56 protein-coding genes and 2 tRNA genes (2 of these 58 cut by a window edge) are annotated in these 55689 nt (G+C 70.6%); 10 read left to right on the top strand and 48 right to left on the bottom strand.

Translation table 11 applies throughout. The features are described from left to right. On the top strand, positions 1-676 hold the 3' end of the coding sequence (locus tag A4X16_RS18340; RefSeq protein ID WP_231880368.1) for a transglutaminaseTgpA domain-containing protein. Its footprint begins 2834 nt before the window's first position; the window shows 676 of its 3510 coding nt (coding positions 2835-3510); its start codon lies beyond the left edge, outside the window; it ends in the stop codon at positions 674-676. A gap of 57 nt (positions 677-733) precedes the next feature. Here the strand turns inward: A4X16_RS18340 and trhO are convergent, their stop codons facing one another. From trhO to mpaB, 12 genes are all read right to left on the bottom strand, one after another. Next, complete coding sequence (gene trhO, locus A4X16_RS13250) at positions 734-1624, bottom strand: oxygen-dependent tRNA uridine(34) hydroxylase TrhO (protein ID WP_067121277.1); 891 nt, start codon at positions 1622-1624, stop codon at positions 734-736. Between the two features lie 48 nt (positions 1625-1672). After that, positions 1673-2407 carry a hypothetical protein gene (locus A4X16_RS13245; RefSeq protein ID WP_067121275.1) on the bottom strand — a complete coding sequence of 245 codons (735 nt, stop codon included), beginning with the start codon at positions 2405-2407 and terminating at the stop codon, positions 1673-1675. Continuing rightward, complete coding sequence (locus tag A4X16_RS13240) at positions 2404-3132, bottom strand: hypothetical protein (protein WP_067121273.1); 729 nt, start codon at positions 3130-3132, stop codon at positions 2404-2406. Before A4X16_RS13240 ends, A4X16_RS13245 begins: the two co-directional genes overlap by 4 nt. Next, positions 3129-3845: an ATP-binding cassette domain-containing protein gene (locus A4X16_RS13235; RefSeq protein WP_067121271.1), complete on the bottom strand. Its 717-nt coding sequence runs from the start codon at positions 3843-3845 to the stop codon at positions 3129-3131. Before A4X16_RS13235 ends, A4X16_RS13240 begins: the two co-directional genes overlap by 4 nt. 12 nt (positions 3846-3857) lie before the next feature. Next, positions 3858-5534, bottom strand: a complete 1677-nt coding sequence (gene mpaP / locus A4X16_RS13230) for a daptide biosynthesis intramembrane metalloprotease (RefSeq protein WP_067121270.1) — start codon at positions 5532-5534, stop codon at positions 3858-3860. Further along, positions 5521-6348 carry a daptide-type RiPP biosynthesis methyltransferase gene (gene mpaM / locus A4X16_RS13225; RefSeq protein ID WP_067121268.1) on the bottom strand — a complete coding sequence of 276 codons (828 nt, stop codon included), beginning with the start codon at positions 6346-6348 and terminating at the stop codon, positions 5521-5523. Before mpaM ends, mpaP begins: the two co-directional genes overlap by 14 nt. 65 nt (positions 6349-6413) lie before the next feature. Continuing rightward, entirely contained in the window at positions 6414-6533 is a 120-nt protein-coding gene (gene mpaA3 / locus A4X16_RS18455) for an MpaA3 family daptide-type RiPP (protein WP_331709752.1), read from the bottom strand. A gap of 34 nt (positions 6534-6567) precedes the next feature. Beyond that, on the bottom strand, positions 6568-6693 hold the full coding sequence (gene mpaA2, locus A4X16_RS18435; RefSeq protein ID WP_269454910.1) for an MpaA2 family daptide-type RiPP: 126 nt from the start codon (positions 6691-6693) through the stop codon (positions 6568-6570). Positions 6694-6730: 37 nt separating this feature from the next. Then, a complete protein-coding gene (gene mpaA1 / locus A4X16_RS18430) occupies positions 6731-6862 on the bottom strand; it encodes an MpaA1 family daptide-type RiPP (protein WP_269454909.1) in 132 nt (43 codons plus the stop codon). Continuing rightward, positions 6859-8052, bottom strand: a complete 1194-nt coding sequence (gene mpaC, locus A4X16_RS13220; RefSeq protein WP_067121266.1) for a daptide-type RiPP biosynthesis dehydogenase — start codon at positions 8050-8052, stop codon at positions 6859-6861. The genes mpaA1 and mpaC overlap by 4 nt, the downstream gene beginning before the upstream one ends. Then, complete coding sequence (mpaD, locus tag A4X16_RS13215; RefSeq protein WP_067121264.1) at positions 8049-9308, bottom strand: daptide-type RiPP biosynthesis aminotransferase; 1260 nt, start codon at positions 9306-9308, stop codon at positions 8049-8051. Before mpaD ends, mpaC begins: the two co-directional genes overlap by 4 nt. Beyond that, positions 9305-10387, bottom strand: coding sequence for a daptide biosynthesis RiPP recognition protein (mpaB, locus tag A4X16_RS13210; RefSeq protein ID WP_067121262.1), 1083 nt, complete (start codon positions 10385-10387; stop codon positions 9305-9307). The genes mpaD and mpaB overlap by 4 nt, the downstream gene beginning before the upstream one ends. A gap of 176 nt (positions 10388-10563) precedes the next feature. On the opposite strand from mpaB, the gene A4X16_RS13205 reads away from it, so the two are divergent. Further along, positions 10564-10651 (top strand) — tRNA-Ser (locus tag A4X16_RS13205). A gap of 91 nt (positions 10652-10742) precedes the next feature. On the opposite strand, the gene A4X16_RS13200 is transcribed toward A4X16_RS13205, so the two are convergent. From A4X16_RS13200 to A4X16_RS13165, 8 genes are all read right to left on the bottom strand, one after another. Then, positions 10743-11342 (bottom strand): GNAT family N-acetyltransferase, encoded by a 600-nt coding sequence (locus A4X16_RS13200; RefSeq protein ID WP_067121260.1) that lies wholly within the window; start codon positions 11340-11342, stop codon positions 10743-10745. A gap of 28 nt (positions 11343-11370) precedes the next feature. Next, positions 11371-12000 (bottom strand): phosphatase PAP2 family protein, encoded by a 630-nt coding sequence (locus A4X16_RS13195; protein WP_067121258.1) that lies wholly within the window; start codon positions 11998-12000, stop codon positions 11371-11373. A 30-nt stretch (positions 12001-12030) separates the two neighbouring features. Next, positions 12031-13392, bottom strand: a complete 1362-nt coding sequence (locus tag A4X16_RS13190) for a multidrug effflux MFS transporter (RefSeq protein ID WP_442922914.1) — start codon at positions 13390-13392, stop codon at positions 12031-12033. Positions 13393-13644: 252 nt separating this feature from the next. Beyond that, entirely contained in the window at positions 13645-14799 is a 1155-nt protein-coding gene (locus tag A4X16_RS13185; RefSeq protein ID WP_067121256.1) for a cystathionine gamma-synthase, read from the bottom strand. A gap of 55 nt (positions 14800-14854) precedes the next feature. Beyond that, positions 14855-16231 carry a cystathionine beta-synthase gene (locus A4X16_RS13180; RefSeq protein WP_067121254.1) on the bottom strand — a complete coding sequence of 459 codons (1377 nt, stop codon included), beginning with the start codon at positions 16229-16231 and terminating at the stop codon, positions 14855-14857. Positions 16232-16309: 78 nt separating this feature from the next. After that, a complete protein-coding gene (locus A4X16_RS13175) occupies positions 16310-17266 on the bottom strand; it encodes a carbohydrate ABC transporter permease (protein ID WP_067121252.1) in 957 nt (318 codons plus the stop codon). Then, complete coding sequence (locus tag A4X16_RS13170; RefSeq protein WP_231880367.1) at positions 17263-18402, bottom strand: carbohydrate ABC transporter permease; 1140 nt, start codon at positions 18400-18402, stop codon at positions 17263-17265. Before A4X16_RS13170 ends, A4X16_RS13175 begins: the two co-directional genes overlap by 4 nt. Positions 18403-18502: 100 nt before the next feature. Beyond that, a complete protein-coding gene (locus A4X16_RS13165) occupies positions 18503-19819 on the bottom strand; it encodes an ABC transporter substrate-binding protein (protein WP_067121248.1) in 1317 nt (438 codons plus the stop codon). A gap of 278 nt (positions 19820-20097) precedes the next feature. Here A4X16_RS13165 and A4X16_RS13160 point away from each other — a divergent pair, with 278 nt between their 5' ends. After that, positions 20098-21102, top strand: coding sequence for a LacI family DNA-binding transcriptional regulator (locus tag A4X16_RS13160; RefSeq protein WP_067121246.1), 1005 nt, complete (start codon positions 20098-20100; stop codon positions 21100-21102). A 99-nt stretch (positions 21103-21201) separates the two neighbouring features. Here A4X16_RS13160 and rplL read toward each other — a convergent pair whose 3' ends face one another. The 3 genes from rplL to A4X16_RS13145 all read right to left on the bottom strand — a co-directional run bounded on the left by rplL (position 21202) and on the right by A4X16_RS13145 (position 24141). Beyond that, positions 21202-21582, bottom strand: coding sequence for a 50S ribosomal protein L7/L12 (rplL, locus tag A4X16_RS13155; protein ID WP_067121244.1), 381 nt, complete (start codon positions 21580-21582; stop codon positions 21202-21204). A gap of 48 nt (positions 21583-21630) precedes the next feature. Further along, positions 21631-22119 (bottom strand): 50S ribosomal protein L10, encoded by a 489-nt coding sequence (gene rplJ, locus A4X16_RS13150; RefSeq protein ID WP_067121242.1) that lies wholly within the window; start codon positions 22117-22119, stop codon positions 21631-21633. Between the two features lie 228 nt (positions 22120-22347). After that, entirely contained in the window at positions 22348-24141 is a 1794-nt protein-coding gene (locus A4X16_RS13145; protein WP_067121240.1) for a glycoside hydrolase family 15 protein, read from the bottom strand. 47 nt (positions 24142-24188) lie between these two features. Between A4X16_RS13145 and A4X16_RS13140 the strand changes: the two genes are divergently transcribed. Both A4X16_RS13140 and A4X16_RS13135 read left to right on the top strand, forming a co-directional pair. After that, positions 24189-25553 carry a glucose-6-phosphate dehydrogenase gene (locus A4X16_RS13140; RefSeq protein ID WP_067121238.1) on the top strand — a complete coding sequence of 455 codons (1365 nt, stop codon included), beginning with the start codon at positions 24189-24191 and terminating at the stop codon, positions 25551-25553. Between the two features lie 104 nt (positions 25554-25657). Beyond that, positions 25658-26350, top strand: a complete 693-nt coding sequence (locus tag A4X16_RS13135; protein ID WP_067121236.1) for a YqaJ viral recombinase family protein — start codon at positions 25658-25660, stop codon at positions 26348-26350. Between the two features lie 25 nt (positions 26351-26375). Here the strand turns inward: A4X16_RS13135 and A4X16_RS13130 are convergent, their stop codons facing one another. The 6 genes from A4X16_RS13130 to A4X16_RS13105 all read right to left on the bottom strand — a co-directional run bounded on the left by A4X16_RS13130 (position 26376) and on the right by A4X16_RS13105 (position 30518). After that, the gene (locus A4X16_RS13130) at positions 26376-26876 is read right to left on the bottom strand and encodes a hypothetical protein (RefSeq protein ID WP_157560191.1); all 501 of its coding nucleotides are present in this window, start codon (positions 26874-26876) and stop codon (positions 26376-26378) included. Continuing rightward, entirely contained in the window at positions 26873-27529 is a 657-nt protein-coding gene (locus A4X16_RS13125; RefSeq protein WP_067121233.1) for a hypothetical protein, read from the bottom strand. The genes A4X16_RS13130 and A4X16_RS13125 overlap by 4 nt, the downstream gene beginning before the upstream one ends. Then, positions 27526-28134, bottom strand: a complete 609-nt coding sequence (locus tag A4X16_RS13120) for a signal peptidase I (RefSeq protein WP_067121231.1) — start codon at positions 28132-28134, stop codon at positions 27526-27528. The genes A4X16_RS13125 and A4X16_RS13120 overlap by 4 nt, the downstream gene beginning before the upstream one ends. An 11-nt stretch (positions 28135-28145) precedes the next feature. Next, positions 28146-28763 (bottom strand): SipW-dependent-type signal peptide-containing protein, encoded by a 618-nt coding sequence (locus A4X16_RS13115; RefSeq protein ID WP_067121229.1) that lies wholly within the window; start codon positions 28761-28763, stop codon positions 28146-28148. A gap of 2 nt (positions 28764-28765) precedes the next feature. After that, entirely contained in the window at positions 28766-29389 is a 624-nt protein-coding gene (locus tag A4X16_RS13110) for a SipW-dependent-type signal peptide-containing protein (RefSeq protein ID WP_067121442.1), read from the bottom strand. Between the two features lie 256 nt (positions 29390-29645). Then, the gene (locus A4X16_RS13105) at positions 29646-30518 is read right to left on the bottom strand and encodes a LysR family transcriptional regulator ArgP (RefSeq protein ID WP_157560189.1); all 873 of its coding nucleotides are present in this window, start codon (positions 30516-30518) and stop codon (positions 29646-29648) included. A gap of 70 nt (positions 30519-30588) precedes the next feature. Between A4X16_RS13105 and A4X16_RS13100 the strand changes: the two genes are divergently transcribed. Beyond that, the gene (locus A4X16_RS13100; protein WP_067121225.1) at positions 30589-31311 is read left to right on the top strand and encodes a LysE/ArgO family amino acid transporter; all 723 of its coding nucleotides are present in this window, start codon (positions 30589-30591) and stop codon (positions 31309-31311) included. A 47-nt stretch (positions 31312-31358) separates the two neighbouring features. Here A4X16_RS13100 and A4X16_RS13095 read toward each other — a convergent pair whose 3' ends face one another. From A4X16_RS13095 to poxB, 9 genes are all read right to left on the bottom strand, one after another. Then, positions 31359-32186 carry an amino acid ABC transporter ATP-binding protein gene (locus tag A4X16_RS13095; protein ID WP_067121223.1) on the bottom strand — a complete coding sequence of 276 codons (828 nt, stop codon included), beginning with the start codon at positions 32184-32186 and terminating at the stop codon, positions 31359-31361. Next, a complete protein-coding gene (locus A4X16_RS13090; protein ID WP_067121221.1) occupies positions 32173-32838 on the bottom strand; it encodes an amino acid ABC transporter permease in 666 nt (221 codons plus the stop codon). Before A4X16_RS13090 ends, A4X16_RS13095 begins: the two co-directional genes overlap by 14 nt. A gap of 3 nt (positions 32839-32841) precedes the next feature. Then, positions 32842-33663 carry an amino acid ABC transporter substrate-binding protein gene (locus tag A4X16_RS13085; protein WP_067121219.1) on the bottom strand — a complete coding sequence of 274 codons (822 nt, stop codon included), beginning with the start codon at positions 33661-33663 and terminating at the stop codon, positions 32842-32844. A gap of 163 nt (positions 33664-33826) precedes the next feature. Continuing rightward, positions 33827-34516, bottom strand: coding sequence for a 50S ribosomal protein L1 (gene rplA / locus A4X16_RS13080; RefSeq protein WP_067121217.1), 690 nt, complete (start codon positions 34514-34516; stop codon positions 33827-33829). Between the two features lie 11 nt (positions 34517-34527). Then, complete coding sequence (rplK, locus tag A4X16_RS13075; protein ID WP_067121215.1) at positions 34528-34959, bottom strand: 50S ribosomal protein L11; 432 nt, start codon at positions 34957-34959, stop codon at positions 34528-34530. Between the two features lie 217 nt (positions 34960-35176). Continuing rightward, positions 35177-36268 carry a transcription termination/antitermination protein NusG gene (gene nusG, locus A4X16_RS13070; RefSeq protein WP_067121213.1) on the bottom strand — a complete coding sequence of 364 codons (1092 nt, stop codon included), beginning with the start codon at positions 36266-36268 and terminating at the stop codon, positions 35177-35179. Positions 36269-36310: 42 nt separating this feature from the next. Further along, positions 36311-36583, bottom strand: a complete 273-nt coding sequence (secE, locus tag A4X16_RS13065) for a preprotein translocase subunit SecE (RefSeq protein ID WP_067121211.1) — start codon at positions 36581-36583, stop codon at positions 36311-36313. A gap of 39 nt (positions 36584-36622) precedes the next feature. After that, positions 36623-36695: transfer RNA gene (locus A4X16_RS13060), tRNA-Trp, on the bottom strand. 153 nt (positions 36696-36848) lie between these two features. Next, complete coding sequence (poxB, locus tag A4X16_RS13055; RefSeq protein WP_067121209.1) at positions 36849-38573, bottom strand: ubiquinone-dependent pyruvate dehydrogenase; 1725 nt, start codon at positions 38571-38573, stop codon at positions 36849-36851. A gap of 223 nt (positions 38574-38796) precedes the next feature. Here poxB and A4X16_RS13050 point away from each other — a divergent pair, with 223 nt between their 5' ends. From A4X16_RS13050 to A4X16_RS13040, 3 genes are read left to right on the top strand one after another with little or no spacing between them, the layout of a single operon-like run. Further along, positions 38797-39465, top strand: a complete 669-nt coding sequence (locus tag A4X16_RS13050; RefSeq protein WP_082914462.1) for a DedA family protein — start codon at positions 38797-38799, stop codon at positions 39463-39465. After that, entirely contained in the window at positions 39462-40595 is a 1134-nt protein-coding gene (locus tag A4X16_RS13045) for a sensor histidine kinase (protein ID WP_067121205.1), read from the top strand. Before A4X16_RS13050 ends, A4X16_RS13045 begins: the two co-directional genes overlap by 4 nt. Beyond that, positions 40586-41236 (top strand): response regulator, encoded by a 651-nt coding sequence (locus A4X16_RS13040; RefSeq protein WP_067121204.1) that lies wholly within the window; start codon positions 40586-40588, stop codon positions 41234-41236. Before A4X16_RS13045 ends, A4X16_RS13040 begins: the two co-directional genes overlap by 10 nt. Positions 41237-42378: 1142 nt before the next feature. On the opposite strand, the gene A4X16_RS13030 is transcribed toward A4X16_RS13040, so the two are convergent. From A4X16_RS13030 to gabT, 6 genes are all read right to left on the bottom strand, one after another. Next, complete coding sequence (locus tag A4X16_RS13030; protein WP_067121200.1) at positions 42379-43743, bottom strand: NAD-dependent succinate-semialdehyde dehydrogenase; 1365 nt, start codon at positions 43741-43743, stop codon at positions 42379-42381. Positions 43744-43769: 26 nt separating this feature from the next. Continuing rightward, positions 43770-45236, bottom strand: a complete 1467-nt coding sequence (locus A4X16_RS13025) for an NAD-dependent succinate-semialdehyde dehydrogenase (protein WP_067121197.1) — start codon at positions 45234-45236, stop codon at positions 43770-43772. Between the two features lie 58 nt (positions 45237-45294). Beyond that, entirely contained in the window at positions 45295-46839 is a 1545-nt protein-coding gene (locus tag A4X16_RS13020; protein WP_067121195.1) for an APC family permease, read from the bottom strand. Continuing rightward, entirely contained in the window at positions 46839-47723 is an 885-nt protein-coding gene (locus A4X16_RS13015) for a universal stress protein (protein WP_067121193.1), read from the bottom strand. Before A4X16_RS13015 ends, A4X16_RS13020 begins: the two co-directional genes overlap by 1 nt. After that, positions 47723-49105 carry a flavin monoamine oxidase family protein gene (locus tag A4X16_RS13010; RefSeq protein ID WP_067121191.1) on the bottom strand — a complete coding sequence of 461 codons (1383 nt, stop codon included), beginning with the start codon at positions 49103-49105 and terminating at the stop codon, positions 47723-47725. The genes A4X16_RS13015 and A4X16_RS13010 overlap by 1 nt, the downstream gene beginning before the upstream one ends. Positions 49106-49223: 118 nt before the next feature. Then, on the bottom strand, positions 49224-50588 hold the full coding sequence (gene gabT, locus A4X16_RS13005) for a 4-aminobutyrate--2-oxoglutarate transaminase (RefSeq protein ID WP_067121189.1): 1365 nt from the start codon (positions 50586-50588) through the stop codon (positions 49224-49226). A gap of 106 nt (positions 50589-50694) precedes the next feature. Between gabT and A4X16_RS13000 the strand changes: the two genes are divergently transcribed. Next, positions 50695-52203 (top strand): PucR family transcriptional regulator, encoded by a 1509-nt coding sequence (locus A4X16_RS13000; protein WP_082914456.1) that lies wholly within the window; start codon positions 50695-50697, stop codon positions 52201-52203. Here A4X16_RS13000 and A4X16_RS12995 read toward each other — a convergent pair. From A4X16_RS12995 to phnE, 4 genes are all read right to left on the bottom strand, one after another. After that, positions 52200-52823, bottom strand: coding sequence for a TetR/AcrR family transcriptional regulator (locus A4X16_RS12995; protein ID WP_067121185.1), 624 nt, complete (start codon positions 52821-52823; stop codon positions 52200-52202). The two genes, A4X16_RS13000 and A4X16_RS12995, sit on opposite strands and share 4 nt — an antisense overlap. After that, entirely contained in the window at positions 52817-54346 is a 1530-nt protein-coding gene (locus A4X16_RS12990; RefSeq protein WP_067121183.1) for a glucoamylase family protein, read from the bottom strand. Before A4X16_RS12990 ends, A4X16_RS12995 begins: the two co-directional genes overlap by 7 nt. An 86-nt stretch (positions 54347-54432) precedes the next feature. Beyond that, on the bottom strand, positions 54433-55317 hold the full coding sequence (locus A4X16_RS12985; RefSeq protein ID WP_231880365.1) for a MurR/RpiR family transcriptional regulator: 885 nt from the start codon (positions 55315-55317) through the stop codon (positions 54433-54435). Beyond that, positions 55304-55689, bottom strand: partial view of a phosphonate ABC transporter, permease protein PhnE gene (gene phnE / locus A4X16_RS12980; protein WP_067121181.1) — the 3' end only. The gene runs 451 nt beyond the window's last position; 386 of the gene's 837 nt are visible here — the last part of the coding sequence; its start codon lies beyond the right edge, outside the window; the stop codon is at positions 55304-55306. Before phnE ends, A4X16_RS12985 begins: the two co-directional genes overlap by 14 nt.

Genomic DNA, 55689 nt, shown 5'->3' with positions numbered 1-55689 from the left:
GCACTCCTGGCCCGAGGTGCTGTTCCCGGGAGTCGGCTGGGTGCCGTTCGAGCCGACCGCATCTCTCGGCGTGCCGACGGCGTTCGCGGCAGGGGCGACATCGGGCGGAGGCTCGGGAGGGGCGGCCACGCCCGCGCCGACCACCGCGCCGAGCGCCGAGCAGAGCTCCGGTCCCGAGATCGAGCGCGGCGATGCGGGCGACAACACCGGGGCGACCGGTCAGCTGCGCACCCTCGACCCGACGCCCGTGATGCTCGTCACCCTCGGTGCGCTCGTCGTGCTGCTCCTCCCCGCGCTGATCCGCGCGGCCGTCCGGTTCGATCGGCGCCGCCGCGCGGGGCGCGGAGACGCGGCATCCGCATGGATCGAGCTGCGCGCGACCATGCTCGACCTGCGCATCCCGCTGTCGGACGCCGAGTCGCCGAGACAGCGCGGCGCGGATCTCGTGCGCGACAACGGGGTGGATGCCGCCGCGATGCGCCTGCTCACGGATGCCGTCGAGCACGCGAGCTACGCACGGCCGTCCGGTGCGGCATCGGCCGCTCTCGACGAGGCGCTGAGCACCGCACTGCAGCAGCTGCGCCGCAGCGTCGACCGCCCTGCGCGCGTGCGGGCGTTCCTGCTCCCGCGATCGCTGTTCGTCAGCGGGCGCACCGACGGGCCCGTGCTCGCCTGACGCCGGGGCGCCGCGCGCGGATCAGGCTGCGTGCGCCGATCAGGCGCCGCGCGCCGATCAGGCCGCGTGCGCCGCGCAGCGGACGGCGTCGCAGTCCTCGCAGACGACGAACTGGGAGCGGCACGACGGGTCGGGGCAGTTCGCCGTGCGCTTGGTCGCCGCGCCGCATCCGACGCATTCGCCGATGACGGCGGCGTGGTCGGAGAAGTCGACGGATCCGCGCTTGTCGAACACGTAGAGCGAGCCGTCCCACAGGCCGTCGTCGCCGTACTTCTCCCCGTATCGGACGATGCCGCCCTCGAGCTGGTACACCTCGCCGAAGCCGCGCGAGGTCATCAGACTCGACAGCACCTCGCATCGGATGCCACCCGTGCAGTACGTCACGACGGGTCTGCCCTTGAGATCGTCGTACTCGCCGGAATCGAGCAGACGGACGAAGTCCCTGGTGGTCTCGGTGTCGGGCACGACGGCGCCCCGGAACCGGCCGATCTGCGCTTCCAGGGCATTGCGTCCGTCGAAGAACACGACCTCGTCGCCGCGCTCGTCGATGAGCTCGTGCAGTGCCTCCGGGGAGAGTCTCGCCCCGCCTCCGACGACGCCGTTCTCGTCGACGCGGAGCTCGCCCGGGGCCCCGAAGGACACGATCTCCTCGCGCACCTTGACGCTCAGCTTCGGGAAGTCGAGACTGCGCCCGTCGGCGTCGACTCCGGTGCCCTCGCTCCACTTGATGTCGGCGTCGCGGAACGGAGCGTAGGACCGGAACGACCGCACCCACCGCTTGAGGGCGGGCAGGTCGCCTCCGAGGGTGCCGTTGACCCCGTCCCGCGAGATCAGCAGTCGTCCCCGCAGTCCCAGCGCCTCTCCGAGGTCGCGCTGCCACACCCTGATCGCCTCCGGGTCGGCGAGCGGGGTGAAGACGTAGAAGAGGACGATCTTGGGGGTTGCCACCCAGAGATCCTACGTCGGCCGCGCCGGTGGCGCCGGTTCGCCCGACCGCTATCTCACGTCGCGCCGGAGGAACGAGAGGGCGCCGGCCAGAAGGGCCGCCAGCACCCAGGCGACGGTCACCAGCGCGGCCACCGGGGCGTCGAGCGTCTGCTGCGGCGTCAGTCCGATCGGGGTCAGGTCGAACCGGAACGCATCGAGCATCGCGAGGAGCGGGAGGTACACCGCTCCTGCCTTCCAGACGATGGCGAGGAGGATCGCGGCGCCCATGGACATCGACACCAGGAAGAGCGCGACCAGGTGCGCCCGCACGACGATCCCGATGCCCATCCCCCACAGCCCGGCGACCGCCCCGAGGGCGACGGTGGCTCCGATCGACCCGCCGTCCAAGGGAATGCCGCCCACCGCGACCGCGAGCGCCCCCTGGCCGCCGACGACGCCGGCGAGCGCGACGAGGGCACCGCCGACGGCGGACGCGGGAGCCCTCGCGAGGAGGGTCGCTCCGCGGGTCTGCAGCATCAGCCTCTGGGCGATCACTCCGTCGCGCCGATCGACCGTGTATCGGAACGAGCCGTAGACCGCCGCGAGCACGGCTGCGTACGTCGCGAGGATCGCGGTGAACGGCCCTGCGAGCTCTGCTCGCGCGCTGGGCGGCGCATCGCGGAACTCCGTCGGGATGCTCATCGCCATCGAGATCGACATCAGCACCGCCGCCACCGCCACCCACAGGAGGACGACGTCGCCGAAGAGGCTGCGCGCCTGCGAACGGAGCGCCCGGCCGATCATGAGAGGCGCCTCCGGCCCCGCATCCACGCGACGGCGACCAGCGCGACCGCCCACACCAGGGCGAGGCCGAACGCCGGCGCGAACTCGAGCAGGCGACCCTGGTATCCCGGAACGCCGAGGGCGACCAGGGTGAGACCCGGCGAGAACCTCGCCACGTCCGGCGCCGTCCGCAGCAGAGCGAACTCCACCGCCATCGGCAGGAGGAGGATCACGGCGGCGGTCACGTAGTAGTTCCGGGCGATCCAGCCGACCGCTCCGCCGATCACCGAGCCGAGGAGCGCGCCGAGCATCGCACCCGCGAAGAGGCGCCAGGCATCCGGGCCGAGGACGAGCGACATCCCGTTCCGACTGAGGAGGATCGACGCGCCCAGCGTCCAGACGACGAGCATCGCGAGGGAGAGCGCGACGGCCACGAGGGCGCCGGCGACCAGCTTGCCGACGAAGGCACGGGGGAAGCCGATGCCGGTGAGCGTCCGGTCCATCGAGACGTAGTAGCTCTCGCGCGTGACGCCGTAGGCGCTGACGAACGCGGCGGAGATCGCCGTCCAGGCGAGCGGCTCCAGAAGGCGCATGGACGCCGTCTCGGGATCCAGGCCGGAGACGGCGAAGCGCGAGCCGTCGGAGAACAGCACGAAGAGGGGCATGAGGAGGGCGACGAGGTGGACCGCGAGGAGGGAGTACCCGCTCACGGCGCGCAGCACCTCGCTCATCACGGCGCGTCTCATGCCGTCGCCCCCTCGACCAGAGCGAAGTATCGGCTCTCCAGCGAGTCGGCGTCGCTCGTGATGAGGTCGTCGAGCCGCCCGGCGAACAGAGTGCGCCGTTTGATGACGACCACCTCGTCGACGACCTGCTCGAGCTCGGCGAGCTGGTGACTCGCGATCAGCACCGTCCCGCCGCGGTCCGCGAATCCGCGGAGGAATCCGCGGAGCCACCGGATGCCGTCCGGGTCCAGACCGTTCGCCGGCTCATCCAGGATCAGCGTCCGCGGCGATCCGATCAGCGCCGCGGCCAGGCCGAGCCGCTGGGTCATGCCTGTCGAGAAGGTCTTCACGCGCCGACGCGCATCCGCGGAGAGCCCGACCTCGTCGAGCACGTCCTCCACGCGGCCGCGCGGAGCCCCGGCTGCCAGCCGACAGATCTCGAGGTGTCGCCGGGCGGTGATCCCACCCTCGAACCCGAAGCCGTCCATATGGACCCCGACGTGCGTCGCGGGGCTCCCGAGTGCCGAGAACGGGCTGCCGTCGATGAGACTGATGCCGCTCGTCGGCGCCAGCAGGCCGACGATCGTCCGCAGCGTCGTCGACTTCCCGGCGCCGTTCGGCCCGAGGAGCCCGACGATCGATCCGCGCGGCACGGCGAACGACAGATCCTCGACGGCGACTCGCTGCCCGTATCTCTTCGTGAGTCCTCGGACCTCGATCGCGTAGTCGTCCATGTTCTTCCCTTCCTACTTCTCGCCCCGAAGGCTCGACGATGGCATCGCTACCGCCGCCTCCCAGAGCGCCGTCCACAGATTCCGCGTACCGAGCTCGACACGGGCCTGACCCGTCGGCGGAAGACTCCCTCGTCCTCGCGACACCTCGACCTCGGCGATGATCACCGCCGGCACCGTCACCGCATCCGCCGTCACCGGAAGGAGCGCCTCGAGCGCGACGGCCGCCGGTTCCGCGCGAGCCGGCCCGGTCGTCCCGACGCCGACGCGCTCGTTCGCGAGGATGCCGCTGCTCAGCAGCGTGACCGCGGCCCCCTCGGGGACGGGGCTCCGGTCCGTCCCCGCCCTCACCAGGACGACCCGGTCGTCGAGGGAGAGGAAGCCGAGCGTCGCGGTCAGCGGTATCGGGACGACCGCCCCCACGGTGCCCGCGCCCGCGAGCAGGGCGACGACGATCGCGACGAACCGCAGGCGTGAGACGCCCGAGCGCAGGATGCGTCGCGCGGACCGGACGAGCATCACCAGAGCGACGAGGACGACCGTCGCCTCGAGAGCCATGACCAGGAGACCGGCGATCGGGCCACCGCCGGCGAGCGCATGCGCGATCCGGCCGACCGCGAGGACCACCAGCACCGCCGGTGCGAGGAGGCTCGCCAGACCGAACGGGACGCTCCACCACCGATCGAGCCGCCGGGCCCTTCGCCGTCCTCCGAACAGGACGCGGATCGCGAGGTCGGTCCCGTCGTGGATCGCCCGACCTCGCAGATTCGGCTCGTCCAGAGCGCTCATGAGCGCGATGTATCCGTCGAACCGCACGAACGGGATCAGGTTCACCACGACGATCGCCGTGGAGGAGAGCCCGAGGAGCAGGAGCGTCCGGTGGAGCGGCGGATGCGGCACGGCGAGCGCGGCGATCAGAGCGATCGCGGCGACCACCGCATGGACCGCGGGACCCGCGAGCGCCACCGCGACGCGCTGCCGCCGCTCGGCGAGGCGCCAGCCGTCGGTCACGTCCACGAAGAAGGCGGGCGTGAGATAGAAGAGCATGACGCCCGCGCGGCGAGGTCGACCGCCGTAGTTCGCGAGCGTGATGCCGTGCGCGCTCTCGTGCAGCAGGGTCAGGACCGACAGCACGGCGACGAGGGCCAGGAGGGCGGACAGCGGCACCGGTGCGGACAGGACGCTCCACAGCTGCGCCGCCTGCAGCATGGCGGCGACGAGGCCGAGGCCGAGCACGACGGCGAGCGACGCCAGGACCACGCGGGGCGGGAGGGGCGGGACCAGTCGTCGCAGTCGGTCGAAGAGGGCGGGCGCGCGGAGCGTCGCGACCTGGAGGGTGAGCGGGGGCCGGAAGGCCAGCCGCCCGGACGGGCGTGCGGAGTGACCGTCGAGGAGGCCGGAAGCGCGCACCCGCACGACCAGCTGCAGGAAGCTCTCCCAGGACTCGGCCGCGGCGAAGCGTCGGTGCAGATCGCGCAGCGCGGTGTCGCCGTCCATCGCGGTGAGCAGGTCGACGACGTGTGGCGAGACCCGCGACGAGGGCACTCCATGGAGCATGGCGATCCAGACGGCTCCGTCGGAGGACTGCTCGAAGGCCACGCCGGAGGCGAGAGCGGGACGAGCGTCCTCGGTGAGGGCGGCCGACCGGCCGCCGCCCCGAGACCGGTCGCTCCTCGAGTCACTGCCGCGCATCAGCATCCGTCACCCCCGGTGATCCGGCCCCGGTCGTTCGCAGGAGGAGGATGTCGTCCGGTCGGTCCGTCCGCACCGGGGTGATGGTCGGCTCGGCGAAGCCGGCGTCGACGAGCTCTCTCGCGAGGACATGTCGGTCGAGCAGCCGCAGTCGGCTCGTGAGCACCGTCACCGCGGCGCCCCGCACGAGGTCGCACGCGCGCACCCAGTTGACGATCCGCGCTGCGCCGTCGTCCTGCACCTGCTGCGAGAAGAGATACGTCTCATCCCCGTCGGGCCCGGGGACGGCGATCTCCTGGTCTCGAGGCACCGCGAGGCTCGCCGCCGCGGCACCGCCGGCGACGGTGAAGGCGAAGACGCCGCCGGGGGCGAGATGGCGTCTGACCGCGGCGTAGAGGAGCGGCCGCTCGGCGTCATCCAGCAGTGTGATGGATGTGGCGCCGATGATCACGAGCGCGAATCGCTCCCGCAGCGAGAAGTCCCGCATGTCCGCGACGACGCACTCCAGCATCCCGTGGCCGGGCAGGCGGCGGCGGAGGTGGGAGAGCATGTCGTCGGAGAGGTCGATCGCGGTCACGCGCCTGCCGGATCTCACCAGAGGCACGGTGAGTCTGCCGCTCCCCGCGGCGATGTCGAGGATCGCCCCGTCCGTCGCGCGTGCGAGGGCGAGCATTTCTCGGATCTCCGCCCGGTCGGGGCCGACGAGCCGCTCGTAGAAGTCGGCACCGGTCCCCGAGTACAGGTCCTGCGGCACAGCGTCGGCTCCCACGGCGGCGAGTCTCGCCGTCACGGCATCGGTGATCGGCCCGGACATTCTCGTTCTCCTCTCCACGGCTGAGTCAGGGTGCGGGCGCATCCCTCGCGCCCGCACCCCTCCGGTCAGGTCGCGATCGCTGCCGCACCGCCGATGATGGCGATGATGTAGCTCGCGTGCTCCCACCATTCGAGTGGGGCGTCGATGTGTTCGAGTTCCTGGAACTCGAGCGACTCTGTCTGCAATTCACACCTCCTCGGTGTCCCGGCGGCCGCCGGTCTAGGTGAGCGCGAGGATCCCGATGATCACGCCCACGGCGAATCCTCGGGTCCAGTCGAGAGCGTCGTCCTGCGCTTCCATGGCCTCGAGCTCGGTGAACTCGAGGGTCGGAATCGTGGTCTGCATGCCTCTCCCTTCAGTGTCGATGTCCGTCACGGTGCGGTCACGTCGCTGCGGCCGCGCCGATCCCTATGAGCACCAGGGCGCCGATCACACCCTGGTAGAAGCTCTCCCAGCTGGGAGCATCCATCTCGTCCAGCTCCTGGAACTGGATCCGCGTCTCGCTCTTCTTCATCGATTCACCTCCTCTGCATCGATCGAGGAAAGTCGGCTCGTCCGGCCGACGGGCTGAGTGCTCCAGCGCGATCCGCGGAGGAGGTCGACGAAGTCCGCGGCGAGGAGCCCGGGGAGCATCGGGTAGCGACCGCCCCACCACCGCTCCGTGTCGGCACCGATGCGGAGCATCTCGTCGGAGGTGGGCCGGGGCGGGCGCGGGATCCGGCCGAGGTCGAGGAGCATGTCGATACCGGCCGGCGGATGGAGGGGCAGCCCCGATCCGTCCACGACCGAGGTCCAGAAGTCCTCGAGGCTCCGTCGGTCTCCCCAGCGCGCGTCGCCCGCGCAGATCCGGCGCCAGACCGCCGTGATCACCGCCGCGGTGGCGACCATCTTGCGCACTCCCAGCACGACGGCGACCTCGTTCGCGACGTACCAGTGACGCGCGCTGTAGGGATCCTGTCCCCGCAGCGCCCCGCTGCGCTGCGTCGCCGCGCTCAGACGCGCGAGACGCAGGCGCGACGCGGTGGAGGCGCCGTCCCGGGTGGCGGTGTCGAGCAGCGCCTGCCCGAGGGCGACCGCGTCGCGTCTCGCTCTGACGCTTCGTCGCGCGCTCGTCGAGGCGCCCGCCAGTCGGAGGAACGCCTCCAACGCGCCTTCTCTGATCGCCGCCGGGGTCAGGGTGAGCAGGTTGTGACCGTCGATTACCGCATGTCGCGGTCGCAGAGAGCGCCCGACGACGAGTCGCGAGCCGCTGCCGTTGCGGAGGATCGCGACGCTGTTGGTCTCCGACGAGGTGCCGATGGTCGTCGGCACGGCGACGAGGTCGACCGGGGGCCGGGCATCGGGGAGAAAGGTCAGCGCCGCCCTCGACGCGCGCTCGACGGCGAACTCGAACAGGCGACCGGGAGCGAGCACGAGCGCGGCGAGCTTGCTCGCATCCAGAATGCTCCCCCCGCCCACGGCCACGATGACCTCCGGTCGGCGGCGGGCGATCTGCCGCGCGAGTGCGACGACGTGTGCGACGCCCACCGATCGGGCGTCGATCTCGATCGTGTCGGCCGGACGACGGACCCGCACGGGGACCACGAGGGCGGGATCCGCGATCACGAGAGCGTCGCGCCCGTCGACGAGATGCGCGATCACCTCCCGTGCGATTCCGCGACCGTGCCAGAGCGTGGGCACCCGGCCCTCGAACGAGGCGGTCATGGCGTCGCCTCCCGCATCGTGCGCAGTCCCGCACGCACCGCTCGATCGACCTCGCGGAGCTCCGACGCCTCGAATCCGTATGCCGGGATGAGTCCGATCGCGCTCGGGCCGGGCTGCACCAGGACTCCCTCCCCGGCGATGGCGGACACCGTCCGCAGGACCTCGGGGCCGGAGAGGCGGCTGCCGTCCTCGTGCCGGAGGCCGAGCCCGACGAAGCACCCGCGCCCCGTCACCTCGGCGACGAGGCCGTCGGCGCGCCATCCGTCCGTGAGACGCGCCACCTCGACCGCCAGCGCGCGGACGGTCGGGACGGCGTCGATGCGGCGCAGCTCGTCGATGACCGCGAGGATGGCCGCAGCGCACACCGGTGTCCCCGCCTGGGTCTCGCCGTGCACGAACGTCCAGCCGCCGCGCACGAACGCGGAGGCGATGCGGGACCCCACGAGGAGCACGGACGCCGCGGCCGCACCGTTCGTCAGGGCCTTCGAGAGGACGAGCACGTCGGGCGCGGGATCCCAGCGGTCGGTCGCGAACATCTCGCCGGTGCGCCCGAAGCCTGTCGCCACCTCGTCGGCCACGATCAGGAATCCGTGCTGCTCACGCAGCGCGAGAAGGCGCGCGACGAAGGCGTCGGACAGCGCGTGCGCACCGCTCCCGAGAACCGGCTCCACGACGACCGCCGCGATGCGCGCCCCCTCCCGCTTCATCAGAGTCTCGAGCTCCTCCCCTCCGTCGCGGTGGGTCACGTGGCGCACCGACCTGCGGTCGACGGAGTACACGGAGTGGAGGAGGTCGTCGCCGCTCAGCGCGTGACTGCCGTACATCGTGCCGTGATAGCTGCCGTGCAGACCGACGACGATCGAGCGGGACCGCGCGCCCCTGTGCGCCCAGTACTGGCGGGCGAGTTTCATCGCGGCGTCGTTCGCCGCCCCTCCCGAGGTCGTGAAGACGACCCGGCTGTAGCGCTCGGGGCCCGCCAGTGCGATGAGCGCGTCGGCCGCCTGTTCGGCATGACGATGCGGAGCACGGAACAGCGACAGATACGAGGCGTCACGCGCAGCCCGCTCGACCGCGTCGCCGATCGCAGGATTGCCGAAGCCGAGCGGGACGTTCCACAGCCCGCTCGTCGCACACAGTCGCGAGGACCCGTCGGCGAACTCGACGCGGTTGCCGGCCGCGGAGACGGCCACCTGACCGTCGTCGAAGGTGGCGTCGGCGGGGACCATCGCGGTCCACACCGCGAGGGGGCCGCTCATCGGGCAGCATCCGTCGTCGGTGTGCCGACCTCGGCCCGACCGTGATGGACGTCGAGAGCTGCGACCGCCTCTCGGCACAGGGTGCGTGCGGTGGATGCCGGCACGCCGAGCTCGCGGGACACGCGCTCGTCAGCGATCTCGGGCGCGCGGGACGTCTGCACGGCGGCGACCACGCACGCCGTGGCCGGCGACAGCAGCCGACGGCGCAGGGTCACGGGGTCGGCGAGCACGAAGCCTTCGGGGGTGTCGAGGAGGAACGGATCGGCCGTGACCGGTTCGGCGTCCGCGCGGTCGTCGTCGAGAGCGGTCCACCCGAACCCGCAGATCCGCACTCCGTCGGTGCGTCCGCGGAGCATCTTCAGGAGGTCGGTGGCGGCGAGGTAGCGTCCGAGGTCCTCGCGATGGTCTCGACCGTCGCCGTCGTCGCCCCGGTCTCCGCCGTCGCCGCCGCCCGGCGACGTGCCGGACGGCGCTCCCTCCCCCAGCGCGACGGCGCGCGGGCGCGGCACCGCGATCAGTTCCCGGAGGCGGTCGACCGTGCCGAGGACCTCGCCGCGCAGGCCGACGCTCACCCGTCCGTCGGCATCCACGCGGAGAGCGCTCGGGATCTCCTGCATCCGGGGGTCGACGAGGGCGCTGCGGTTCGCGAGCAGGATCCGCGGGTCGAGCAGTGCCGACGGGAAGACGCCGGTCCGGCGAGCGAGCGCCGCGTCGTCGAGGAACGCTCTCCTGCTGTCCGCATCGACGACGCTCACCGCGGTGGGCCCGACGATCTGCACGAACTCGGCCGCGATGTAGTCCTGCAGCTCGACGCCGCGGTCGCCGAGGAAGAGCTCGTCGCCCACTTCCCGCAGGGCGCCGCTGTAGGGCACCTCGGTCGCGGGACCGTCGCTCGGCTCGCCGCCCTCGGGAACCAGGATCACGTCGTCCGCGGTGGCCGTCTCTGCGACGACCGCGGTCGCCTCGAGTCCCTCGACGAGGAACACGCGCGCGTACTGCTCCCGCTGCCCGGTGATCCATTCCCGGAGTGCGCGGGCTCCGACGAGCTCGGGCTCTGCGATGGTGAATGTGGCCTGCATGTCTCCCCAGAGATGTCGATGCCGCGCGACGACGTTGCGTCCTCACATGAGGCTAGGGAGACGCCCGACGAGTGGCAATATTCTTCATCCAGGGTTCGTCGCGGGAGCGGAACGGCGGCGATGCACCCGGTCAATCGCGACCCGACGGATCGGCTAGACTGTTCAGGTTGTTCCTTGGTGACGTGTCCGAGCGGCCGAAGGAGCACGCTTGGAAAGCGTGTGTTGTGCAAGCAACCGCGGGTTCGAATCCCGCCGTCACCGCCACACGATCACGGGCCTCCGCATCAGCGGGGGCCCGTGCTCTGTCTCCGGCCGGCATCCGTCGCCGACGCAGCGGGACCGGCGCGGATGGCGATCAGCCCAGTCGCATGCCGAAGCTCTGTCCGCCGGGCTCGGCCGGGAGCGGCGTCATGCCCAGTCGCTCGTAGAAGGCGGCGGCGCCGGTGTTGTCCGGGTCCATCCCCAGGTGCAGCCCCCGCACCCTCCGGCGCGTGAGCTCGGCGACCAGGGTCTCGATGAGCGCGCGGCCGAGCCCCTGCCCCTGCGTCTCGGGCAGGAGGTCGATGTGCAGATGCGCGGGGTACTCCTCCGCATGGGCGTCGCGACCGGGTGCCTGCGCATACCCGTGCTCGATCATCCGCTCCTCGCGGGTCGCCGGCTCGGCGGGTCGAGGGTGGCGCTCCGCCAGCGCCGGCCACCATTCGTCGCGGAACCACGTCGCGAAGGCATCCGTGTCGTCCGTCGCGACGATGTACCCGACGGCTCTGCCGTCCTCCGCCTCGACCACCCACGCGAGGTCGGGATGCCGCTCGACGTAGGGCACCGCGAAGAGGTCGCCCCAGAGGGAGTCGTCGGAGAGGATGCCGGTCGCGTCGCCTCCGGCATCCGCGGTCCTCACGCAGATCTCGTACAGCGCGGCGCGATCGGACGGACGGTACGGGCGGATGCGGGACACGCGGGGCTCCTCGGTGAGATCGGGCGGTTCAGCCTATCGGGACGCGCACCCGCTTCGACGTGCGCTGCGCCCACGGCAGCAGCCATGCCCCGAGCAGCAGCACAACCGAGGCGCCGACGAGCGCTCCGCCGAGGGTGTCCGTCGCCCAGTGCACCGAGAGCAGGGTGCGTGAGAGCGCCATCGCGACGATGTAGGCGGCGCCCAGCAGCGCCGTCCACAGCCGGGGGAACACGAGGTAGAGCACGAGGGCGATGGTGGCGGCGTTCGCCACGTGCCCGGACGGGAACGAGCCGTAGTCGCTCGCCACGATCATGTCCTCGGGGCGCGCGCGACCGAAGAGGTTCTTCAGGATCTGCACCGCGAGCGCGGAGGCGACGAACGCCGCCGCGGCGAACACGGCCGCGCGCCATCGCCGGGCGAGCAGCAGCGCGAGGATCAGCAGCAGCGGGACCACGGCGATCGCGATCCATCCGCCGCCGATGCTGTTCAGTGCGAAGGCGACCGAGAGCATCCAGTCCGCTCTGTTCGCGGCGATCGCCTCGTTCCACCAGCGGTCGAAGCCCGGAGGCTCCGTGTAGCCGAACACGATCGCCGCTCCGAGCAGCACCGCCGCCACCAGCAGTCCGACGCCCCACCACAGCAGCACACGTGTTCTCATCGGTCTATTCTGCCGGGTGGAGCCGCAAGATCAGGGAGCCAGCATCCCGACGGTCCGCGGGCGCACGATCAGCCACAGCGAGAGGATGCCGATCACCGCGCATCCGACCATGACCGAGGCCATGGTCGTGGCGGTGATGCCGGCGTCCTGTGAGACCCAGCCGACGACCGGCGAGACGAGTCCCGCGACGCCGAAGTTCGCCGCGCCGATGACGGATGCCGCAGTGCCTGCCGCCTTCCCGTGCCGGTCGAGCGCGAGCACCTGGACGTTCGGCATCGTGAAGCCGCACGCGGTCATGAAGACGAAGAGCGGGATGACCGTGCCCCACAGCCCGAGTCCGAGCTGATCGGTGACGATGATCGCCAGGCCCGAGAGCAGCAGCACGCCGGTCGACCACGCCATGACCCACTGCGGCCCGAAGCGCGCCGCGAGCCGGGAGGCCGCCTGCACGCCCGTCACGACCCCGAGCGAATTGACGGCGAAGAGCAGGCCGTACTGCTGCGCGTCGAGTCCGTGCGTCTGCTGGAAGAGGAACGGCGACGCCGACAGATAGGAGAAGAGGCCGGAGAAGGTCATGCCTCCGATGATCAGCACGCCGATGAAGACCCGGTCAGAGAAGACGGAGCGGTAGCGCTGCAGGACGGTCGCGCCGCCCTTCTCCTGGCGACGCGCGGCGGGGAGCGTCTCGGGCACGAACACCACAGTGGAGACGAGCATGATCACGCCGTACAGGGCGAGCACGACGAAGATGCCCCGCCACGGCATGAGCGTGAGCAGCCAGGATCCGATCAGCGGCGCGACCACGGGGGCCACACCCGAGACGAGGGCGAGACGGGAGAGCATCACGACGAGTCGGCGACCGCCGAAGAGATCGCGCACGATCGCCATGGCGACCACGCCGCCCGCGGCCGCGCCGACGCCCATCAGCACGCGCGCCCCGCTCAGCAGCGGGAGGGTGGGTGCGTAGGCGGCCGCCGCGCTCGCGAGCACGTGCAGCGCCGTGACGACGATGAGGGGGATGCGGCGGCCGACCTTGTCGCTGAGGGGTCCGACGACGAGCTGGCCCAGGGCGAAGCCGATCATGGTGCCGGTCAGCGTCAGCTGGATCGCGGCCGCCGTCGTGTCGAAGTCGCGCTCGAGCACGGGGAACGCCGGCAGGTACAGGTCGATCGTGAAGGGACCGAGGGCGGTCAGCGCGCCGAGCAGGACGATGTACAGCGCGCGTCGGCCGTCGGTGATCGAGTCGCCGGGGTGGAGCATGATCGGCGCGGTGGCCGGGTTCGACCCGAGGGTGCGGATCGCGCCCGTCGACGAGGGCACGCGTGAGCTGCCGGTCGCCGTGCGCTCGCCGGCGATGGTGGGGAGGGGATCGGTTCGGGGCGCGTCAGACACAGGCTCTCTCAGGGTGGGGATCGCTTCGAATCGATTCGATCGAGCGGGGAGACTCCATGCTACAGCGCGGTTCGCCCGCGATCCGCGCCGTGCCGACTGCATCCGCATGCCGAGAACGCGGATGCAGGCCCGATCGGCCCATCCCGGCATGCATACCGATTCTCGGCATGCAGAACGACGCGAACGGATGCCGGGCGCCGGATGCCGGGCGCCGGATGCCAGATGCCTGGGCGATGCCGGGCGGCGGGGCGATCAGCGCGAGAGGCGGGCGAGCCCCCGCTCGAGATCGGCGATGAGGTCGGAGACGTCCTCGATGCCGACGGACAGGCGGACCACGTTCTCGGGCACGGCCAGCGCGGTGCCGCGCACCGAGGCGTGCGTCATGTCCGGCGGATAGCCGATCAGGGACTCGACCCCGCCGAGCGACTCCGCGAGCTGGAAGAGCTCGGTCGACTCCGCGAAGGCCTTGGCCGCCGCGCCGCCGGCCGCGAGACCGAGCGACAGCATCCCGCCGAAGCCGCTCATCTGCCGCGCGGCGATGTCGTGCCCCGCGTGGCCGGCGAGGCCCGGGTAGTACACCTGGGCGAACTCGGGGCGGGCGCTCGCCCACTCCGCGATCGCCCGCGCGTTCTCGGAGTGCTGCCGCACGCGCAGGGCCAAGGTCTTGATGCCACGGGTGGTGAGCCACGCGTCGAGCGGCGCCGACACCGCGCCGACCGCGAACTGCTGGAACTTCACGCGGTCGAAGAACCGGTCGTCGCCGAACACGACGGCACCGCCGAGCACGTCGGAGTGCCCGCCGAGGTACTTCGTGGTGGAGTGCACGACGAGGTCGGCGCCCAGAGATAGGGGCTGCTGCAGCGCGGGCGACGCGAACGTGTTGTCGACGACGACGACGGCGCCCGCGGCATGGGCGATCTCGGCCGTCAGGGCGATGTCGACGATCTTCAGCAGCGGGTTGCTCGGGGTCTCGATCCAGACGATCTTCGTCTCCGGGCGGATGGCGGCGCGCACGGCATCCGGGTCGGACAGCTCGACCGTGGTGGTCTCGATGCCCCACGCCGCATGGACCTTCGACAGCAGCCGGTACGTGCCGCCGTAGACGTCGTTGCCGAGCACGACGTGATCGCCGGGCTTCAGGATGCCGCGGAGCAGCGCGTCCTCGGCCGCGAGGCCCGACGCGAACGACAGGGCGCTCGCGCCTCCCTCGAGTGCCGCGAGCTGGGTCTCGAGCGAGGTGCGGGTCGGGTTGCCCGCCCGGTTGTACTCATACCCGTCGCGGAATCCGCCGATGCCGTCCTGCACATGCGTGGAGGCCTGGTAGATCGGGGGGATGATCGCGCCGGTGGTCGGGTCGGGCGCCTGCCCTGCGTGGATGGCTCGGGTGGCGAAGGCATGCTCGGACATGTGTCTCAGCCTACGTCCGGGCCGGACCCGGCATCCGTCCCTGTTACGCCCGGCGTCACCGGGAGATGTAGGAGAGCAGATCCTGACGCGTGAGCACCGTGTGCGGCTTGCCGTCCTCGGTCACCAGCAGCGCATCGACGTCGGCGAGCGCGGCTCGCGCCTGCGCGATCGGGGCATGGATGCCGACGAGCGGCAGTCTCTCCCCCACGTGGTCGCCGACGGCGTCCGTCGGCTTCGCGTCGCCGCGGAAGAGGAGGTCGAGCAGGCCCTTCTCGTCGACCGCGCCGACGACCTCGCCCATCATGACGGGCGGCTCGGCGCTGAGCACGACGAGCTGCGACACGTCGTACTCGGTCATCATCCCGATCGCCTCGAGCACGGTGTCGGTCGGGTGGGCATGCACGAGGTCCGGGATGCCGTCGCCCTGTCGCGCGGATCGCGCGGTCAGCACGTCGGCGACCGTCTCCCCCTCCTCGACCTCGCTGAACCCGTACGACCGCATCCATCCGTCGTTGAAGATCTTGCCGAGGTATCCGCGTCCGCCGTCCGGCAGGAGCACGACCATGACGGCATCCGCGGGCAGGTCGCGCGCGACCCGGAGCGCGCCCACGACCGCCATGCCACTGGACCCGCCGACGAGGATGCCCTCCTCGCGGGCGAGGCGTCGCGTCATCGCGAAGGCCTCGGCGTCGTCGACCGCGACGATCTCGTGCGGGACCGCGGGGTCGTATGCGCCGGGCCAGATGTCCTCACCCACGCCCTCGACGAGGTACGGCCGCCCGGTGCCGCCACTGTACACGCTGCCGACGGGGTCGACCCCGACGATCCGCACGCCGTCCTGCGAGACCTCGCGCAGGAAGCGGCCGGTGCCCGTGATCGTCCCGCCCGTGCCGACGCCGGCCACGAAATGCGTCACCGTGCCGTCGGTGTCGCGCCAGATCTCCGGACCGGTGGTCTCGTAGTGGCTGCGCGGGCCGTTCGGGTTCTCGTACTGGTTCGGCTTGAACGCTCCGGGGATCTCCCGTGCCAGCCGGTCGCTCACGCTGTAATACGACTCCGGGCTGTCGGCCGCCACCGAGGTCGGCGTCACGACGACCTCGGCGCCGTAGGCGCGCAGCACGTCGATCTTGTCCTCGCCGACCTTGTCGGGCAGCACGAACACGCAGTTGTAGCCGCGCTGCTGAGCGACGAGCGCGAGTCCGACCCCGGTGTTGCCGCTGGTCGGCTCGACGATCGTGCCGCCGGGCTTCAGGTCGCCGGCGGCCTCGGCGGCGTCGATGATGCGGGAGGCGATGCGATCCTTCGACGACCCGCCGGGGTTGAGGTACTCGAGCTTCACGAGAACGGTGCAGGCGACGCCCTCGGTGACGTGCTGGAGCTTCACGAGGGGCGTGTCGCCGACCAGGTCGACGATGGAGTCCGCAAACTTCATGTTCACAGAGTACGTGCGACGATGCCGCGGCGCGGATGATGTTTCATCCGGCCGCGGCATCATGTCATCGACGCGGGGTCAGCCCTTCGTCGACCCGGCCAGCAGACCTCGGACGAAGTACCGCTGCAGGGCGAAGAAGACGATGAGCGGAACAATGATCGACACGAACGCGCCCGCCGTCAGGAGGTACCAGCCCTCGCCGCGACCGGTGATCTCGGCGAGCACCTTCGTGATCGGCGACGCCGCTCCGTCCGCGAAGACGAGGGCGACGAGCAGGTCGTTCCAGACCCAGAGGAACTGGAAGATCGCCACCGACGCGATCGCCGGCATCGTCAGCGGCAGCACGACCCGGAAGAAGATCTGCCCGCGCGATGCGCCGTCGACGCGCGCGGCCTCGATGATCTCGCCGGGGATCTCGGACATGAAGTTGTGCAGCAGGTAGATCGCCAGCGGCAGCGCGAACATGGTGTGCGCGAACCACACCTGCGCGTACCCGCCCGCCACGTCCAGACCGAGGGTGACCTCGAGGCCGAACAGGTTGATCCCTCGCGAGAACGACGTCAGCAGCGGCACCAGGGCCATCTGGATCGGCACGATCTGCAGCGCGAACACGAAGATGAACAGCGCGTTGCGCCCCTTGAAGTCGATCCACGCGAATCCGTAGGCCGCCATCGCCGCGATCATCAGCGGGATGAGGGTTCCGGGGATCGTGATCGCGATCGAGTTCACGAACGACTGCATGATCGTCAGCTGCGTCGTCCCCGACTGCAGGACGGCCGCGTAGTTGTCGAGCGTGAACTGCGGGTTGGTGAAGAAGGTCCACCATCCCGTCGTCTCGATCGCGTCCCGGTCGCGGAACGACGAGATGAACAGGCCGAAGGTCGGCAGCGTCCACAGCACAGCGATCACGATCGACGCCACCGTCGCCCACGGCCGGCTCAGCCGCTTGCGGGCGCGACCGGCAGAGGCCTCGAAGCGTCCGCCGGTGGTGATGGCCCTCGTGCTGGAGGTCTCGGACTTCACGGTGTCGGTCATCGGATCTCCCGCTGCTTCTTGATCTGGCGCGCGTTGTAGATCACGATCGGCAGCACCAGGATGAACAGGATGACGGAGAGCGCGGCGCTGCGTCCGGCCTCGAACTTCGAGAACTGCGTGTACATCTCGTTCGCGAGCACCGACGTGCCGTAGTTTCCACCGGTCATGGTGCGGACGATGTCGAAGACCTTCAGCGAGGCGATCGAGATCGTGGTGAGCACCACGATGAGCGCGGGACGGATCGACGGGATCGTGACCGACCAGAACCGCTCCCACGCGTTCGCGCCGTCGAGCTCGGCCGCTTCGAGCAGCTCGGCCGGGACACCCTTGATGGATGCGGAGAGGACGACCATGGCGAATCCGGTCTGCACCCAGATGAGCACGACGATGAGCGCGAGGTTGTTCCACGGTCCGTTGAGCAGGAACTGCTGAGGCTCGCCGCCGAGCCACACCAGGACCTGATTGAGGAATCCGATCTGCTCGAATTCCGGGCCGCGGTACGCGTACATGAACCGCCAGATGATGCTGGCGCCCACGAAGGAGATCGCCATCGGCATGAACACGAGGACCTTGTAGATCTTCTCTCCGCGGGTGCGGTCGATGAACACCGCGTACGCGAGACCGATGAGCGTCGACAGCGTGGGCACGAGCAGCACCCAGACGATCGTGTTGACCACCGAGGTGACGCCGTCGGACTGCGTGAAGATCCACACGTAGTTGGCGAAGCCCACGAAGTCGCTGCCCGTGGAGTTCCAGAACGACGAGTACACCGTCTGCAGCGACGGCAGGATGAGTCCGACCAGCAGCAGGAGCATGGCGGGAGCCATGAAGGCCACGAGCTGGATCAGGTAGCCGACGCCGTCGCGCGAGCGGTAGTCGAGGAAGAAGAACAGCGCACCGACGGCGACCGCCACTCCCATCGCCCAGTAATAGGAGTTGAAGAACCACATCACGGCGAGCGGGATGAGGAGGCACATGGCCAGGCGGATGACGGTGTAGACCGTCCCCTTGCGCGGAGCGATGTCCACGAGGAGCAGGATGATCGCGACGACCGCGGCGAAGGCGATGACGACGGCGAGAGCCTGGAGGACCGGCGGGAGCATGCCGATCCATTGGAAGAATTGAGTCGCGTTCACGGATTCCCCTTCATGACGCGTGGTGGAGCTGCGACCCGAGCGTCGTTGCTCGGAGCGTGGTGAGAGAGGAGGGCCGCCCGGGGGCGACCCTCCTCGACGATCAGCTGGAGGGCCAGCCGGTCTCGATCTGCGTCAGCACCTCATCGGTCGAGGTTCCGTTGACCCAGGCCACGATCCCCTTCCAGAAGGTGCCGGAGCCCACGGCTCCCGGCATCTGGTCGGAGCCGTCGAAGCGGAACGTCACCGAGTCGTCCTGCAGGAGCTTGATCGACTCCTGGAGGATCGGGTTCTCGACGGCCTCGATGTCGACGCCCTTGTTGGCCGAGGTCACGCCGCCGAGAGCCAGACGGGAGTCCGCCCACTCGGGGCTCGACAGGTACTCCTGCACCTTCTGGGTCGCCTCGGAGTCGCTGAACGCGCCGACGATCTCGCCACCACCGGTGATGAAGGTCTCGTCCGGGCTCTTGCTCGGAAGCAGGAAGGCCCACACGTCGCCGTCCTCGGAGATGTCGGTGCCCTCGGGGAAGAAGCCGGAGAGGAACGACGCCTGGTGCGTCAGGGCGCACTCGCCGCTCGCCACCTTCGGCGCGACATCGCCGAACGCGGTCGAGTTGATCGAGCGCACGTCGCCGAAGCCGGCGTTGACGTACTCCGGGTTGAGGAGCAGCTCGCCGGTCGCGTCGAACGCGGCCTTGATCTGCGGGTCGGTGAACGGGATCTCGTTCTTCACCCACTGGTCGTAGACGTCGGCTCCGGAGTTGCGGAGCACGAGGTCCTCGATCCAGTCCGTGCCCGGCCATCCGGTCGCGACACCCGACTCGAATCCGGCGCACCACGGGGCGGCGCCGCTCTTGTCCTTGATGGCCTGGGTGAGCGTGAGCAGCTCCTCCCAGCTCGTCGGCTCCTCGACGCCCCACTCGGCGAACTTCTTGGGCGAGTACCAGACCCAGCCCTTGACGCTGGCCATGAGCGGTGCGCCGTAGAAGGTGTCCTCGTACGTGCCGAAGTCGACCCAGCCCTGGGTCCAGTACTCCTCGGCGTTGCTCTTGACCGCATCGGGAGCGGGCTTCAGGAAGTCGCGGGCCGCGTAGTCCGCGAACAGACCCGGCTGCGGGAAGATCGCGATGTCCGGCGGGTTGCCGCCCTGAGCGCGGGTGCCGAGCTGCGTCTCGAAGTCCTGGCTGCCCTCGTACTTGATCGTGATGTCGTTCTCCTCGGCCCAGTCGGACCAGGACTCCTGAAGGAGCTCCGCCTCGGCGTCGACGATCGTGCCGTAGATGGTGACGGTGTTCTCTCCGCCGCCGCCTCCTCCGCCGCCGTTCGACGCGCCGGGAGCACCACAGCCGGCGAGCGCGATGCCCGCGACTCCCAGCAGGGCGATCGGCGCGTAACGCCGCGAACGCTGTGACAGACCCATGTGAATTCTCCTCTTCGAGTTCACGGTTCGCTGCTCGTCCTGCGCCGCCCCTCGGCGCAGATCGGGAACCGATTCCAGGACAACCTACCGGTGCGGTCGCGCCGGGCACAACATGGCGATCATCACAAGCTGACAACCTTTCCCGCCACACCGCTGCGCTCGGTGGGAGCGCTCCCGCGGTCACCGCATGGAACCGGTTCCCTTCCCGCGCCTGAGCGGCTACGCTGTCATCGGCACGCCCGCGCGGGAGCGGTGCGCCGCCTGGTCGAGGAGGACCGATGAGCACGATCGCTGACGTCGCGGCGCGTGCAGGCGTGTCCAAGGCGACCGCGAGTCGGGCGCTGAGCGGCCGGGGCTACGTCTCCGAGGCGACCCGCGTCCTCGTCGCCGCCGCGGCGGACGAGCTCTCCTACGTCGCGCACTCCTCGGCGACGAGCCTCGCGACGGGGCGCACCGGAACGGTCGGGGTCATCATGCCGCCGGTCGATCGCTGGTTCTTCTCGGAGCTGCTCGCCGGCATCCAGGAGTCGCTCGTCGACCTCGACTACGAGCTCGCGCTCTACGGCATCCGCGAGGGGACCGAGACGCGCGAGCGTCTGTTCGACACCGTGCTGCCCGGGCGGCGCTTCGACGGGATCATCGCGGTCGGCATCCAGCCGAGTGCGCAGGAGCTCGAGCGCTTGCACCGCTCGGAGAGGCCGCTGGTCAGCGTCGGCCCGTACAGCGAAGGGTCGAGCGCGGTGTCGATCGACGACGTCGCCGCCGCCCGCATCGCCACCGAGCACCTCATCGAGCTCGGGCACACGCACATCGCCTTCGTCGGCGGCTCGTCGACGCCGGATGCGCTCAGCTTCGGCGACGCGCGGCGGGTGGAGGGATATCTCGAGGCGCTGTCGGCGGCCGGTCTCGCCGCGGGCGCGCGCATCGCGGACGCTCCCCCGACCATGCCGGGCGGCTACGCCGCGGCGGTCGAGCTGCTCGGCGATCGCCGAGGGCGCCCGACGGCCGTCGTCGGCGTGTGCGACGAGGCCGCGATCGGCGCGATGATCGCCGCTCGGCGCCTGGGCATCGCCGTCCCGACCGAGCTCAGCGTCGTGGGCGTCGACGACCACGAGCACGCCGACATGTTCGCGCTCACCACCATCAAGCAGTCCCCCCGCGAACAGGGACACGAGGCGGTGCGGCTCCTGCAGAAGCGCATCGACGACCCGGAGTCCCCGCTGGAGCGGTCGGTCACGGCATCCGCCCTCGTGGTCCGCAGCTCGACCGCCGGCCGTCGCTGACCGCGTCCGGACGCACGAAAGCCCCGGGCGGACCCGGGGCTTCCGTGAAGCGTTCAGACGCTCTCGGGAGTCGGCGCGCTGCGCCGCATCCCGAACGGATTACTTGAGGGTAACCGTGGCGCCTGCCTCTTCGAGAGCAGCCTTCGCCTTGTCGGCGGTCTCCTTGTTCGCGCCCTCGAGCACGGCCTTGGGAGCACCGTCGACGACGGCCTTGGCCTCGCCGAGACCGAGCGAGGTGAGCTCGCGGACGGTCTTGATGACCTGGATCTTCTTGTCGCCTGCAGCCTCGAGGATGACGTCGAAGGAGTCCTTCTCCTCGACCTCTTCGGCACCAGCGCCACCCGCAGCGCCGGCGACGGCGACGGGTGCAGCAGCGGTGACCTCGAACTTCTCCTCGAACGCCTTCACGAAGTCGTTGAGCTCGACGAGGGTCAGGCCAGCGAACTGCTCGAGCAGCTCCTCAGTGGAAAGCTTCGCCATGATGTATCTCCTAGATAGATGGGGTTGGTGTACGAGAACGTCGGACGCTTACGCGGCCTCGGCGGTCTCGAGCTTTTCGCGAAGCGCGTCGATGGTGGCGGCAGCCTTGCCCATCGTCGCCTTCATCATGCCCGCAGCCTTCGCCAGCAGAACCTCACGGCTCTCGAGCGAGGCGTACTTGTTGACCTCGTCGGCGGTGAGGGCGTTGCCCTCGAAGATGCCGGCCTTGATCACGAGAAGCGGGTTGGCCTTGGCGAAGTCACGAAGAGCCTTGGCAGTGGCGACGAAGTCACCGTGCACGAACGCGACGGCCGACGGACCCTTGAGGTCGTCGTCCAGCGCGGTGATGCCAGCCTTGTTGGCGGCGATCTTGGTCAGCGTGTTCTTCACCACGGCGTACTCAGCGTCCTGACGGATGCTGTTGCGCAGCTCCTTGAGCTGGGCAACCGTCAGACCGCGGTACTCGGTCAGCAGAACGGCAGTCGAGTCCTCGAATGACTTCGTGAGCTCGGCGACCGATGCATCCTTCTGCGCCATGGTCACTCCTTGGTGTGTACGAGGCGCCTCACGGCGGTGAGGCGCCGACCTGGACCGCACGCAACAGAAAAGCTCCGGCGCAAGCGCACGGAGCTCTGAGAAGTTCGTGTCCTGCGCGGGCCCCTGCTGAGCAGAGCTTCGATCGCCTCGCGTTCACACGCACGACGATGACCAGCGGTCTTCGGTTGCCCCCACTCTACCCGACGGAGCACGGAGCCCCAAATCGGCTCAGCCGCGGTGGGCGGCGCGGCCCGCGTGACCGCCGAGCGAGTCCGCCGCCCTGATCAGCGACAGATGCGACAGCGCCTGCGGGGTGTTGCCCGCCTGGCGCCCCGACGGGACGTCGTACTCCTCGGACAGCAGGCCGACGTCGTTGACCAGCCCGACGAGACGACGCATGAGCTCCTCGGCATCGGCCCTCCGCCCGCTGGCGGCGTACTGCTCGACGAGCCAGAAGCTGCACGCGAGGAACGGATGCTCGTCGCCGGGCAGCCCGTCGACCCCCGTCTCGGTGCGGTAGCGCAGCAGCAGCCCGTCGCGCAGCAGGGTGGCCTCCATCCGAGCGACGGTGCGCAGCATCCTCGGGTCGTCGGCCGCGCAGAACCCGACCTGCGGCAGGACGAGCAGCGACGCGTCGACCTCGGTCGATCCGTAGTGCTGCACGAAGCAGCCGAGATCGGGGTCGACGCCGCAGCGCTCGATCTCGGCGCGCAGGGCGTCGCGCGCCGCCGCCCAGCGGTCGGCATCGCCCGCGAGTCCGTGCTCGCGCACCGCGCGCACGCCCCGATCGAGAGCCGCCCACATCATGACGCGCGAGTGCGTGAAGCGCTGCGGCTCGCCCCGGATCTCCCAGATGCCGTTGTCGGGACGGTCGATGCCGGCGATCACGTTCTCGATGAGCGCGCGCTGCAGGGGCCAGGAGTAGTCGCCCTCCTCGAGGCCGGCGATGCGCGCGGCCTCGAGGGCGACGAGCACCTCGCCGACCACGTCGCCCTGGTACTGATGGACGGCGCCGTTGCCGATCCGCACCGGTGCGGCGCCCTCGTACCCGGGAAGGCTCGGGATCTCCCGCTCGGGGAGGTCGCGCTCTCCCGCGATGCCGTACATGATCTGCACCTCGGCCGGCTCCCCGGCGATGGCCCGCAGGAGCCAGTGCCGCCAGTGGTGGGCCTCCTTCAGGAAGCCGTGCTCGATGAGCACCTCGAGCGTGAGCGAGGCGTCGCGGAGCCAGACGAACCGGTAGTCCCAGTTGCGCGACCCGCCGAACTGCTCCGGAAGCGAGGTCGTGGCCGCCGCGACAACGCCTCCGGTGTCCCGGTGGGTGAGCGCGCGGAGCACGAGCAGCGACCGCACGACCTCGTCGCGGTGAGGTCCGTCGTGCTCGATGCCCGCCGCCCAGCCCTGCCACCAGTCGCGGGTCTCGGCGAGCGCGGTGTCGACGTCGAGCGCAGGGGGCGTCTGCTCGTGCGAGCGGAACCACCCCATCGTGAGATCCCGCACCTCGCCGCCGGACACCCGGATCGTCGCCGTGTGCGCGTGGTCGCTCGCCACCAGCGCCGCACCGCGAACGATCACCGCCTCCGGCCCGGCCGTGGCGTGCAGCGCCGGCTCGTCGGGCGTGCCGACCTGACGCACCCACGGCAGCGACCGCGCGTAGTCGAAGTGCAGCCGCAGCTCTGTCGTGAACTCGACCGCGCCGGAGATCCCGACGATCCGACGGACGACGTCGGCCCGATGGTGACGCATCGGCAGGAAGTCGTGCACCTCCGCCACCCCGCCCGCGGTCTCCCAGCGGGTCACGAGGATGAACGTGTCGGAGACGTAGCTCCGCTCCGAGTGGGTCGCGGCGTCGACCGGTCGTAGACTCCAGTGCCCGCTGCTCTCGTCGCCGAGGAGGGCGCCGAACATCGACGGCGAGTCGAACCTCGGCATGCACAGCCAGTCGATGCTCCCCTCCCGGGAGACCAGCGCCGCGGTGCGACAGTCGCCGAGCAGCGCGTAGTCCTCGATGTGAGCCGGCATCGCCCGATTCTCGCACGGCCCGCGTCGGCGAGGGCTAGCGTGAGGACATGACTGATGCGACGACGCTCGTGATCCTCGGCGCCTCCGGCGACCTGACCTCCCGGCTGCTGCTGCCCGCACTGGGTCAGCTGCTGACCCGGGAGCCCGCGCGCTCGGTGCGGATCATCGGCGCGGACCGCGAGGAATGGACGGATGCCGAGCTGCAGGCCGTCGTCCGCACGGCCTTCGCCTCGATGGGCGCGGAGGATGCCGCCTCTCGCGTGGAGGCGAGGTACGCGCGCACCGACATCACGCGGGACGAGGACCTGCGTTCCCTGTTGAGCGGACTCGCCGGCCGGGTCGCTCTCTACTTCGCGGTTCCCCCGTCCGTCGCCACCGCGAGCATCGCGACGCTCACCCCCGACATGCTGCCCGCGGGCGCGATGCTCGTGATGGAGAAGCCCTTCGGCACGGACGAGGAGAGCGCCAGGGAACTGAACCGCGTGCTCACCGCGCTCGTCCCCGAGAGCCAGGTGTTCCGCGTCGATCACTTCCTGGGGCGTTCGACGACGCTGAATCTGCTCGGCGCTCGGTTCGCCAACCGCATCCTCGAACCGCTCTGGTCCGCCGAGAGCATCGCGTCCGTGGACATCGTCTACGACGAATCGCTGGCTCTGGAGGGACGCGCCGGCTACTACGACCACGCCGGCGCACTGGTCGACATGATCCAGAGCCACCTCCTCCAAGTGCTCGCCGTCCTGGCGATGGAGGAGCCCGCCGCCCTCGACGAGATCGACTTCCGTGCGGCGACCGGCGCGGTGCTGCGCGCGACCTCGGTGTGGGGCGACGACCCCGCGGCATCGTCGCGGCGAGCGCGGTACACCGCGGGCGAGATCGACGGCGATGCGAAGCCCTCGTACGTCGACGAACCGGGAGTCGACCCGGGAAACCGGACCGAGACGCTGGCGGAGGCGACGTTCGAGGTGCGCAACGCGCGCTGGGCGGGGATCCCTTTCCGGCTCCGGTCCGGCAAGGCCCTCGGCACGCCCGCCCGGGAGATCGTCGTGCGCTTCCGCCCGGTCCGTCACCTGCCCCACGGCCTCACAGGCACGTCCGACGGGGCGGTCCTGCGCTTCTCGCTGGGTCCGGATCGGATGTCCCTCGAGCTCAACCTCAACGCCTCGGAGGACCCCTTCGAGCTGGAGCGCGCCACGCTGTCCGCCGAGCTGGGCGAGGGCGCCCTCAAGGCGTACGCCGAGGTCCTGTCCGGGGTGCTGGACGGCGACCCGATGCTGTCCGTGCGCGGAGACGCCGCCGAGGAGTCCTGGCGCATCGTCGCCCCGATCCTCGAGGCCTGGCGACGGGGCGATGTGCCCCTCGACGACTACGTCGCCGGATCCTCCGGACCCGAGGGGTGGCCGGCGAACGACTGAGCGCTTGCGCGGATCCGACGTCGGAGAGGCGGCGCCGGACGGACGGATGCCGCAGGGCGGCGTGTGCGGACGCCGGGGTCTGCGGCCCGGGTTACGCTCGATGCGTGACCCCGGAACTCCACGCTCGCATCGTCGCGGACTCCCGCGACCGCGTGGCCTGGATGCGGGCCCGCTCCCGCGGGATCACGGCCACCGATGTCGCCGGCCTCACCAGCGAGAGATCGATCGCGCGCGCCGCGGACTCGAAGCTCGGAGGCGGACCCCGCTTCGGGGGCAACGCCTACACCGATCACGGACGCCGCCGCGAGCCCGAGATCGCCGCCTGGGTCGCGGCCACCCACGGCATCCTCCCGTCCTCCGCGCTGTTCCGCGCCGAGGTCGAGCACCGTCACCTCGCGACCCCCGACGGCATCGCCGTCGACGCGCAGGGCCGGGTCGAGCTCGCCGAGATCAAGACGACGAACAAGGCCTTCCGCGGCATCCCGCGCACGTACCTCCGTCAGGTGTGGTGGCAGCAGCACGTGCTCGGCGCCGAGCGCACGCTGTTCGTGTGGGAGGAGCACGTCGACTTCGCGCCCGTCCACGACGAACCGCGCTGCGTGTGGATCGATCGGGACGATCGCGAGATCGCCAAGCTCGTCGGTCTCGCCACCGAGCTGATCGACGAGCTGTACCGCCGCACCACCGGGCAGCAGGTGCCCGCCCGCATCGCGGCGGCGACGGCGGCCGCCGCGGCCAGCCGCCGGGAGCACCTTCGCGAACGCGACGCCTTCCGCGCGCTGGCCCTCGCCGACTGAGGGCCGACCGCGGATCCGAGCGCCCTCAGGTGCAGCTCGACCCGATCCCCAGTGCTCCCACCGTCAGCAGGCGGGTGGCGCCCACGGACACCCAAGACGTGCCGGCGAGGAGATTGTTCACCGTCAGTGTCGTGGTGCTCCCCAGCAGGTTGGCGAGCAGGCTGACGAGCAGCCCCTGAGAGAGCACCGCCGTGTGGGTGTAGACACCCGCGACGGGTCCCGTGGTCGTGATGCTGGCGGCGGGGACGACCGCTGTGTTCGTGCCCTGCGTGAGAGTGAGGCGAACGCCCGTCGCGGGGTACGCCGACGTCCACACGAGGGTCACCCTGTCGAAGATGCCGAGGGCGTTGTTCACGGCGGTGCACGAGGTGATGGTCGGGACGGGGACGGTGAACGCGCTGAACGTCGCGCGCCCGTACTCGCGGTCCGTGAACGTCGCGTCCGTCGCCTCCGGCACCGGTGCGATGCCGATGCCGATCAGCAGCGCCGCGCCCGCCACACCCGCGAGCAACCGTCGCGCGCTCACGGCTCGTCCTCGACGACCGAGCGTCGGCGTCGGGTCGCGGCGAGCGCCCCGCCCGCCGCGAGCAGGGCCATCGCCCCGCCGGCGGCCCACGGCACGGAGGGCGGGAGTCCCGTCGTGGCGAGGCCCCCATCAGGGCCGACCGCAGCCGACTCCCCCGCCCCCTGCGCGTGGATCCGGACATCGGTGCTGCCGAGATCGGCGCCGTCCAGGGCGATGGTCAATCTGAGGTGCGCCACGTCCGTGTCGGCCATCTCGACGAGAGGGACTTCGGAACCGTCACGCGGGAGGTCCCATCCGTCCTTCAGCACGGACGCCTCCGCCGGGCATCCCGCCTCCGTCCACGGCCGCGTGCACAGGGCGGCGTCGACCACGAGGTCCGCGTCGCCGGTCGCGCTGATCCCGACGCGCACGGTGCCGGGGTCCGGCGCGTCCGCGCTGACGGTCACATCCCAGCGGATCGGCTGTCCGGGCAGCAGGCTCGACGCGGCCGCCCAGTCGGCGACCGAGACGAGACGCAGCACCTCGCCCTGCACGACGTCGGTTCTGGGCGCCGCCGCAGCGGGAGCGACAGGAGCGGCGGCCACCAGCATCCCGGCCGCGAGGATGCCGGTCGCACCGGCGCGCGCCAGGGCTCCGCCCCGCCCTGCGGTCACGGCTCCGCTCCCGACGTGCGCCGTCCGTCGCGGACCCGGCGGGGCCAGAACGCCCACACGACGAGCGCGGTCGCGGCGACCGTGAGCGTGCCGAGCACGACGGGGTCGCCCAGGGCGACGATCACCGACGCGATCCCCGGCACGGAGAACAGCACGGTGCGGACCGTCCGCACCGGGTACGGGTAGGGGTCGTCCGCGCTGTTCGCGTCGCCCCGCATGGTGAGCACGCGCTCGGCTGCCGTCGCCCCCGCGGACACGGAGGTGACCCGGTGCGTGACGGGCAGGTCGTCCACGCGGTCGACCGTGACGACGTCTCCGACCTCGACGGCGGATGCGGGGATCTGCTGCACGACCGCGACAGAGCCGGCCGGGATCGTCGGCGACATCGACCCTGTGCGGAACATGATGAGGGTGATGTTCGCGGTCAGGGCGAGCACGACGAGCACCATGCAGACGACGCCGGCGGCCGCGGCGATCCAGAGCACGACGTCGCCGAGAGCGCGACCGACTCCCCCGCGCCGGTGCGGCGCGGTGTCGCGGCCGCCGTCGAGGGCGCGGCCGACCTCCTGCTCCCGCAGGGCGCGGCGCGTCGTCGGTGCGTCCATCACTCCCCCTCTCAGGAGGCCGTCCCGAGGATCTGCCACGTCTGGATGGCGGTGAGCCCCTGAGCCGTGTTGTCCGTGGCCGCGGGAAGACTCACGGCGAAGCAGTAGTTCACGGTCGAGCCGCCGTTGGCGGCCACCGCCTGCGACGTCGTGCCGGCCGTCGCCAAGGTCGAGTTGTCCGGCACGACGGAGACGCCCGCCGGGTAGGTGGTCGCGTTGCAGGCCGTGCCCGCGATCGTCCGCACCCCGAACCGCAGGTAGGTGCCCAGCCCCGTCCCCGCTGTCGAGGCGGTGCTGAGCTGCAGGGATCCGGCGACGGACGGATTCGCGGTCTTCACGCTGAAGAGCGCGTACACCGTGCTGCCGGGCACCATCGCGCCGAACGGGGCGCTGAAGGAGAGCGCCGCCGGAGTGCCGACCGGGTGGCTCGAGAACGTCGCACCGTCCACCGCACCGACGATGTCGAATCGTCCGGCCGTGAACGTGGCGCTCCCGTTCTCGGAGTCGTTCCATGCCGCCAGGGTCATCGTCGCGCCGACGCCGAACACGAGACCACCCGCGAGGACGGCCCGTATCCGGCGGGAGCGCAGGCGCTTCCCCTCCCGCATGGATCTGCGGGTGCCGGGCATGATCAGTCGGCGGTCGAGGTCGCCGTGAACTCCCAGGTCGCGGTCGCCGCCGTGGCCTGGACGAGCCCTGCACCGGCGGTGACGGCGAAGCACAGCTGCACCGGCACCCCCGCGGTCCCGGCGGGCGTTCCCTCGGCGAGCGCGACCGACGTCGCTCCGGTCTGCGCGGCGAGTGTCGCTCCGCTCGCGACGACCGTGCCCGTCGCGCCGGCGCCGCACGTCGCCGCGGGAGCGATCGCGGTGACCGAGTACGAGAGGTTCGCCTCATTGCCGCCGGTGCCCGCGGTGACGCCGGTCGGCAGCAGCGTGGCGCTGTTCGTCGTGGTGCTGTCCAGCCGCACCCAGAACGGCGCGTAGACGACGTCGCCGGGCGACATCGACGAGGCGACGGCGGGGAGCGTGAACGCGAGAGTCGCCGCCGCGTCACCGGCATCGACGTTGTGGCTCGCGTATCCGGCGGTGGCGCTCGTCGTCGACCCCTCGAGGTTGAACGCGCCGGCGGTGAACGTCCCTGTCGCGGACTCCGAGTCGTTCCACGCCGCCAGGGTCACCCCGATTCCGACGCCGAGCACGAGCCCTCCTGCGAGAACGGCGAGAACCTTGCGTCGAGTGTCCTTCGTGGCCATGATCATTCCCCCCTCAGGGATCGAGACGCGCGGAAGCGGGGATAGGTCGCCCCTCAGTGACCTGCCTCCGCGCGGTCAGTGGTTGCCCGCAATCCTCGCTCACCCTTCTGGACTCCACAAGGCCATCTGACGGTTAACGCGAACATTCCGTCCAGAGTGTCACCGGCATCGCTGGACTTGCATGGACGAAATCGTGTGCGAACATATCACCGCTCGACAGGATGCCGGACTCGCCCTGTCGCGAACGTGCCGCCGCTCACCGCGCGAGCACGTCCGCCGCCTCCGCGGCCACAGCGGCCGCGACCGCGTCGAGCACCTCGGAGCGGAGGTTCCACTGCTGCCAGAACAGGCGCACCCGCAGCGCGGGGCCGCCGAGGGGCACCAGGTCGTCCTCGTTCTGCTGCAGCGGCACCATCCCCCACCCGAGCCCCAGGCGGACGGCGAGCGCATAGTCGTGGGATGCCGGCACGTAGTGTCGCGGCACGGCCTGGTGGGCGACGCCCATCGCCGCCAGCCATTCGTGCTGCAGCGTGTCCCGGCGGTCGAAGTCGACGAACGGTGCGGCGCCCAGAGCCTCGCGCGTGGGACCCTCGGCGAACCACCGCTCGGCGAAACCGCGTTCCGCCATCGCGCGGTATTCGAGCACGCCCAGCGGCGAGACCGAGCATCCTGCCACCGGCTGCTCCTCGCTGGTGACGGCGGCCATCACCGTGCCGGACTCCAGCAGTCGCGCCGTGTAGTTCTGGTCGTCGCGGTGCAGGTCGAAGTCGATGTCGCGGTCGGCCGACAGGCGGGCGAGCGGCGGAAGGAACCACGTCGCCATCGAGTCGGCGTTGACGGCGAGCGGGATGCGGACGCGGGGAGCGCCGCCCTCGAGGCCCAGCCCGCCGAGCGCGTCGTGCTCGAGCAGGGCGATCTGCCGGCCGAGGCGCACCACCGCCTCCCCCGCTTCCGTGAGCCGCACCGGCTTCGTGCGCACGACGAGCACGCGCCCGAGCTGCTGCTCCAGGGTCTTCACTCTCTGACTGACGGCGGAGGGGGTGATCCGCAGCACCCGCGAGGCGGCGTCGAGCGTCCCCTCATCGGCGACGGCGGCGATGGTGGCGGCGAGTTCCGGATCGATCTTCACATGAGCGATGCTAATGCTGCGCAAGGAATCCTCGCTGGCGCTCATGATCGATGGCTCCTAGCGTGGAGGGATGCTCTCGCTGTTCTCGGGCCTCGGACTCGGCCTCTCGCTCATCATCGCCATCGGGGCACAGAACGTCTTCGTGCTGCGCCAGGGGATCCGCCGGGAGCACGTGCTGCCCGTCGTGGTGATCTGCGCGCTCTCGGACGCCCTGCTGATCCTCGCGGGGGTGGCCGGGCTCGGCTTCGTGATCTCCGCAGCGCCGTGGCTCGTCGTGGTGGCTCGCTGGGCGGGCGCTCTGTTCCTGCTGGCTTACGGCATCCTCGCCGCCCGGCGCGCCTGGCGGGGCGGCGAGCAGCTGCGCGTCGACGGCTCGGACGGCGACGACGGCCTCGGCGCCGACCACGGCGCCCTCGCCGACCGCGCCCCCGCCGACCCGCAGCCGTCGGGCGGGTCGAGTGCGACGACCACCCGCCCGCGCACGCGTGCTCGGAGCGCCCTCGCACCGGTCGTGCTCACGGTGCTCGCGCTCACATGGCTCAATCCGCACGTCTATCTGGACACCGTGCTCATGCTCGGCTCGATCGCCGCGACCCACGGCGACGAGCGCTGGCTGTTCGCGGGCGGGGCGATCACGGCCAGCATCCTGTGGTTCACCGCGCTGGGCTTCGGAGCCCGCTACCTCGGACGCTGGCTGCGCACCGAGCGATCGTGGCGCGTCCTCGACGGCACCATCGCGGTCGTCATGATCTCGCTCGCCGTCAGCCTCGTGCTGCCCGTTCTCGGCGGCTGACCGAGGGCTGCCCGTTCTCGGCGGCTGACCGAGGGCCGCCGCCGCGGTCAGTCCCCGTCGAGGGGACGAAGGATGCGGCTGAGGAAGCGTCGCGTGCGCTCGTGCCGCGGCCCCTCGAAGATCTGTGCGGGCGGCCCCTCCTCGACGACCACGCCGCCGTCGAGGAACAGCACGTGGTCCGCGGCCTCGCGCGCGAAGCTGAGCTCGTGCGTGACCACGACCATGCTCCACCCCTCGTCGGCGAGCTCCTTGATGACGAGCAGCACCTCGCCGACCAGCTCGGGGTCGAGGGCGCTCGTCGGCTCGTCGAAGAGCAGCAGGTCCGGGCGCAGAGCCAGCGCGCGGACGATGCCGACGCGCTGCTGCTGCCCGCCCGACAGCTGATGGGGGCGGGCGTCGGCCTTGTCGGCGAGACCGACCCGGGCGAGGAGCGCCTGCGCCTCGGCGATCACCTCGGCCTTCGGTCGGCCCTGCACGCGCCACGGCCCTTCGATGACGTTCTCGAGGACGCTGAGGTGCGGGAACAGATTGTGATGCTGGAACACCATCGCCGAGCGGTCGCGCAGGGCGAGCCGCCGCCGCCCGCGCTCGCGAGCGCTCTGCGGAGTCCCCGGCGAGAAGTCGATGTCCGGCCCACCCGCCACCACCAGCGTGCCGGCGTCCGGCGTCTCGAGGCCGTTCAGCGTCCGGAGCACGGTCGTCTTGCCCGAGCCGCTGGGCCCGATCAGCACGACGACCTCGCCGCGGTGCAGCGTCAGGTCGATACCCCGGAGCACCTCGTGGGCCCCGAAGCTCTTGCGCAGCCCCCGAGCGGTCAGGAGCTGATCGCGGGTCGACGCCTGCCCGCGGTGCGCGGACTGCTCACTGGGCGACATGGCGGTCCAGCCTCCTCTCGAGCGCGCTCTGCCCGAACGACAGGACGAGACAGATCACCCAGTAGACCAGGGCGGCGGCGAGGTAGAGCACCATGAACTCCAGGGTGGCGGAGGCGATCTGCTGCGCGACCTTGAACAGCTCGGTGACGAGGATCAGCGACGCGAGCGAGGTGTCCTTGACGAGCGAGATGAACGTGTTCGACAGCGGCGGCACCGACACCCGCGCCGCCTGCGGCAGGATGATCCGGGTGAGGGTGCGCGTGCGGTTCATGCCGACCGTGTACGCGGCCTCCCACTGCCCCTTCGGCACCGAGAGGATGGCCGCGCGGACGACCTCCGCCCCGTACCCGCCCACGTTGAGAGACAGGGCGATGATCGCGCTCGGCCACGGGTCGATCTTGAGCCCGATCGACCCGAGGCCGTAGAAGATGACGAACAGCTGGACGATCATCGGCGTCCCGCGGATCACCGAGATGTAGAAGCGCGCGATGCCGGACACGATCGGGTTGATCGAGATCCGCATCAGCGCGACGCCGATCGCGATCACGAGTCCCAGCGCGAACGACACCAGGGCGAGCGGAACCGTCGCCGTCAGCCCCGCGAGCGCGATGGGGCCGAGCGAGTCGAAGAACAGCTGCCAGGGGTTCTCCATGGGCTACTGGGTGACGTCTTCGCCGAAGTACTTCTCGCTGATCTCCGCCAGGGTGCCGTCGGCGCGCAGCTCCTCCAGCGCGGCATCCACGGCCTCGACGAGCGACTCCTTGTCCTTCGTGAACACCAGGGCCTGCTCGCCCGCCTCGTCGGTCTCGGCGGCGATCTTCAGTCCGGACGGGCTGTTCGTGGTCTCGTAGTCGAGGAAGGTCAGCTTGTCGTTGACGGTCGCGTCGACACGGCCCTGACGCAGCAGCTCGACGGCCTGCGCCCATCCCTCGACGCCTTCGACCGTCGCGCCGGACTCGGTGGCCAGGTCGTACCAGTTGCTCGTGAGCGACTGCGCCGTGGTCTTGCCGGCGAGGTCGTCGAACGACGAGATCGAGTCGTCGTCCTCCGCGACGACGATCACGCCGGGCGAGACCGTGTAGGGCGTGCTGAAGAGGTACTTCTCCTGGCGCTCCTCGTTGATGCTGACCTGGTTCGCGATCACGTCGAAGCGTCCGGCGTCGAGGCCCGCGAAGATCGCGTCCCACTGCGTCTCCTGGAACTCGATCTCGAGGTCGAGCTTCTCGGCGACCGCCTGGATGATCTCGACGTCGAAGCCGGTGAGGTCGCCGGTGCCGCCGTCGTCGTGGAAGCTGAACGGACGGTAGGTCCCCTCGGTCGCGACCGTGAGGACGCCGTCCTTGACGAGGCCGAACTCGTCGCCCGCCCCTCCCTCACTCGAGGAGCCGCTCTCCGGGGAGGTGCTCCCGCTGCATGCGGTGAGCCCTGCGGCGGCGACGACGACCAGAGCGGTGACGGCGATGAGGCGACGGGACATGAGAACCCTCCTGGGGTGCGATGGGGCGCGGGTGCTGTGGCGCGCGGAACGCACCCACAGTACGTGCGTTCGTGTCAGCATCCCACATCGATGACGTCGCGTGTCGCCGCCACGGGATGCAGAAAGGCCCCCGCGAGATGCGGGGGCCTTTCCGGGATCACACTCAGATGGCGTTGACGTCCAGCGGGATGCCGGGGCCGAACGTGGTCGACACGGCGCCCTTCTGGATGTAGCGGCCCTTGGAGCTCGACGGCTTCAGGCGGACGATCTCCTCGAGCGCTGCGCCGATGTTCTCGTTGAGCTGCTCGGCCGAGAACGACGACTTGCCGACGACGAAGTGCACGTTCGCGTGCTTGTCGACGCGGAACTCGATCTTTCCGCCCTTGATCTCCTCGACGGCCTTGGCCGTGTTGGGGGTCACGGTGCCGGTCTTCGGGTTCGGCATGAGTCCACGCGGACCCAGGACCTTTCCGAGACGACCGACCTGGCCCATGAGCTCCGGGGTGGAGACGGCCGCGTCGAACGCGGTCCATCCGCCGGCGACCTTCTCGATGAGCTCGGCGCCGCCGACCTCGTCGGCGCCTGCGGCGATCGCGGCCTCGGCCGCGGGGCCGGTGGCGAAGACGATGACGCGGGCGGTCTTACCGGTGCCGTGCGGGAGGATGACGGTGCCGCGCACCATCTGGTCCGCCTTGCGGGGGTCGACCGAGAGCTTGAGCGCGACCTCGACGGTCGAGTCGAACTTCGTCGAGCCGGTCTCCTTCGCGAGGGCGACGGCCTCGGACGGGGTGTAGTAGCGGTCTGCCTCGATCTTCTCGGCGGCAGCCTTGTAAGCCTTGGACTTGGTAGCCATGATTATTCTCCTCAGCCCTCGACCGTGATGCCCATGGAGCGGGCGGTGCCGGCGATGATCTTCGAGGCGGCCTCGATGTCGTTCGCGTTCAGGTCGGCCTGCTTCTGCTCGGCGATCTGACGGACCTGCTCCTTGGTGATCTTCGCGACCTTGACGGTGTGCGGGGTCGACGAGCCCTTGGGCACGCCGGCTGCCTTCTTGATGAGCTCCGCCGCGGGCGGGGTCTTCAGGACGAAGGTGAAGCTGCGGTCCTCGTAGACGGTGATCTCCACGGGGATGACGTTGCCGCGCTGCGACTCGGTCGCGGCGTTGTACGCCTTGCAGAACTCCATGATGTTGACGCCATGCTGACCGAGCGCGGGGCCGATCGGCGGCGCCGGGTTGGCTGCACCGGCGTTGATCTGAAGCTTGATCAGGCCGGTCACCTTCTTCTTCGGTGCCATTCTCTTTCCTTTCATCGAATCGGATGCCGGAGCATCCGCTTCTCCCACATCCCCGGCATCTCCGGAGCGTGGTCGTCTGCGCGCACGCCGAAGCGGCACACAAACCACATGAGTCTACCCGATCCCGAGCCTCGGCGCATGTCCGCGGTCGCGCGCCCTCCGGGAACGCGAGAACGGCCGCCCCGCGAGGGACGGCCGTTCTCGAAGACGCGGAGCATCAGATCATCTTGGTGACCTGGTCGAACGACAGCTCGACCGGGGTCTCGCGCTCGAAGAGCGACACGAGCACGGTGAGCTTGCCGCTCTCGGGCTTGATCTCGCTGATCGAACCGGGAAGACCCGCGAACGAGCCCTCCTTGATCGTGATGGTCTCGCCGACCTCGAAGTCGACCTCGGCGGGCAGCGGACGCGCGACGGCGACGCCGCCCTTGGCCGCGATGTTCTTGGCGGTCGGGACGTCCTTGACCTCGACGAGGGACTTCAGCATGTTGAAGGCCTCCTCGAAGCGCAGCGGCGTCGGGTTGTGGGCGTTGCCCACGAAGCCGGTGACACCCGGGGTGTGGCGGACGACCGACCAGGTGTCCTCCGTGAGCTCCATGCGCACCAGCACATAGCCGGGGATGCGCACGCGGGTGACCATCTTGCGCTGGCCGTTCTTGATCTCGACGACGTCCTCCATCGGGACCTCGATCTGATAGATCTCGTCCTCGACCTCGAGCGTCGACTTGCGCTGCTCGATGTTCGCCTTGACCTTGCGCTCGAAGCCCGCGTACGAGTGGATGACGTACCACTTGCCCGGGAGCATCCGCAGGTCCATGCGGAACGCCTCGTACGGGTCCTCGTCGGACTCCGAGTCGTCGGACTCCGCGTCCTCCTCAGCCTCCACGGCTGCGGCCACGGGGTCGTCCTCGTCGAGGTCCAGGGAGGGGCGATCGTCGTCGCCGTTCACGTCGGGCCCGTCGTACGGGGTCACCTCGTCGGCGGCCTCGGCCTCCTGCTCGGCGGTCTCCTCCGCCACGGAATCGTTGAGGACCTCAGCGGCGGCCTGGGACTCAGCCGCTTCGTCCAGGTTGAGAGCGTCGTTCACGATCGCATCCGCCTCCGGGTCGTCGATGTCGATGTCGGTGTCTTCGTCGGTGCTGGTCTCGACCTCGCCGTCGACGTCCTCGATGTGGAGGGCGACATGCTCGGCGGAGGTCACGGAGAGCTCTTCCGCGGCCAGGACGTTGCCCTCCTGGGCCTCGTCCTCTTCGCTGGACTGCTCGGCAGCCGTCGCCCAGTCGGCGTCGTCGGAATATCGTTCAGCCACGTTGTTTCTTTCCAATCACTGCGGCTCGCGGCCGCAAGGGCATCAGGCGCCGGGAACCCCGAACACCACGTGCGTCACCCAGGCGAACAGCGTGTCGAGTCCGTAGACGATGCCCATGACGATGAGAACGAAGACGAGCACCACCGCGGTGAACTTGACCAGTTCCTTGCGGGTCGGAGTGACGACCTTGCGAAGCTCTGCGATGACCTGACGGAAGAACAGGGCGATGCTCCCGAAGAAGCCGAGGACTCCGCGCTTCTTCTCGCGGGTGGCCCCTGCCGCGACGACGTCGCCGCGCGGTTCGTCCTGATCCATCCTGAATGTACCTTTCGTGTGTCAGCGTGCGCTGACGCGCAGGGCGGACAGGAATCGAACCTGCAACCTGCGGTTTTGGAGACCGCTGCTCTGCCAATTGAGCTACCGCCCTAGAGACCGGATGGTCTCGGGGTGTCATCTCCATCCTGCCACCCCGACCCGATCACGACGACCGGGGCACGGCGAAAGAATGCAGACAACGACTGCTGATCCAGCATACGGCATCCTTCGGCCGCTGCCGAACCGGAGCCGGAGCGCGGCCGTCTCAGAGGAACTGACGCCAGTTCGCGCGCGCGAGGTCGAGCAGCTCGTCGCCCTTGCCCGACATGACGGTGCGGATCGCGTACAGCGCGAAGCCCTTGACCTGCGCGGCCTCGATGGCGGGCGGCATAGACAGCTCCTGCCGCTCGGTCACGACGTCGAGCAGCGCGGGGCCGTCGTGCGCGAGCACCTCGCGCACGGCATCCGGCAGGTCCTCGCTGTTCTCGACCCGGCGCGCGAAGATGCCCATCGCCTCGGCGATCGCCGCGAAGCTCGGGTTGGTCAGCTCGGTGCCGTAGTTCACGAAGCCGGCGGCCTTCATCTCGAGCTCCACGAAGTTGAGCGACGAGTTGTTCACCACGATCGTCTTCACGGGGAGCCCGTTCTGGGTGAGCGTGAGCAGCTCGCCGAGCATCATCGCGAGTCCGCCGTCGCCGGCGAGCGCGACGACCTGACGATCGGGGTGCGACACCTGCGCGCCGATCCCGTGCATCAGGGCGTTCGCCATCGATCCGTGCGTGAACGACCCGATCAGGCGACGGCCCTCGGTCATCGACAGGTAGCGGGCGGCCCACACGGTCGGCGAGCCGACGTCGGCCGTGAAGACGGCGTCGTCGGCCGCCTGCTCGTCGAGCAGCCGCGCGAGGTACTGCGGATGGATCGGCCGCCCGGCCCTGGTCGGGGTCGCGAGGTCGTCGAGCTTCGCCCTGGTCTTGCGGTAGTGCGCCGTCGCGTCGTCGAGGTGGCCGCGGTCGGTGCGCTCCGCGAGGCGCGGCAGCAGGGCCTCCGCCGTCGCCCGCACGTCGCCCACGAGACCGAGATCGAGCGGATGCCGTCTGCCGAGCTGCGAGCCGCGGATGTCGACCTGGATCGTCGTCGCCTTCTCGGGATAGAACTGCTCGTACGGGAAGTCGCTGCCCAGCACGAGCAGCGTGTCGGCGGCCTCCATCGCCCGATAGCCCGACGCGAAGCCGAGGAGCCCGGTCATCCCGACGTCGAACGGGTTGTCGTACTCGATGAACTCCTTGCCGCGCAGCGCGTGGACGATAGGGGCGCCCAGCCGGTCGGCGAGAGCGATCACCTCGTCGTGCGCGCCCTCGACGCCGGCCCCCGCCAGGATCGTCGTCTTCGTGGAGGCGTTCAGCAGGGTGGCGGCGCGCTCGAGCTCCGGGCCGCTGGGCACGACGACGGGTCGCGTGCGCTCGATCACGACGGCGCGGTCGTCGGCGATCTCGGAGAGCGCGACGTCGCCCGGGATCACGAGCACGGCGACTCCGCGCTGCTCGATCGCGGCGCGCATCGCGATCTCCAGCAGGCGCGGCATCTGCGCGGGGTCGGCGACGTACTCGACGTAGACACTGCATTCGCGGAAGAGCTCCTGCGGGTGCGTCTCCTGGAAGTACCCCGTGCCGATCTCGGTGGTCGGGATGTGGGCGGCGATCGCGAGCACCGGCACGCGCGACCGGTTCGCGTCGTAGAGTCCGTTGATGAGATGCAGGTTGCCGGGACCGCACGAGCCGGCGACGACCGCGAGGTCGCCCGTCAGCGCAGCATCCGCCGCCGCCGCGAAGGCCGCGGACTCTTCGTGCCGCACATGCACCCATCGGATGCGGCCGTCCTTCCGGAGGGCGTCGGTGAAGCCGTTGAGGGAGTCACCGGGGAGACCGTAGACGTGGTCGATCCCGTTGGCGCGGAGGGTCTTGACGATGTTCGCTGCGACAGTGGCCATGCCTCCAACCTACGCCCGGCCGACGAGGCGAGGACCGGTCGGATGACGAGCGCCCCTGCGTCATCCGTCGCGGCTCCGGCGGCCGTCGCGCACCGGGTCTTCCGGTTTTCCGCACCTCGACGGAGGGCCAGCCGCAGTGACCCCCTCCCTCGCGCTCCGTAGCCTCGGAGGAGTGGACACCTCTGAGAACCTGAACGTCTTCGCGTCGTGGGCGATCGCCCTCATGGAGGCGCTCGGCAGCATCGGCGCCGGCGTGGCGGTCGCCGTCGAGAACCTCTTCCCTCCGATCCCGAGCGAGGTCGTGCTCCCCCTCGCGGGCTTCACCGCCAGCCAGGGTTCGATCGTGCTGTGGGAGGTGCTCGTGTGGACCACGGTGGGGTCGGTGGTCGGCGCCCTCGCCCTGTACGGCCTCGGCGCGTGGCTCGGACCGGTGCGTCTGCGCCGGATCGTCGACCGGATGCCGTTGATGAAGGTCTCCGACGTCGACCGCACCGACGAGTGGTTCGCCCGGCACGGCTCGAAGGCCGTGTTCTTCGGACGCATGATCCCCATCTTCCGCAGCCTGATCTCGATCCCGGCCGGCGTGCAGCGCATGCCGCTCGTGCGCTTCACGCTGCTCACCGCCGCCGGCAGCGCGATCTGGAACACCGTGTTCGTCCTCGCCGGCTATCTGCTCGGCGAGCAGTGGCAGTCGATCGAGCAGTACGCCGACGGACTGCAGGTCGTCGTCGTCGCCGCCGTGATCGTGGCGGTCACGGTCTTCGTCGTGATGCGGGTGCGCCAGCGTGCGAGCGCGACAGGCTCGGCGGAGGAGCGGGCGACCGCGGCGGAGTCCTCGTCCGACGCTGCACCTGCGGACGCTCAGGGCGCGCACGGCACAATGGAGGGATGACGCCCCTCGCCCCCGATCCGGCTCCACCGCGAGCGATCGCGCGGGACCTGGCGCGGATGCTGGGCGGCACCGCCGCCGCGGTGTGGATGCTCGCGCCCACCCTGCTCTCCGTCGTCACGGCGCCCCGACGACCGGCATCGGCCGTCGTCAGGAGGCTCGCCGCGCGTCTCACCTGGATCGACGGCATCCCTCGCCCCACTCCCCCGCGGGCCGCGCGCCAGCGCGGTCTCCTCGCTCTCTCGGCGCTGCTGCAGGCGGTGGTGCTGTGCATCCTCGTGCTGATCGGGGCGGGTGTCGTGGTGGGCGTGCAGATGCTCGTCGCCGCGACCACCGGCGGCCCGGTCGCGCTCTTCAGCGCGCGTCCGGGACATGTGACCTGGGTCACCGTCGGCCTCTTCGTCGTCCCGGGCCTCGTGCTCCTGTTCCTCGCCTTCTCCGGGCTCGGAGGCATCGCCTGGCTCGAGCGTCGGATCTGGGAGTCGTTCCAGCGACCGGGCGCCGGAGAGCTCTCGGACGAGGTCGTGCGCCTGCATGCGACACTCGACGAGGTCGTGTCGGCCGTCGACGCCGAGCGCCGTCGCATCGAGCGCGACATCCACGACGGCGTGCAGCAGCGCGTGGTGGCGCTGTCGATCCTGCTCGCGCGCGCCGAGAGGGCGGAGCCGGATGACGCCGCCGGGCTGCTCAGCGGTGCTCGCCGCGAGACGCAGCACATCCTCGACGACCTCCGCGACGTCGCCTGGCGCACCTACCCCGAGATGCTCGAGCGCGACGGCCTCGCCGCAGCCCTCGAAGCCCTGCGGGACCGCGTCTCGATGCCCGTGCACCTCGTGGTCGACGCGCTTCCCGACGAGGGTCGCGCCGCGCAGACCGCGGCCTACTTCGTCGCCAGTGAGGCCGTCACGAACGCGATCAAGCACGCGCAGGCGCGCAGCATCCGCATCCGGGTGCGCAGCGAGCCCGCGTTCCTCTCCGTGACGGTGGAGGACGACGGCGTCGGCGGCGCGGATGCCTCGGGCCCCGGCCTCACCGGCATCGCCTCGCGGGTCGCCGCGCGCGACGGCGTGCTGCACGTGCAGAGCCCGCCGGGCGGACCGACCGTCATCGAGGCGGTGATCCCGTGCGCATAGCCATCGCCGAGGATTCGACGCTGCTCCGCGAGGGCATCGTGCAGCTGCTCGTCGCAGAGGGTCACGAGGTCGTCGCGTCGGTGGCCGACGCGGATGCGCTGATGGCCGCCCTGCGGGTCGACCGACCCGACCTCGTGATCGTCGACGTACGGATGCCGCCGGACTACGTCGACGAGGGCATCCGCGCCGCGCTGCGCATCCGCCGCGAGCACGCCGGCGTCGCCGTGCTCGTGCTCTCGCAGCATGTCGAGAGGCGGTACGCGAGCGAGCTGCTCGACGGCGGCGGGGGCGTCGGCTACCTGCTCAAGGACCGCGTCGCCGACATCGCCGGATTCCTCGACGCGATCGTACGGGTCGCGGACGGCGGCGTGGCCTTCGATCCCGAGGTCATCCGACGGCTGATCGCCGACCGGTCGGGCCCTGACCCGCGTATGGCGGAACTCAGCGAGCGGGAGGCGGCCGTGCTCGAGCTGATCGCCGAGGGACACAGCAACGCGGGGATCGCCGAGCGCCTGTTCGTCAGCCAGAGCGGCGTCGAGAAGCACATCAACACGATCTTCACGAAGCTCGGCGTCGCCACCGGCGCGGGCGTCAACCGCCGGGTCCTCGCCGTGCTCGCCTACCTCGGACATGCCGACTGACGTCGCTCCGCCTCGCGGCCCTGTCCCGGCCTTGGCCCTGTCCCTGACCCCGTCCCGTCCTTGCCCGCCGTTGGCCTGGCCGCGTCCTGTCCTGGTCCGGTCCCGTCCTGGCCCTGTCATCTGCATGCCCGAAACACGTCTGCATGCCCAGAACCTGCTTTCGGGCATGCATCCGGTTTTCGACCCTGCAGACGGAAGGTCCGGAAGCCGTGTCCAAAGCATCCGCCACCTCGCGTCGCCCGCATACTGCGGATCTCGTGCTCGGACGCCGTATCGAGCACCCCGTCCCACGCCCGGGTCTCATCTGCGTGCCCGAACCACGTCTGCATGCTCAGAACCTCGTTTCGGGCCTGCATCCGGTTTTCGAACCTGCGTACGACAAGTGCGGAAGCCATGGCCCGAGCATCCGTCACCTCGCGTCGCCCGCATGGTACGGATCTCGTGCTCGGACGCCGTCTCGAGCACCCCGTCCCACGCCCGGGTCTCATCTGCATGCCCGACGCACGTCTGCATGCCCAGAACCTCGTTTCGGGCATGCATCCGGTTTTCGACCCTGCAGACGGAAGGTCCGGAAGCCATGGCCCGAGCATCAGCCGCCGGTCGCCGGCAAAGTGCGGACCTCCTTCCCGGACGCCGTATCGAGCACCCCGTCCCACGCCCGGGTCTCATCTGCATGCCCGAAACACGTCTGCATGCTCAGAACCTCGTTTCGGGCCTGCACCCGGTCTTCGACCCTGCAGACGACAAGTCCGGAAGCCATGTCCAGAGCATCCGCCACCTCGCGTCGCCCGCATGGTACGGATCTCGTGCTCGGACGCCGTATCGAGCACCCCGTCCCACGCCCGGGTCTCATCTGCATGCCCGACGCACGTCTGCATGCCCAGAACCTCGTTTCGGGCCTGCATCCGAGCTTCGACCCTGCAGACGACAAGTCCGGGGCGGCACGAACGGGTACCTCGGCGGGAGAGGACGACAGCAACAGACGACAGGAACCGACGGCACGAACGGGTACCGGGGCCGGAACGGGTACCCGGGCCGGAACGGGTACCCGGGCCGGAACGGGTCCGGGGCCGGAACGGGTCCGGGGCTGAAACGGGAAAAGGGGCGGATGCCGCAGCATCCGCCCCTCTTCGCCCGACTGCTCAGCCGACGCGGATGAGCTTCTTGTTGACGAACTCGTCGGCGGCGAGGTGCCCGAGCTCGCGAGCAGTGCCGCTGCGCTTGATGCCGCCGAACGGCAGCTCCGGGCTGTCCGCGAGCACGAGGTTGACGTAGACCATGCCCGCCTCGATCCCGTCGGCCACGCGCTCCGCCTGCTCGGCGTCCGTCGTGAAGACGTACGAGCCGAGGCCGAACGTCGTGTCGTTCGCCAGGTCGACCGCCGCCTGCTCGTCGGCGGCGCGGTACACGACCGCCGCCGGCCCGAACAGCTCCTCCCGGTACACGTCCATCGCCGGCGTGACGTCGGCCAGCACGGTCGGCGCGAAGAACGCCCCGTCGCGCGTGCCGCCGGTCAGCAGCGTCGCGCCCTGCTCGACCGCCCTGTCGATCTGCTTCTGCAGGTTCTCGGCGGCCGTCTCCGACGAGACCGGGCCGAGCACGGTGTCGTCGCGCATCGGGTCGGTCGCCTCGACGGCTGCCATCGCGGCCGTGAACTTCTCGACGAACGCGTCGTACAGGCCGTCGACGATGATGAACCGCTTGGCGCCGTTGCATGCCTGGCCGTTGTTGTCGAGACGCGCGTCGACGCCGGCCTGCACGGTCGCGTCGAGGTCGTCCGTCGAGAGCACGATGAACGGGTCGGACCCGCCGAGTTCGAGGGCGACCTTCTTGAGGTGGCGCCCGGCGACCTCGGCGACCGCGGCGCCGGCGCGCTCGGAGCCCGTGAGCGAGACGCCCTGCACGCGCGGGTCGGCGATCATGCCCGCGATCTGCTCGTTCGTCGCGAGGACGTTCTGGTAGGCGCCGGGCGGGAAGCCCGCCTCGTCGTAGATCGCGGCGATCGCGGTCGACGACTCGGGGCACTGCGGTGCCGGCTTGAGCAGGATCGTGTTGCCGACGATGAGGTTCGGCGCGGCGAAGCGGACGATCTGGTACGCCGGGAAGTTCCACGGCATGATGCCCACGAGCGGTCCGAGCGACGAGCGGCGGATGATCGCCGACCCCTCCCCCAGGATCGCGATCGGCTGGTCGGCCATGATCGCCTCGGCCTGGTCGGCGTAGTACTCGGCGATGTCGGCCGCGAAGTCGACCTCCCCGAGCGCCGCCTCGCGCGGCTTGCCCATCTCCCGGACGAAGATGTCGGCGAGCGACTCGCGGTGCTCGCGGTGCAGCTCGGCGACGCGGCGGATCAGCGCGGCGCGCTCGGCGACCGTCGACGAGCGCGACCACTCGCGGTGCGCGGTGTCGGCGGCCGCCACCGCCTCCTCGATCTGGGCGTCGGTGAACGTGTCGAAGGACGCCAGCGTCTCTCCGGTGGCGGGGTTGATGACGGCGTAATCGGTCATGTTCTCTCCTCCTCTGAGTCGTCCGGTCAGGAGACCGGGATCAGCGTGTACTTGGTGGACAGGTACTCGTGGATGCCCTCGAGACCGCCCTCGCGGCCGACGCCCGACTGCTTGACGCCTCCGAAGGGGGCGGCGGCGTTCGACACCACGCCCACGTTGAGACCCATCATGCCCGTCTCGAGGCCATCGATCATCCGCTGACCGCGCTGCAGGTTCTCGGTGAACACGTACGAGACGAGACCGTATTCGGTGTCGTTCGCGAGGCGCACGGCCTCCTCCTCGGTCTCGAACGTCGCGATCGCGAGCACCGGTCCGAAGATCTCCTCGCGGAGGATCGCGGATCCGGCGACGACGTCGGTGAGCACGGTGGGCTCGTAGAACGTGCCGGTGCCCTCGAGCGCCTTGCCGCCCGCGAGCAGGGTGGCGCCGCGCTCGACGGCGTCGTCGACGAGCTCGCCGGCCTTGGCGACGGCATCCTCGTCGATGAGCGGGCCGATCGCGACGCCGTCCTCGGTGCCGCGGCCGATCTTCATCGCCTGGACGCGCTCGGTGACGCGCTTGGCGAACTCGCCGGCGACGTCCTTGTGCACGATGAAGCGGTTGGCGGCGGTGCAGGCCTGGCCGATGTTGCGGAACTTCGCGGCCAGCGCGCCGTCGACCGCCTTGTCGAGGTCGGCGTCGTCGAACACGACGAACGGCGCGTTGCCGCCGAGCTCCATCGAGACGCGCAGCACGCCCTCGGCGGCCTGCGCGATGAGCTTGCGCCCCACCTCGGTCGAGCCGGTGAACGACAGCTTGCGCAGCCGCGGGTCGGCGATGATCGGCGCCGACAGGGCCGACGACTTCGAGGTCTGCACGACGTTGACGACGCCCTTGGGGAGCCCGGCCCTCTCGAGCAGCGAGGTGAAGAAGATCGTGGTGAGCGGCGTGAGTGCCGGGGGCTTGATCACGACGGTGCAGCCGGCCGCCAGCGCGGGCGCGATCTTGCGCGTCGCCATCGCGAACGGGAAGTTCCACGGCGTCACGAAGAACGAGGGACCGACCGGGCGCTGCGACACGACCATGTGGCCGGTGCCCTCGGGGTTGATGCCGTAGCGGCCGCTGATGCGCACGGCCTCCTCGCTGAACCAGCGGAGGAACTCGCCGCCGTAGACCACCTCGCCGCGGGCCTCGGCGAGCGGCTTGCCCATCTCGAGGGTCATCAGCAGCGCGAGGTCCTCCTTGTGCTCCTGCACGAGGTCGAACGCCCGGCGGAGGATGTCGCTGCGGGTGCGCGGGGCGGTCGCGGCCCACGAGTCCTGCGCGGCCACGGCCGCATCCAGAGCGCGGATGCCGTCGCCCGGCGTCGCGTCGGCGATCGTGCGGATCACGTCTCCGGTCGACGGGTCGATGACGTCGAACGTCGCGCCGGTCTCGCCGTCGATCCACTCGCCGCCGATGAAGAGGCCGGTGGGGATGCTGTCGAGCAGCGCCTGCTCTGTCTGAGTGCTCATGGGTTCTCTTTCTCTGGGGGCGTACGGCTGAGGTGTCGGGGAGCCGGTGTCCGTCGCGTCAGCGACGACGGAGGCTCGGCGGAGCGTCGGCGGTCAGGGTCTCGCCGCGGAAGAACGCGGGCCGCGTGATCGACTGCCAGATCATCACGACGATGCCGACCACGATGATGCCGACGCCGAGGACGAACACGAGGCCGAGGCCGCCGATGCTCGACCCGCTGCCGTAGGCCGGGTCCATCGAGTCGATGAGCGTCGTGACGAACAGCACGGCGAGGATCGCGCCGCCGACGAGCGGGAACAGGAACGTGAAGAAGAAGCTGCGCGCCGAGTCGAACCACTGCTTCCGGAAGTACCAGACGCACGCGAACGCGGTGAGTCCGTAGTAGAAGCAGATCATCATGCCCAGCGACAGGATCGTGTCAGTGAGGACGTTCTCGCTCACGAGGCGCATGACCGCGTAGAACACCGAGGCGACGACGGCCGACACGATCGTCGAGTAGCCGGGGGTGAAGAACCGCGGGCTGACGCGGGCGAACTTCTTCGGCAGGGCGCCGTAGTGCCCCATCGCGAGCAGCGTGCGCGCGGGGCCGACCGCGGTGGACTGCAGCGACGCCGCCGAGCTGGACAGCACGGCGAGCGACACCAGGAACGCGAGCGGCCCGAGGATCGGGTCGGACAGGGCGAAGAACACGTTGGCCGAGATGTCCTCGTTCGCCAGGCCCAGCTCGCCGTCGCCGACGCCCGCGAACATGATGAGTCCGATCGCCAGCAGCAGGTACAGGCTGACGACCACGAAGACCGTGACCATCGCGGCGCGACCTGGGGTCTTCGCGGGATGCTTGGTCTCCTCGTTCATGGTGAGGACGACATCCCAGCCCCAGAAGATGAAGATCGACAGCGACAGACCCGCGGCGAAGGCGCTGAACGAGGGCACCTCGAACGGGTTGAACCACGACCAGGAGAACGCGGTGGGGTCGGGCGCCTCGCCGTCGAGAGCCTTCACGATCGCGACGGTCGCGAAGACGACGAGGACCAGCACCTGGAAGCCCACGAGGATGTACTGGAACTTCTGCGTCGTCTGCATGTCGCGGTACGACACCAGCGTCGCCCCGAGCATGAACAGCAGACAGACGACGACGTTGATGAACGGGTTGAAGGCGAGGTCGGCGATGCCGGGATTGCCGCTCAGCTGCGCGATGAGCAGGAACAGGAACTCGACGGCGATGCCCGCGAGGTTCGAGAGCACGATCACGGTCGCGGCGATGAGGCCCCAGCCCGTCATCCACCCGATCCACGGGCCGAACGCCCGGACGCCCCAGGTGAAGGACGTGCCGGAGTCGGGCATCTCGCGGTTGAGCTCGCGGTAGCCGAAGGCGGTCAGCAGCATCGGGATGAAGCCGACGAGGATGATCGCCGGCACCTGCGTGCCCACGACCGCGACGGTCGGGCCGAGGGATGCCGTCAGCGTGTACGCCGGGGCGATGGTCGATACTCCGATGACGACGGCGCCGAGCACGCCCACCGCGCCGGCGCTGAGGCCCTTCTGCGAGATGCCGGTCGTCACACCGGATACGGGCTCCGTCGCCCGGTTCGAGCTGCTCATCAGCGGACTCCTGCTTCGGCGCGGGTGCGCGGGACGACGATCATGGGAACGGGCAGCTCGTGCAGCATCTTCGCCGCGGTGGAGCCCAGGAAGAGGCGGCGCGGCTGCGCCAGGCGGCTCGAGCCGACGAGGACGACCTCGCCGGGGAGCCAGGTGAGGTGGGCGACGGCGTCCTCGACGCTGTCGCCGGGCGCCTCCTCGACGACGGCGTCGAGGTCGGCGGGCAGGAGCTCCTGGGCGACGGCGCGCACGTCGTCGGCGTGGGCGCTGCCCACGAGGCGGATCGCGCCGGTGTCGAGCCCCGGCGGCACGTCGAAGGGCACGAGCGAGACCAGGCGGAGCCCGACCTGCGCGTCTCCGGCGAGCGCGACCGCCTCGTCGACGAGGTTCTCCGCACCCGGGCGCGTGCCGACCGCGGCGGTGACGCGCGGCAGCACGTGATCGTCCTGCGAGGCGGTGCCCGCGGGCGCGAGCGCGACGGGGATCGTCGACGAGTGCACGAGCTCCGAGGCGACGCTGCCGAGGCGGTGACGGCCGAACAGGCTGCCGCCCGCGGCTCCCACGACGATCAGCCGCGCGCCGAACTCCTCGCCGGCGGCGATGAGGCCCTCGGCGAACGACTCTCCGAAGCGCACGTGCCCGCTGCGCACGAGCTCCTGCGGCAGCCGGACCACCGCCTCCTCGAGCCACTTCTTGCCCTGCCGGCGGATGTGATCCTCGTAGGCGCGCTCGGGGGCCACGGCCGCGTTCCGAGTGCCCTCGTTCGGGAGCACGATCACCAGGTGCAGCACCGCTCCGAGGCTGCGGGCGAGGCGGGCGCCGAGCGCCGCGGCATCCGCTCCGGCATCCGTCGCGGTGTACCCGACGACGATCGAGCCGCTCATCAGCCGACCTCGACCCCGTCGCCGGCCGCACGCGACGCCTCGACGATGTTCGACGCGGCCAGGTGGCCCATGCGGATCGCTCCGTCGACGTGCTGGTAGCCGGCGCCGGCCATGTCGCTGCAGGCGAAGTGGATGGGTCCGACCGCCGAGCGCAGGTCGGCGCCGTAGCGGTGCAGACCGCCCATGTCGAAGCTCGCGGCGTACGCGCCGCGCGTCCACTCCTCGGTGCCCCAGTCGCTCTCGTAGTAAACGACCGGGTTCTTCGCCTCGGGTCCGTAGTAGTGCGACAGCGACTCGAGGATCCGCTCCTTGCGCTCCTCGGCCGAGAGCGCGAAGAGGTCGTCGGCGTTCTGGTCGGACACGAAGCCGACGAGCGTGCCGCGCTCGTCGCCGTGGTTGGTGTTGTCGTAGGCCTCGTGCGACAGCTCGTAGGGGCTGAACGCCGTGCCGCTGAGTCCCTGCTCGCGCCAGAACGGACGGTCGTAGACGGCGTGCACCTTGATGACGAAGCCCATCGAGAGGTGCTGGTGCATCTGATGCTGGCGACGCGGGAGCGGCGGCACGAAGGAGATGCGGTCGTACAGCACGGGCGCGTGCGCGAGGATCGCGAAGCGAGCGCGGACCGTCAGGTCGTCGGTGGTCGCGGTCACACCGTCGTCGTCCCATTCGAGCGTGCGCACGGGCTGGTTCAGCAGGACGTCGTCGCCGAGACGCTCGGCGAGGAGGACCGGCACCTGCTGCAGGCCGCCGACCACGCGCTTGTCGAGGATGAAGTCGGCGTCGACGAGGTTCGAGTACGACCCCGCGGATGCCGCCATGAGCAGCGACTGCAGCAGGGAGAACGTGTGGGTCGGCTTGGTGAGCATCGCCGATCCGGTCGCGAAGGCCAGGTTGCGGACGGCCTCGTCGTCGTCGGTCTGCTGACGCAGCCAGGCGTCCCACGTCACCGAGTCCCACTCCTCGGCGCTCGGGTGCTCCCAGGGACGGTCCGGGTCGATCTCGGCGACCATCGCGTCGAGGCGCTCGGTGATCTCGGCGATGACCCGCTCGGTCTCGGCGGACACGGGGAACATCTCGCCCGTGAAGCGGTGCACCTGGCCGTCGGGACCGACGTAGACGCTGTCGCCCGAGCGGTAGCGGCTGTAGGTCTCGAGCCCGAGCTCGGCGAGCGTGTCGATCAGGGCGTCCTGGTCGGGCGAGACCCACTGGCCGCCGATCTCGAGCATGGCTCCGTCGATCACGTCGGTCCACAGGCGACCGCCGACGCGGTCGCGCGCCTCCAGCACGGCGACCGAGAGGCCGGCCTTGCGGAGGTCGTTCGCGGCGGTGGTGCCGGCGGCGCCGGCACCGATGATCAGGACATCACGGGTGATCTCAGCCATCTGCTTCTCCTTCGTTGGAAAGGGTCGTGCCGGTCGTGACTCGAAATCCCCCGATACGAGTCACGACCGGACGTGTGTGGCGGCCGCCGTCAGCGGCCGGAGGTCGCGGGGCGGGTCGTCACCGAGCCGCGGCGAGGGCGTCGGCGACCACGTCGAGACCCTCGTTCAGCAGGTCGTCGCCGATCGCGAGCGGCGGCAGGAAGCGGATGACGTTGCCGTACGTGCCGCAGGTCAGCACGATGACGCCCTGCGCGATCGCGGCCTTCGCGACCGCGGCGGTGAGCGCGGCGTCCGGGGCCTTGGTCTCGGGGTCGACGAACTCGGCCGCGATCATGGCGCCGTGTCCGCGGATGTCGCCGATGCGCGCATCCTGCTCCTGCATCGCGGTGAGCCGAGCCGTGAGGATCTCGCCGATCTCGCGGGCCCGCTCGATCACGCCGTCGTTCTCGAACACGTCGATCGCGGCGAGCGCTGCGGCGCAGGCGATCGGGTTGCCGCCGTAGGTGCCGCCGAGGCCGCCGGTGTGCGAGGCGTCCATGATCTCGGCGCGGCCGGTCACCGCGGCGAGCGGCAGGCCGCCCGCGATGCCCTTGGCCGTGGTGATGAGGTCGGGCTCGATGCCGAAGATCTCGCTCGCGAACATGTGGCCCGTGCGGGCGAAGCCGGTCTGGACCTCGTCGGCGATGAAGACGACGCCGTTCGCCCGCGTCCACTCGAGGAGCGCCGGGAGGAACCCGTCGGCGGGGACGATGAATCCGCCCTCGCCCTGGATGGGCTCGATGATGACGGCGGCGAGATTGTCGGCGCCGATCTGCTTCTCGAGCTGCAGGATGACGCGGGCCGCCGCCTCGCGGCCGTCGAGGCCGTCGCGGAACGGGTACGACATCGGGGCGCGGTAGATCTCCGGGGCGAACGGACCGAAGCCGCTCTTGTACGGCATCGACTTGGCGGTCAGCGCCATCGTGAGGTTCGTGCGGCCGTGGTAGCCGTGATCGAAGGCGACGACGGCCTGCCGACCGGTGTGCTTGCGGGCGATCTTGATCGCGTTCTCGACGGCCTCCGCGCCGGAGTTGAACAGCGCGCTCTTCTTGGCGAAGTCGCCGGGGGTGACCCGGTTGAGCGCCTCGGCGACCTCGATGTACGACTCGTACGGCGAGATCATGAAGCAGGTGTGCGTGAACTGCGCCGCCTGCGCGGCGACGGCCGCCGCGACCTTCGGGTGCGCGTTGCCGACGGTCGTCACGGCGATGCCGGATCCGAGGTCGATGAGCGAGTTCCCGTCCGCGTCGACGACCACTCCGCCGCCGGCGGCCACGGTCGCGACCGGCACGGTGTGCCCGACGCCGGCGGGCACGGCCTCGGCCTTGCGAGCGAGGATCTCCGCCGAGCGGGGCCCGGGGAGCTCGGTGACGAGGCGTCGCTCCTGGGGGAGCTCGGGTCCGCCGAGGGGAACTGCAACAGCTGCGGTGTCGAGGAGTGCCATGGTGGCGAGCGTACGACCGTCGTCGCCGCTCGTGCATTCGCCCGACTGTACAATCTGCAGGATGAGATCGCCGCGCCGTACATCTCCTCAGGGAGGGGAGATGTCCATGGATGCCGCTGAGCAGCCCACCCTGCGTGCGCTGCTGCGCCGTCGCGACCTCGGACTGCGCGTGGTCTCCGCCGAGACCGATCTTCCGCCGGACGCGTTCGACCGCCCCCTGCGCTGGGTGCACAGCTCCGATCTCGCCGACCCGACGCCGTTCCTCGCCGAGGACCTCGTCCTGCTGACCACGGGCACGCAGTTCGACGTGGACACGGATGTCGGGGTGTACGTCGACCGGCTCGCCGACCGCGGGGTGCTCGGGCTCGGGTTCGGCTCCGAGGTGCACCGGGCGGGGATCCCCGACGAGCTCGTCGAGGCATGCGCACGACGCAGGATGCCGCTGTTCGAGGTGCCGTATCGCACCCCGTTCATCGCCGTCGCCCGCGCGCATTCCGAGGCGATCGCGGCGCAGGCCTACGCGCGCAGGTCGTGGGCGCTCGACGCGCAGCGGGCACTCGCCCTCGCCGCCCTGCGCCCCCGCGGACTCGACGCCTCGCTCGCCGAGCTCGGACGGCGCCTCGGCACATGGGCGGGCATGTACGACGCGTCCGGGTCGCTCGAGCACTCCCATCCGCGCGACGCCGTCGACGCCGCGGTGCTCGACGAACTCGGCCATCGTGTCGCCGAGGTCCTCACCCGCGGCCTCGAGACCGGGCAGTCGCTCTCGATCGCCGGCGACGCCTTCATGCTCTTCACCGTCGGACGCGGCGGCCAGCTGCGCGGGGTGATCGCCCTGGCTGTGGACGCCCTCGACCCGGAGGCCCGCACGGTCGTCACCTCGGTCATCGCGATGGCCGGCCTCGCCCTCGAGCAGAGCGAGCAGCTCGCCCGCAGCCGTCGACGCCTGCAGACCCAGCTGCTGGGGTCACTGCTCGGCGACGACCCCGCGATCGCCAGACGCGTGCTCGGCAGCGTGCCGCCCGCACCCGTCGTCGTGGCCGTCACCGGTGACGCCCCGACCGGAGCGCTCTTCGACTGGTGGGAACGACGACGCTCCGAGCACGGCACCGCGTCGTTCCTCGCCGAGTCCGACGAGGGGCTCACGATGTGCGTGTCGGCCGCCGACGAATCACTGCTCGACGAGGTCGCCGATCGCTTCGGCATCCGCATCGGCGCGTCGGCGCCGGACTCGTACGACGTCTTCTCGCGGGCTCACGCGCAGGCCCTCACGGCTCTGCGGCAGCGGTCGGATGCGGGGGTGTCGCGGTACGCCGACGCCGTCGGCTCCAGCATCCTCAGCGCCCTCGCGACCGACGAGGCCCGGCTGGTCGCGGAGTCGCGCCTCGCCCCGCTGCGCGACCACGACGCGCGCGGCGGCGGCGACCTCGAGGGCACGCTGCGCACCTGGCTCGAGCACGACGCGAAGGCGGAGCCCGCGGCGGCGGCGCTCGGCGTGCATCGTCACACCCTGCGGTCGCGCATCGCGCAGGCCGGGGCGCTGCTCGACATCGACCTGTCGTCGTTCCCCGCCCGCGCCGAGCTGTGGACCCTGCTCCACACCGCGAGGGACTAGCCCGCCGGCTCCCCCGGCGGCCGCAGGTAGCCGCGCACGAACTCGTCGAACAGCGCGACCATGTCGACAGAGTCGTCCATCAGCCATTGCAGCTGGATGCCGTCCATCACACCGCTGATCAGACGCGCGGCGAGCGCGGGATCCAGGTCGTCGCGCACCTCCCCATCGGCCTGGCCGAGGCGGAGGATCTCCTCCGCCTCGGCGGCGCGGTCGCGATAGCGGGCGGCGAAGTCGGCATGCGACGGATGCTCGGGGTCGGTCGCCTCGGCCGACACGATCGCGTACAGCGAGGTGAGGCCGCGCGACGTGCGGTTGTGCGCGACGACCCTCCTGGCCTGCTCGAGGAGCGTGTGCTCGGCGGGGTCGCCCGCTGCCTCTCGCACCTTCTCGTCGCGCTGGTGGATGACCTCGGCGAACAGCTCCTCCTTGTCGGAGAAGTGGTGCAGCAGACCTGCGGGCGTGACCCCGACGCGCTTGGCGATCTCCCTCAGCGACCCCCCTCGGAATCCCGTGCGGGAGAAGACCTCGAGCGCCTCGTCGACGATCGCCTGCCGACGGGCCTGCCCGGTCGCGTAGGGGCCGCGCGTGCCCGGCGTGCGGGATCCCGACGTGCTCACCATGCCGCGCTGAACACCTGCTGCTTCATGGCGGGCCGCAGGCGATCCTCCATCTCGCGGTCCACGAAGTAGTCCTTGAGCGAGTCCCTCGTGAGCTCGTTGCCGATCGCGGCCAGGATCATGGACTGATCGAGCGAGAGGTAGCGCTCGGCGACCGTGTCGCTCTTCACGGCGACGGCGTCGTAGAAGCCGCCGGGCCCGTAGGCGCCGAGGTCCTGCTCGATGCCGCGGAGGTTCTCCAGCACACCCCGGCGGTCGTACGGCAGGGCGAGGAACGCCGCGTGCGGCGTCACCACGCCGTCGCCGAACTCGGGGTCGGGGTTCGTGCCGGTCGTGCAGCCGGGGCGGTCGACGTCGACGTCGGTCTTCTCGGCATCCGACGTGTACCCGTCCGCGCGCATCCCGGCGATGTCGACGCCGTACTCCGCGTATCCGCCGAAGGGGTCGCTCGCCGGCGAGAAGCCCCAGTATCCGTAGCCGGCCTCGTCGAGACCGTGCTGCTTCTGCACCTCGACGGTGATCGGGTGGTTGAGCCGCCACGATCGCGGGCCCCACTTCGTCTCGGGCACGAGGAGGTCGGGCATCAGCGACTCGAACATGCTGCCGCCCCAGCTCGGGACGAACGACATGCCGTTGTACTGGTACGCACCCTCCCAGACCTCGAACCCGTCGTACGTGCGGTACTCGCCGACCGGCAGCTGCTCCTGCCACGCCCAGTCGCAGCCGGGAGGCATGGTGCGGTGCGTGCCGGAGAGCGCCGTCGCGGGGATCTGACCGTTCGCGATGCCGAGGTACGTCGCGATGCGGCTCTCGCTCACGGTCGTGTCGTAGTGGTGGCAGGTGTAGTACGCCGTCTCGCCCGAGCCGTTGTACATGGGCGCCTCGACGCTGCAGTCGGGCGGCGGAGCGTCCCAGAATCCGCCCCGGTTCGTCCCGGCGGGGAGCCCCGCCGCGCCGGCCGGGTCGAAGAACGACCCGAAGTCCATCGAGTCGTAGAGCGCGTCGGCCTGAGCGGCCAGGTCGGGCTCGGCCTCGCGCACGATGCGCAGGGCCGCCGCGAGCCACCCGTTGTCGACCGTGCTGAGGAACGGGTACACGACGTCGCCCGAGTCGGGCCATGTCGTCAGCTTCTCGCCCGTCGTCGGGGAGTACCAGTTGTAGAACATGCCGCTCGCATCGTTGCGCTCGAGACCCTCGAGGGTGTCGAGCGTCCTCGACAGGCGCTCCTGCGCCTCGTCGTCGCCGATGATGCCCAGATCACGCGCTGTGACCGTCGACCACAGGTAGCCGCCGATGTTCGTCGGGGAGGTGTATTCGCCCGGCGTCGCGAGATCCCCGGTGATGTTGTCCGCCGGCAGACCGGTCTGCTCGTCGGTCATCGCGTCCATCGACGCCCAGGTGTCGACCGCCCACCGCTCGAGGTCGTCCGTTCCGGGGCGGCCGCCTCCGGCGATCGCGGGTCCGCCGAGAGTCAGTCCCGAGACGACGAGTCCCACCGTCGCCGCTGTGCTCATCCATCGCTTCATCGTGTCTCCTCATCGAGAACGGCGCCACGGGCAGCGGCGCACCGATCGATGAAAACCTAACACGTGTATACCTTTGGCTCAACCCCTCACCGACGACCCTCTCGCCCGGCGTCCGCCCCCTCGCTCAGGTTGTCCGAGACGACCTCGAGCACGTGGGCGCGGGCCTGCACGGCAGCCGCCCCGCGCTCTGCCGTGACGGCGGCCGCGAACACCTCCGCGAACACGAGGAACGCCACGCGCGACGCGTGCTCGAGCTCGTCGCGGAAGCTCACCCCGGTCGGCGCGATCACGAGCGAGTGCGACGCCGCCTCGGTGAGCGCCGAGGAGGCGAACGACGTCAGGGCGATGACCGCGGCCCCGCCGCGCGCCGCGGCCTCGGCCACCCGGATGCTCGCCTCGTTCGCGCCCGACCCGCTCACCACGATGCACACGTCGTCCGCCGTCAGATGCCGCGCGGCGATCTGCTGGGCGATCGCGTCGGCGATGAACTCCGCGGAGCGCCCCGACGCGGTCAGCCGCATCGCGAGGTCGTTCGCGATGGGCGACGAGAGGCCGTTGGCGAGCACGAGCAGACGCCGGGCGGATGCCGCGAGGCGCACCGCCTCGTCGACGGCATCCGGGTCGAGCAGGCTGGCGAGCGCCGGCAGGGACCCCGCGAGCCGGTCGATCTCGCCCCGCATCCGGCCGAGCACCCCGGGCCCGTGGTCGACGGCCGATTCCGCCGGAGCGCCGCCGAGCTCCGCGGCGAGCGCGACGCGCAGCTGCGGGTAGCCCCGGTAGCCGACGCTCTGACATGTGCGAACGACCGTCGCCCGGCCGACGCCGGCCCGGTCGGCGAGCTCCTGCGCCGTCCACTCGACGACGGCGTCCGCCGACTCCACGATCAGCTCGGCCACCCGCCGCTCGGCGGGCTGCATGGTGTTGAGGGCGGCCGCGATGCGGGCCGTGGGCGGGGCGCTAGACGAGAACACGGGCGCGGGCTCCCTCCATGATGCGGCGGCGGATGGCACCGGACGCTCCGTCGATCAGCATCGTCACGACGACGACGACGATGAGAAGGACACCCACCGTCGACCACTCACGGTACTGCGTGTACGACGTCAGCCTGTCGCCGATCCCGCCGACGCCGATCAGCCCGAGCACCGCCGACGACCGCACGTTGATCTCGAACCGGTAGAGCCAGAACGACCAGAACGCCGGCTCGGCCTGCGGCCACACTCCCCACCGCAGCACCTGGAGCGTTCCGCCGCCGGCTGCGCGCGCGGCCTCGATCGGTCCGCGCGGCACGGCCTCGACGGCCTCGTAACCCCACTTCCCGAGGGTGCCGACGCCGTTGATCGCGA

The sequence above is a fragment of the Microbacterium sp. H83 genome (assembly GCF_001650405.1).
Taxonomy (GTDB): Bacteria; Actinomycetota; Actinomycetes; order Actinomycetales; family Microbacteriaceae; genus Microbacterium.
The sequence above is the reverse complement of the archived record's forward strand: the minus strand, read 5'-3'. Positions and strand labels throughout refer to the sequence as shown.

Bases quoted from the DNA above. Each gene is read 5' to 3' on its own strand.
- A4X16_RS13185 (WP_067121256.1), bottom strand. From the start codon at position 14,799: ATGTCCGAGCATGCCTTCGCCACCCGAGCCATCCACGCAGGGCAGGCG.
- A4X16_RS13235 (WP_067121271.1), bottom strand. From the start codon at position 3,845: ATGGACGACTACGCGATCGAGGTCCGAGGACTCACGAAGAGATACGGG.
- secE (WP_067121211.1), bottom strand. From the start codon at position 36,583: ATGGATCAGGACGAACCGCGCGGCGACGTCGTCGCGGCAGGGGCCACC.
- mpaC (WP_067121266.1), bottom strand. From the start codon at position 8,052: ATGACCGCCTCGTTCGAGGGCCGGGTGCCCACGCTCTGGCACGGTCGC.
- A4X16_RS13010 (WP_067121191.1), bottom strand. From the start codon at position 49,105: ATGGCTGAGATCACCCGTGATGTCCTGATCATCGGTGCCGGCGCCGCC.
- A4X16_RS13085 (WP_067121219.1), bottom strand. From the start codon at position 33,663: ATGTCCCGTCGCCTCATCGCCGTCACCGCTCTGGTCGTCGTCGCCGCC.
- mpaA1 (WP_269454909.1), bottom strand. From the start codon at position 6,862: ATGAAGAAGAGCGAGACGCGGATCCAGTTCCAGGAGCTGGACGAGATG.
- A4X16_RS13165 (WP_067121248.1), bottom strand. From the start codon at position 19,819: ATGGGTCTGTCACAGCGTTCGCGGCGTTACGCGCCGATCGCCCTGCTG.
- A4X16_RS12990 (WP_067121183.1), bottom strand. From the start codon at position 54,346: ATGAAGCGATGGATGAGCACAGCGGCGACGGTGGGACTCGTCGTCTCG.
- A4X16_RS13045 (WP_067121205.1), top strand. From the start codon at position 39,462: ATGACGCCCCTCGCCCCCGATCCGGCTCCACCGCGAGCGATCGCGCGG.
- A4X16_RS13160 (WP_067121246.1), top strand. From the start codon at position 20,098: ATGAGCACGATCGCTGACGTCGCGGCGCGTGCAGGCGTGTCCAAGGCG.
- A4X16_RS12995 (WP_067121185.1), bottom strand. From the start codon at position 52,823: ATGGTGAGCACGTCGGGATCCCGCACGCCGGGCACGCGCGGCCCCTAC.
- rplL (WP_067121244.1), bottom strand. From the start codon at position 21,582: ATGGCGAAGCTTTCCACTGAGGAGCTGCTCGAGCAGTTCGCTGGCCTG.
- A4X16_RS13115 (WP_067121229.1), bottom strand. From the start codon at position 28,763: ATGCCCGGCACCCGCAGATCCATGCGGGAGGGGAAGCGCCTGCGCTCC.
- A4X16_RS13145 (WP_067121240.1), bottom strand. From the start codon at position 24,141: ATGCCGGCTCACATCGAGGACTACGCGCTGCTCGGCGACTGTCGCACC.
- A4X16_RS13025 (WP_067121197.1), bottom strand. From the start codon at position 45,236: ATGAGCACTCAGACAGAGCAGGCGCTGCTCGACAGCATCCCCACCGGC.
- A4X16_RS13015 (WP_067121193.1), bottom strand. From the start codon at position 47,723: ATGAGCGGCTCGATCGTCGTCGGGTACACCGCGACGGATGCCGGAGCG.
- A4X16_RS13120 (WP_067121231.1), bottom strand. From the start codon at position 28,134: ATGGACGCACCGACGACGCGCCGCGCCCTGCGGGAGCAGGAGGTCGGC.
- mpaD (WP_067121264.1), bottom strand. From the start codon at position 9,308: ATGAGCGGCCCCCTCGCGGTGTGGACCGCGATGGTCCCCGCCGACGCC.
- mpaM (WP_067121268.1), bottom strand. From the start codon at position 6,348: ATGTCCGGGCCGATCACCGATGCCGTGACGGCGAGACTCGCCGCCGTG.
- A4X16_RS13195 (WP_067121258.1), bottom strand. From the start codon at position 12,000: ATGAGAACACGTGTGCTGCTGTGGTGGGGCGTCGGACTGCTGGTGGCG.
- A4X16_RS13110 (WP_067121442.1), bottom strand. From the start codon at position 29,389: ATGGCCACGAAGGACACTCGACGCAAGGTTCTCGCCGTTCTCGCAGGA.
- gabT (WP_067121189.1), bottom strand. From the start codon at position 50,588: ATGGCACTCCTCGACACCGCAGCTGTTGCAGTTCCCCTCGGCGGACCC.
- mpaP (WP_067121270.1), bottom strand. From the start codon at position 5,534: ATGCGCGGCAGTGACTCGAGGAGCGACCGGTCTCGGGGCGGCGGCCGG.
- rplK (WP_067121215.1), bottom strand. From the start codon at position 34,959: ATGGCACCGAAGAAGAAGGTGACCGGCCTGATCAAGCTTCAGATCAAC.
- poxB (WP_067121209.1), bottom strand. From the start codon at position 38,573: ATGGCCACTGTCGCAGCGAACATCGTCAAGACCCTCCGCGCCAACGGG.
- rplA (WP_067121217.1), bottom strand. From the start codon at position 34,516: ATGGCTACCAAGTCCAAGGCTTACAAGGCTGCCGCCGAGAAGATCGAG.
- mpaA2 (WP_269454910.1), bottom strand. From the start codon at position 6,693: ATGCAGACCACGATTCCGACCCTCGAGTTCACCGAGCTCGAGGCCATG.
- mpaB (WP_067121262.1), bottom strand. From the start codon at position 10,387: ATGCAGGCCACATTCACCATCGCAGAGCCCGAGCTCGTCGGAGCCCGC.
- A4X16_RS13030 (WP_067121200.1), bottom strand. From the start codon at position 43,743: ATGACCGATTACGCCGTCATCAACCCCGCCACCGGAGAGACGCTGGCG.
- A4X16_RS13000 (WP_082914456.1), top strand. From the start codon at position 50,695: ATGGATGCCGCTGAGCAGCCCACCCTGCGTGCGCTGCTGCGCCGTCGC.
- A4X16_RS13175 (WP_067121252.1), bottom strand. From the start codon at position 17,266: ATGACCGACACCGTGAAGTCCGAGACCTCCAGCACGAGGGCCATCACC.
- A4X16_RS13020 (WP_067121195.1), bottom strand. From the start codon at position 46,839: ATGAGCAGCTCGAACCGGGCGACGGAGCCCGTATCCGGTGTGACGACC.
- A4X16_RS13050 (WP_082914462.1), top strand. From the start codon at position 38,797: ATGGAGGCGCTCGGCAGCATCGGCGCCGGCGTGGCGGTCGCCGTCGAG.
- A4X16_RS13100 (WP_067121225.1), top strand. From the start codon at position 30,589: ATGCTCTCGCTGTTCTCGGGCCTCGGACTCGGCCTCTCGCTCATCATC.
- A4X16_RS13245 (WP_067121275.1), bottom strand. From the start codon at position 2,407: ATGATCGGCCGGGCGCTCCGTTCGCAGGCGCGCAGCCTCTTCGGCGAC.
- A4X16_RS13095 (WP_067121223.1), bottom strand. From the start codon at position 32,186: ATGTCGCCCAGTGAGCAGTCCGCGCACCGCGGGCAGGCGTCGACCCGC.
- A4X16_RS13240 (WP_067121273.1), bottom strand. From the start codon at position 3,132: ATGAGACGCGCCGTGATGAGCGAGGTGCTGCGCGCCGTGAGCGGGTAC.
- rplJ (WP_067121242.1), bottom strand. From the start codon at position 22,119: ATGGCGCAGAAGGATGCATCGGTCGCCGAGCTCACGAAGTCATTCGAG.
- A4X16_RS13180 (WP_067121254.1), bottom strand. From the start codon at position 16,231: ATGAAGTTTGCGGACTCCATCGTCGACCTGGTCGGCGACACGCCCCTC.
- A4X16_RS13140 (WP_067121238.1), top strand. From the start codon at position 24,189: ATGACTGATGCGACGACGCTCGTGATCCTCGGCGCCTCCGGCGACCTG.
- A4X16_RS13090 (WP_067121221.1), bottom strand. From the start codon at position 32,838: ATGGAGAACCCCTGGCAGCTGTTCTTCGACTCGCTCGGCCCCATCGCG.